At 65.1% G+C, this 57671-nt stretch carries 53 protein-coding genes, 2 tRNA genes and 1 pseudogene (1 of these 56 running past the window's edge); 17 read left to right on the plus strand and 39 right to left on the minus strand.

Annotated features, from left to right (window positions below):
- Positions 1 to 948, plus strand: a 948-nt coding sequence (locus tag DB708_RS19695; protein WP_235616862.1) for an LmeA family phospholipid-binding protein, incomplete at its 5' end; no start/stop codon positions are given.
- Positions 949 to 994: 46 nt separating this feature from the next.
- Here the strand turns inward: DB708_RS19695 and DB708_RS19700 are convergent.
- Positions 995 to 1264, minus strand: coding sequence for a YdeI/OmpD-associated family protein (locus tag DB708_RS19700; protein ID WP_108924724.1), 270 nt, complete (start codon positions 1262 to 1264; stop codon positions 995 to 997).
- A 181-nt stretch (positions 1265 to 1445) separates the two neighbouring features.
- Here DB708_RS19700 and DB708_RS19705 point away from each other — a divergent pair, with 181 nt between their 5' ends.
- Complete coding sequence (locus tag DB708_RS19705; RefSeq protein WP_108924726.1) at positions 1446 to 2216, plus strand: enoyl-CoA hydratase; 771 nt, start codon at positions 1446 to 1448, stop codon at positions 2214 to 2216.
- Positions 2217 to 2219: 3 nt separating this feature from the next.
- On the opposite strand, the gene DB708_RS19710 is transcribed toward DB708_RS19705, so the two are convergent.
- The 8 genes from DB708_RS19710 to DB708_RS19745 form a co-directional block, all read right to left on the minus strand.
- Complete coding sequence (locus DB708_RS19710; protein WP_108924728.1) at positions 2220 to 3110, minus strand: bile acid:sodium symporter family protein; 891 nt, start codon at positions 3108 to 3110, stop codon at positions 2220 to 2222.
- Positions 3111 to 3389: 279 nt separating this feature from the next.
- Positions 3390 to 3815: a hypothetical protein gene (locus DB708_RS19715; RefSeq protein WP_133251032.1), complete on the minus strand. Its 426-nt coding sequence runs from the start codon at positions 3813 to 3815 to the stop codon at positions 3390 to 3392.
- A 156-nt stretch (positions 3816 to 3971) separates the two neighbouring features.
- Positions 3972 to 4805, minus strand: a complete 834-nt coding sequence (locus DB708_RS19720; protein WP_108924732.1) for a mycofactocin-coupled SDR family oxidoreductase — start codon at positions 4803 to 4805, stop codon at positions 3972 to 3974.
- Positions 4806 to 4874: 69 nt separating this feature from the next.
- Positions 4875 to 5690: an HpcH/HpaI aldolase/citrate lyase family protein gene (locus DB708_RS19725; protein ID WP_108924734.1), complete on the minus strand. Its 816-nt coding sequence runs from the start codon at positions 5688 to 5690 to the stop codon at positions 4875 to 4877.
- Positions 5687 to 6184, minus strand: a complete 498-nt coding sequence (locus DB708_RS19730) for a MaoC family dehydratase (RefSeq protein ID WP_108924736.1) — start codon at positions 6182 to 6184, stop codon at positions 5687 to 5689. Before DB708_RS19730 ends, DB708_RS19725 begins: the two co-directional genes overlap by 4 nt.
- On the minus strand, positions 6181 to 7347 hold the full coding sequence (locus DB708_RS19735) for an acyl-CoA dehydrogenase family protein (RefSeq protein ID WP_108924738.1): 1167 nt from the start codon (positions 7345 to 7347) through the stop codon (positions 6181 to 6183). Before DB708_RS19735 ends, DB708_RS19730 begins: the two co-directional genes overlap by 4 nt.
- Before the next feature lie 6 nt (positions 7348 to 7353).
- Positions 7354 to 9348, minus strand: a complete 1995-nt coding sequence (locus tag DB708_RS19740; RefSeq protein ID WP_108924740.1) for an acetyl-CoA carboxylase biotin carboxylase subunit — start codon at positions 9346 to 9348, stop codon at positions 7354 to 7356.
- 5 nt (positions 9349 to 9353) lie between these two features.
- Positions 9354 to 10940, minus strand: a complete 1587-nt coding sequence (locus DB708_RS19745; RefSeq protein WP_108924742.1) for a carboxyl transferase domain-containing protein — start codon at positions 10938 to 10940, stop codon at positions 9354 to 9356.
- A gap of 244 nt (positions 10941 to 11184) precedes the next feature.
- Here DB708_RS19745 and DB708_RS19750 point away from each other — a divergent pair, with 244 nt between their 5' ends.
- The 4 genes from DB708_RS19750 to DB708_RS19765 all read left to right on the plus strand — a co-directional run bounded on the left by DB708_RS19750 (position 11185) and on the right by DB708_RS19765 (position 14282).
- The gene (locus tag DB708_RS19750; protein ID WP_108924744.1) at positions 11185 to 12120 is read left to right on the plus strand and encodes an alpha/beta hydrolase fold domain-containing protein; all 936 of its coding nucleotides are present in this window, start codon (positions 11185 to 11187) and stop codon (positions 12118 to 12120) included.
- Positions 12121 to 12217: 97 nt separating this feature from the next.
- Complete coding sequence (locus DB708_RS19755) at positions 12218 to 12709, plus strand: ester cyclase (protein ID WP_108924746.1); 492 nt, start codon at positions 12218 to 12220, stop codon at positions 12707 to 12709.
- A gap of 67 nt (positions 12710 to 12776) precedes the next feature.
- Positions 12777 to 13418 carry an SACE_7040 family transcriptional regulator gene (locus tag DB708_RS19760; protein WP_108924748.1) on the plus strand — a complete coding sequence of 214 codons (642 nt, stop codon included), beginning with the start codon at positions 12777 to 12779 and terminating at the stop codon, positions 13416 to 13418.
- Between the two features lie 69 nt (positions 13419 to 13487).
- Complete coding sequence (locus DB708_RS19765; RefSeq protein WP_108924750.1) at positions 13488 to 14282, plus strand: MmpS family transport accessory protein; 795 nt, start codon at positions 13488 to 13490, stop codon at positions 14280 to 14282.
- Here DB708_RS19765 and DB708_RS19770 read toward each other — a convergent pair.
- Positions 14279 to 15634 (minus strand): MFS transporter, encoded by a 1356-nt coding sequence (locus DB708_RS19770; protein ID WP_108924752.1) that lies wholly within the window; start codon positions 15632 to 15634, stop codon positions 14279 to 14281. The two genes, DB708_RS19765 and DB708_RS19770, sit on opposite strands and share 4 nt — an antisense overlap.
- A 101-nt stretch (positions 15635 to 15735) precedes the next feature.
- Between DB708_RS19770 and cmrA the strand changes: the two genes are divergently transcribed.
- Positions 15736 to 16542 carry a mycolate reductase gene (gene cmrA, locus DB708_RS19775; RefSeq protein ID WP_108924754.1) on the plus strand — a complete coding sequence of 269 codons (807 nt, stop codon included), beginning with the start codon at positions 15736 to 15738 and terminating at the stop codon, positions 16540 to 16542.
- A 3-nt stretch (positions 16543 to 16545) separates the two neighbouring features.
- Here the strand turns inward: cmrA and DB708_RS19780 are convergent, their stop codons facing one another.
- Positions 16546 to 18114 carry a helicase HerA-like domain-containing protein gene (locus DB708_RS19780; protein WP_108924756.1) on the minus strand — a complete coding sequence of 523 codons (1569 nt, stop codon included), beginning with the start codon at positions 18112 to 18114 and terminating at the stop codon, positions 16546 to 16548.
- A 96-nt stretch (positions 18115 to 18210) separates the two neighbouring features.
- On the opposite strand from DB708_RS19780, the gene orn reads away from it, so the two are divergent.
- Positions 18211 to 18858, plus strand: coding sequence for an oligoribonuclease (gene orn / locus DB708_RS19785; RefSeq protein ID WP_108924758.1), 648 nt, complete (start codon positions 18211 to 18213; stop codon positions 18856 to 18858).
- Between the two features lie 35 nt (positions 18859 to 18893).
- A tRNA-His gene (locus tag DB708_RS19790) sits at positions 18894 to 18969 on the plus strand.
- Positions 18970 to 19403: 434 nt separating this feature from the next.
- On the opposite strand, the gene DB708_RS19795 is transcribed toward DB708_RS19790, so the two are convergent.
- On the minus strand, positions 19404 to 20600 hold the full coding sequence (locus DB708_RS19795) for a L,D-transpeptidase (protein ID WP_108924759.1): 1197 nt from the start codon (positions 20598 to 20600) through the stop codon (positions 19404 to 19406).
- Between the two features lie 292 nt (positions 20601 to 20892).
- Here DB708_RS19795 and DB708_RS19800 point away from each other — a divergent pair.
- Positions 20893 to 20968: transfer RNA gene (locus DB708_RS19800), tRNA-Lys, on the plus strand.
- Positions 20969 to 21218: 250 nt separating this feature from the next.
- Here DB708_RS19800 and DB708_RS19805 read toward each other — a convergent pair.
- The 3 genes from DB708_RS19805 to DB708_RS19815 form a co-directional block, all read right to left on the minus strand.
- Entirely contained in the window at positions 21219 to 21998 is a 780-nt protein-coding gene (locus DB708_RS19805) for a hypothetical protein (RefSeq protein WP_235616863.1), read from the minus strand.
- A 49-nt stretch (positions 21999 to 22047) separates the two neighbouring features.
- The gene (locus DB708_RS27080; RefSeq protein WP_133251033.1) at positions 22048 to 22332 is read right to left on the minus strand and encodes a hypothetical protein; all 285 of its coding nucleotides are present in this window, start codon (positions 22330 to 22332) and stop codon (positions 22048 to 22050) included.
- Positions 22333 to 22923: 591 nt separating this feature from the next.
- Complete coding sequence (locus DB708_RS19815) at positions 22924 to 23322, minus strand: tyrosine-type recombinase/integrase (RefSeq protein ID WP_108924763.1); 399 nt, start codon at positions 23320 to 23322, stop codon at positions 22924 to 22926.
- 103 nt (positions 23323 to 23425) lie between these two features.
- Between DB708_RS19815 and DB708_RS19820 the strand changes: the two genes are divergently transcribed.
- Entirely contained in the window at positions 23426 to 23644 is a 219-nt protein-coding gene (locus tag DB708_RS19820; protein ID WP_133251034.1) for a hypothetical protein, read from the plus strand.
- A 428-nt stretch (positions 23645 to 24072) separates the two neighbouring features.
- On the opposite strand, the gene DB708_RS19825 is transcribed toward DB708_RS19820, so the two are convergent.
- From DB708_RS19825 to DB708_RS19835, 3 genes are all read right to left on the minus strand, one after another.
- Complete coding sequence (locus tag DB708_RS19825; protein ID WP_133251035.1) at positions 24073 to 24333, minus strand: hypothetical protein; 261 nt, start codon at positions 24331 to 24333, stop codon at positions 24073 to 24075.
- 10 nt (positions 24334 to 24343) lie between these two features.
- Entirely contained in the window at positions 24344 to 24967 is a 624-nt protein-coding gene (locus DB708_RS19830; RefSeq protein WP_108924769.1) for a hypothetical protein, read from the minus strand.
- Between the two features lie 70 nt (positions 24968 to 25037).
- Positions 25038 to 25580: a hypothetical protein gene (locus DB708_RS19835; RefSeq protein ID WP_108924772.1), complete on the minus strand. Its 543-nt coding sequence runs from the start codon at positions 25578 to 25580 to the stop codon at positions 25038 to 25040.
- 312 nt (positions 25581 to 25892) lie between these two features.
- On the opposite strand from DB708_RS19835, the gene DB708_RS19840 reads away from it, so the two are divergent.
- Positions 25893 to 26300 (plus strand): hypothetical protein, encoded by a 408-nt coding sequence (locus DB708_RS19840; protein WP_108924774.1) that lies wholly within the window; start codon positions 25893 to 25895, stop codon positions 26298 to 26300.
- 109 nt (positions 26301 to 26409) lie between these two features.
- Here DB708_RS19840 and DB708_RS19845 read toward each other — a convergent pair whose 3' ends face one another.
- Positions 26410 to 26829, minus strand: coding sequence for a DUF2511 domain-containing protein (locus DB708_RS19845; RefSeq protein WP_108924776.1), 420 nt, complete (start codon positions 26827 to 26829; stop codon positions 26410 to 26412).
- Between the two features lie 281 nt (positions 26830 to 27110).
- Complete coding sequence (locus tag DB708_RS19850) at positions 27111 to 27503, minus strand: hypothetical protein (protein ID WP_108924778.1); 393 nt, start codon at positions 27501 to 27503, stop codon at positions 27111 to 27113.
- Between the two features lie 378 nt (positions 27504 to 27881).
- Here DB708_RS19850 and DB708_RS19855 point away from each other — a divergent pair, with 378 nt between their 5' ends.
- Complete coding sequence (locus tag DB708_RS19855) at positions 27882 to 28751, plus strand: deaminase (RefSeq protein WP_133251036.1); 870 nt, start codon at positions 27882 to 27884, stop codon at positions 28749 to 28751.
- Between the two features lie 48 nt (positions 28752 to 28799).
- Here the strand turns inward: DB708_RS19855 and DB708_RS19860 are convergent, their stop codons facing one another.
- Positions 28800 to 29741 carry an HNH endonuclease gene (locus DB708_RS19860; protein WP_108924908.1) on the minus strand — a complete coding sequence of 314 codons (942 nt, stop codon included), beginning with the start codon at positions 29739 to 29741 and terminating at the stop codon, positions 28800 to 28802.
- A gap of 378 nt (positions 29742 to 30119) precedes the next feature.
- On the opposite strand from DB708_RS19860, the gene DB708_RS19865 reads away from it, so the two are divergent.
- Complete coding sequence (locus DB708_RS19865) at positions 30120 to 31856, plus strand: DUF3556 domain-containing protein (protein ID WP_108924910.1); 1737 nt, start codon at positions 30120 to 30122, stop codon at positions 31854 to 31856.
- On the opposite strand, the gene DB708_RS19870 is transcribed toward DB708_RS19865, so the two are convergent.
- On the minus strand, positions 31843 to 32070 hold the full coding sequence (locus DB708_RS19870) for a DUF3618 domain-containing protein (protein ID WP_108925265.1): 228 nt from the start codon (positions 32068 to 32070) through the stop codon (positions 31843 to 31845). The two genes, DB708_RS19865 and DB708_RS19870, sit on opposite strands and share 14 nt — an antisense overlap.
- A gap of 82 nt (positions 32071 to 32152) precedes the next feature.
- Between DB708_RS19870 and bcp the strand changes: the two genes are divergently transcribed.
- The gene (bcp, locus tag DB708_RS19875) at positions 32153 to 32626 is read left to right on the plus strand and encodes a thioredoxin-dependent thiol peroxidase (RefSeq protein WP_108924912.1); all 474 of its coding nucleotides are present in this window, start codon (positions 32153 to 32155) and stop codon (positions 32624 to 32626) included.
- Positions 32627 to 32811: 185 nt separating this feature from the next.
- Here the strand turns inward: bcp and DB708_RS19880 are convergent, their stop codons facing one another.
- The 11 genes and pseudogenes from DB708_RS19880 to DB708_RS19935 form a co-directional block, all read right to left on the minus strand.
- Positions 32812 to 34158 carry a cytochrome P450 gene (locus DB708_RS19880; RefSeq protein WP_235616865.1) on the minus strand — a complete coding sequence of 449 codons (1347 nt, stop codon included), beginning with the start codon at positions 34156 to 34158 and terminating at the stop codon, positions 32812 to 32814.
- A gap of 57 nt (positions 34159 to 34215) precedes the next feature.
- On the minus strand, positions 34216 to 34587 hold the full coding sequence (locus tag DB708_RS19885) for an MmpS family transport accessory protein (protein ID WP_108924916.1): 372 nt from the start codon (positions 34585 to 34587) through the stop codon (positions 34216 to 34218).
- Positions 34588 to 34719: 132 nt separating this feature from the next.
- Positions 34720 to 36045: a dipeptidase gene (locus tag DB708_RS19890; RefSeq protein ID WP_108924918.1), complete on the minus strand. Its 1326-nt coding sequence runs from the start codon at positions 36043 to 36045 to the stop codon at positions 34720 to 34722.
- Positions 36046 to 36073: 28 nt separating this feature from the next.
- On the minus strand, positions 36074 to 36466 hold the full coding sequence (acpS, locus tag DB708_RS19895; RefSeq protein WP_090604769.1) for a holo-ACP synthase AcpS: 393 nt from the start codon (positions 36464 to 36466) through the stop codon (positions 36074 to 36076).
- Positions 36467 to 36494: 28 nt separating this feature from the next.
- On the minus strand, positions 36495 to 45731 hold the full coding sequence (locus DB708_RS19900) for a type I polyketide synthase (protein ID WP_108925266.1): 9237 nt from the start codon (positions 45729 to 45731) through the stop codon (positions 36495 to 36497).
- Between the two features lie 563 nt (positions 45732 to 46294).
- A pseudogene (locus DB708_RS19910) lies at positions 46295 to 46534 on the minus strand (glycoside hydrolase domain-containing protein); the annotation flags it as partial.
- 304 nt (positions 46535 to 46838) lie between these two features.
- Positions 46839 to 48350, minus strand: coding sequence for an MFS transporter (locus DB708_RS19915; protein WP_133251037.1), 1512 nt, complete (start codon positions 48348 to 48350; stop codon positions 46839 to 46841).
- Positions 48351 to 48752 (minus strand): nuclear transport factor 2-like protein, encoded by a 402-nt coding sequence (locus DB708_RS19920; protein ID WP_108924924.1) that lies wholly within the window; start codon positions 48750 to 48752, stop codon positions 48351 to 48353.
- 356 nt (positions 48753 to 49108) lie between these two features.
- Positions 49109 to 49630 carry a winged helix-turn-helix transcriptional regulator gene (locus DB708_RS19925; protein WP_108924926.1) on the minus strand — a complete coding sequence of 174 codons (522 nt, stop codon included), beginning with the start codon at positions 49628 to 49630 and terminating at the stop codon, positions 49109 to 49111.
- An 85-nt stretch (positions 49631 to 49715) separates the two neighbouring features.
- On the minus strand, positions 49716 to 50435 hold the full coding sequence (locus DB708_RS19930) for a DUF1906 domain-containing protein (RefSeq protein WP_108924928.1): 720 nt from the start codon (positions 50433 to 50435) through the stop codon (positions 49716 to 49718).
- 60 nt (positions 50436 to 50495) lie between these two features.
- On the minus strand, positions 50496 to 51398 hold the full coding sequence (locus DB708_RS19935) for a MerR family transcriptional regulator (protein WP_108924930.1): 903 nt from the start codon (positions 51396 to 51398) through the stop codon (positions 50496 to 50498).
- Positions 51399 to 51438: 40 nt separating this feature from the next.
- On the opposite strand from DB708_RS19935, the gene DB708_RS19940 reads away from it, so the two are divergent.
- Positions 51439 to 52590, plus strand: a complete 1152-nt coding sequence (locus DB708_RS19940; RefSeq protein ID WP_108924932.1) for an aromatic ring-hydroxylating oxygenase subunit alpha — start codon at positions 51439 to 51441, stop codon at positions 52588 to 52590.
- On the opposite strand, the gene DB708_RS19945 is transcribed toward DB708_RS19940, so the two are convergent.
- Positions 52573 to 53925, minus strand: a complete 1353-nt coding sequence (locus tag DB708_RS19945) for a lipocalin-like domain-containing protein (RefSeq protein ID WP_108924934.1) — start codon at positions 53923 to 53925, stop codon at positions 52573 to 52575. The genes DB708_RS19940 and DB708_RS19945 overlap by 18 nt on opposite strands.
- Positions 53926 to 54026: 101 nt before the next feature.
- Here DB708_RS19945 and DB708_RS19950 point away from each other — a divergent pair, with 101 nt between their 5' ends.
- Entirely contained in the window at positions 54027 to 55493 is a 1467-nt protein-coding gene (locus DB708_RS19950; RefSeq protein WP_108924936.1) for an aldehyde dehydrogenase, read from the plus strand.
- Here DB708_RS19950 and DB708_RS19955 read toward each other — a convergent pair.
- The 5 genes from DB708_RS19955 to DB708_RS19975 form a co-directional block, all read right to left on the minus strand.
- Positions 55488 to 56015: a maleylpyruvate isomerase family mycothiol-dependent enzyme gene (locus tag DB708_RS19955; RefSeq protein WP_108924938.1), complete on the minus strand. Its 528-nt coding sequence runs from the start codon at positions 56013 to 56015 to the stop codon at positions 55488 to 55490. The two genes, DB708_RS19950 and DB708_RS19955, sit on opposite strands and share 6 nt — an antisense overlap.
- Positions 56008 to 56451, minus strand: a complete 444-nt coding sequence (locus tag DB708_RS19960; RefSeq protein ID WP_108924940.1) for a MaoC/PaaZ C-terminal domain-containing protein — start codon at positions 56449 to 56451, stop codon at positions 56008 to 56010. Before DB708_RS19960 ends, DB708_RS19955 begins: the two co-directional genes overlap by 8 nt.
- Complete coding sequence (locus tag DB708_RS19965; RefSeq protein WP_108925269.1) at positions 56448 to 56921, minus strand: FAS1-like dehydratase domain-containing protein; 474 nt, start codon at positions 56919 to 56921, stop codon at positions 56448 to 56450. Before DB708_RS19965 ends, DB708_RS19960 begins: the two co-directional genes overlap by 4 nt.
- Before the next feature lie 64 nt (positions 56922 to 56985).
- Entirely contained in the window at positions 56986 to 57411 is a 426-nt protein-coding gene (locus DB708_RS19970; protein WP_108924942.1) for a nuclear transport factor 2 family protein, read from the minus strand.
- Positions 57412 to 57472: 61 nt separating this feature from the next.
- Positions 57473 to 57671: the end of an AMP-binding protein gene (locus DB708_RS19975; protein WP_108924944.1), read on the minus strand. The gene runs 1388 nt beyond the window's last position; 199 of the gene's 1587 nt are visible here — the last part of the coding sequence; the start codon falls outside the window, past its right edge; its stop codon occupies positions 57473 to 57475.

Raw genomic sequence — 57671 nt, forward strand, 5'->3', positions numbered from 1 at the left:
CCGCAAGGCCGGCCACCGCAACCACCGGGACGGCCACCCCAACAGCCGCCGCCCCCGCCGGGTCGGCCACCGCAACCGCGGCCGAACGTCCAGGCGCATCAGCCCGGCCCCCCACCGCCGCAGCCCAGCCAACCTCAGCAGGAGTGGCCCACCACCCAGCTGTCCACGTCGTCACCGTCGAACGACACACCGCCGACCACCAAGAAGCGAGGCTTTTTCGGCAAGAAGCGGTCCATCGCCTTGATCCTCGGCATCGTGCTGGCCGTCGTGGTCGCCGCTTTGGTCGGCGGCGAGTTCTATGCCCGCAACCAGGCGCGCAGCAGGGTGTCGAACGCGGTGCAGTGCGAGGTTCAGGACAGCGCGACCGCCTCCTTCGCCACGGCGCCGCCGGTGCTGTGGCAGTTCATCACCAAGCATTACCCCGACATCGCCGTCGAGACCGGGGGCAACCAGGTCCGCGACGCCAAGGGCATGAAAATCAGCATCGACATCCGCAATATGCGGTTGAACAACGCCAACAACTCCGCGGGCACCATCGAGTCGGTGAAAGGCACCATCACCTGGTCGAAAGACGGCATCAAGCAGTCGATCCAGGACGCCATCCCGATGATCGGCAGTCTGGTCACCGGCGAGGTGACCACCAACCCCAGCGACGGCACCGTTTCGCTGAAGGGCCTGCTAGACAGTGCCACCCTGAAGCCGCAGATCGTGAACAACGGGGTCTCGTTGCAAGTGGTCAGCTTGAGCGCGCTGGGCTCGGATATGTCGACGGACAGCGTGCAAACCCACCTGGACGACCTCACCTCGAAGGCGACCAAGGACTATCCGCTGGGTATCCACGCCGACAGCGTCAAGGTCACCGATAGCGGTATCGAGGCGACGTTCTCTGCCAGCAACGCCACCATCCCGGCCGGCGGCGGCAAGGACGCCTGCTTCGTCAACTACTGACCACACCGACTTCCTGTAAACCGTTGTCGGACAGTATCTTTCCTACTTACGGGCGGCCCGTGCGTTCGCGATGCTTGCACCCCGGCCAGCAGCATGGCCGGCGCTGCCCTTCTTCTAGCTCTTCTTGGGTCCGGCGAATGCGGCGTTGTCGCGTTGCCTGTTGCTTGGCGTCCTCCACCCAGCAGATGAACTCGTTGCGCGCCAGCGGCGTGATGTCCTGCCATGCGGCCAGTGCGGTCGAATTGCCAATCAGTGCCTCACGCAGGTCCGCGGGCAGCTTGTGCACTACCCCGCCGGCTACTTGGTTGCCGCTCACCCGGTCAGATTAGCCACCGATTACCACCCCAGCGTGTACTGCCACACCAGGCCGTGGTTGCCCTTCGTCATCCGGTCGCACTTCACCATGTGCCAGCAACAGGTCTCTACGAATTCTTGGAGCGCGGCCCCCAAGTACCCTTGACCTCGCCCGATGACGTCGCCGACCGCGGAGGTGCCCAATGGCCCAGTCCGATTTCGTCCTGTTCAGCGTGGACAAACGCGTCGCGCTCATCACCGTCAACGACCCCGACCGGCGCAACGCACTGACGGGCGAGAGCTCGGCACAGCTGCGCGCCGCCGTCGAGCGGGCCGAAGCCGATCCCGGCGTGCACGCCGTCGTGGTCACCGGGGCGGGCAAGGCGTTCTGCGCCGGCGCTGACCTGAGTGCCCTGGGCGCTGCGGGTGCCGGAGCAGCAGAGTCGGGACTGCAACAGCTCTACGACGGCTTCATGGCCGTGGGGAGTTGCACCCTGCCCACCATCGCCGCCGTCAACGGCGCGGCGGTCGGCGCGGGGCTGAACTTGGCGCTGGCCGCTGACGTGCGCATCGCCGGACCCGGCGCACTGTTCGACCCTCGTTTCCAGAAGCTGGGGCTGCACCCCGGCGGCGGCGCGACCTGGATGCTGCAGCGGGCGGTGGGTCCGCAAATCGCTCGCGCGGCCCTGCTGTTCGGCATGCGCTTCGACGCCCAATCCGCGGTGCGGCACGGGTTGGCGCTCAGCGTTGCCGACGATCCCGTCGCCGCGGCATTGGAGCTCGCTGCCGGACCCGCATCGGCTCCGCGCGAGGTGGTGCTGGCCACCAAGGCCAGCATGCGCGCGACGGCCAGCCCGGGGGCCCTCGACAACGAGCACCACGAATTCGCGATGCGCATCGAGCTAGGGCCGCAGGTGTCCTCGATCCAATCACCGGAATTCGCCGACCGGCTGGCCGCCGCCCGGCGCAAGTAGGGCCTAACTATTCGCGATCGTCTCGGGCTGAGCCCTCACCCGAAACCCGGGGTCCAGGCGGCGGACCGCAACGATGAAAGTCACGGCAATCAGCGGAGCGAGAGCGCCGTAAATCGCTGCGGGGGTTGCCATTTCGACGCTATTGAGCAGTTGTGGGCTCAGCGCCACGCTTAGCGCCACCACGGTGTTGTGCAGGCCCACTTCCAGGCTGACGGCAATCGCCTGTGGTGGACCCAGGCGCATCACGCGTGGCACCAGGTAGCCGACCGTCAGGCTGACGGCGCAAAAGGAGACGATCGCCCCGCTCAGCACACCGAAGTTGTGCCACAGCGTCATTCGTCCCCCGGCGATGGCGGCGACGACGGCGAGGATCAGCAGCGCGGCCGCCAGTATCTTGACGGGCCGTTGCAGTCGCCGGGCTAGCTCGGGGAACCGGTGGCGTACCGCGATGCCGATCGCGGTGGGGATCAGCACCAGGGCGAAAACCATAAGGAACTTGTCCAGTTGCAGCGGGATGAATCGCCCTTTGCCGAGAAACCAGGTCATTGCCCCCGCCAGGATCGCCGGTAGGGCGACGACCGACAGCGCGGCGTTGATCGCGGCAAGAGTGAGGTTGAGCGCCAGATCCCCGTTGAACAGGTGGCTGAGGATGTTCGCCATCGTCCCGCCCGGGGTGGCGGCCATCAGCATCAGGCCGACCGCCAGGTGCGGCTCGAGGTGAAAGGCCTCGGCGATCAGCAGACACAGCGCCGGCAGGACCAACGACTGGCAGATCAGCGCAACCGTCAGCGGTCGACGCAGGGTGGCAGCTCGCTTGAAGTCGGCCACGGTCAGTGTCAGACCGAGAGCGAGCATGACCACAGCGGCGACCAACGGGAAGTACTGGTTGCCCATAACGCTCCACGGTGTCGTTTCGCGGCCGCCGCAGGAATGAAACGGACGCGATTGGTTAGCTTGCCTTATACCGCAGCCGTCTGCCCGGCGCGTCACCAGCTGCGCGCAAGCAAGTCACCGCTTCGCTCGCCCCCGTCCAGCGACGGCGGCGTCGGAATCGCGATGGGTCGCCTTTGATCACCGTGAGCGAATCGCTGGGCAGATCATCAAGACAGGGCGGTAGAAAAGCTCAAAGCCCCTGAATCCCAGGGGTTTCAGGGGCTTTGAAGGCAGTATGCGTCAGGACGCCGATTTGATCTGAATCTGGTCGACTTGGGTGAATCCCGGCGGGTTGCCGCAGGCGCCCGTGATGTAGGTGTGCGCGGACGTGCCGGCAAGGGTGTTGGGATCCCACGTGGTGTGAGTGCTCGTACCGTAGAGCGTGTAACCGCCGTCCGCGCAACTGACGTTACTCATGGTGTCCATGACCCATTGACCATCGACCAACCGGGCTTGGCTAGCACCCAACCCGGCCTTGATCCAGAGGCAGCCATTGCCGCAGGAGTTGACGGCCCAGCTGTTGTCGATGGAGTGGCCGCCCGGCGTCGTCACGGTCTCGGTGTAGCTGCCACTCATCGTCGGTGTATCGGCCCATGCCGTGCCAGCCGACCCGACAGCTAATCCCGCACAGATAACGGTTGCGGCGAAGCCCCGCGCGATGGTCATGATCTCGTTCCTTCCGTGGAGCTAGCCAGTGCAGCGAGCAACTGTTATAGCTGGTCAAAGATTACGACAGTTTTGCCCGCCGGGCGCTCGCAAATGTTTCCGCTCTTTTGCGATCTCGTTAAGACCCGAAATGTCGGGTAACGCAGTACCGCGAGGCTATTTAGCGGTGTTGCCCGCATCTACGGGAAGTGAGATACCGGTGACGTAGCGGCCGGACTGCCCGCACAGATAAACCATCGCTTCGGTCACGTCGCTGGATTCGACCAACGAGACCGGCAGCAAGTTCTCCAATGCGCTGTTGCCCTCGGGGTGTTCGGCCATGCGTTGCGCGACCAGCTCATTGAGAACCATCGGTGTGGCCACCCCACAGGGATGCACGGTGTTGACCCGAATATTCTTCTCGGCCAGCGTGGACGCGAAATATCGCATTAAACCAACGACGCCGTGTTTAGCGGCGTGATAGCCGGCAAACCCGTGGTTTCGCACGCTGAATGTCGGGCACACACTGCTCAAGCCGGCCGCCGAGCTGGTGATAACGATGGCACCACCCTCGCCGTGTTCCAGCAGCGCGGGCAATGCGGCCTCAACCGTGTAGTAAACCCCGTTGAGCAAAGTGTCGACCGCGTCGGCGAACGCCCCCATCTCATTGGCCACCTCGCCGAAAGCCGGCAATATCCCGGCATTGGCCAATACGAAGTCGACCCTGCCCAGCTCCGCGACACCCGCTGCAACGACGGCCTTGAGCCGGTCGAAGTCCCGGACGTCTCCGCGTTCCGCGACTATCCGGCCGCCGGCCTTCTCGACCAGGTTGACGGTCTCGTCGAGGTCCTCGGGTGTGGCCATCGGGTAAGCGACGCTGTCGATCTGATCGCACAGATCCAGCGCGATGATGTCCGCACCCTCTTCGGCGAACCGAACCGCGTGCGAACGGCCCTGCCCACGTGCGGCCCCGGTGATGAATGCGACCTTGCCGTCAAACTGCATTGCCATGATTCCGAGTATCCGCCCGCGACCAAGCCTAGCGGCGACAACTGTTGTTGTCTGGCATCGCACGGATCGCTAGACGGAACCTTCAGCTCGCCGCACCAGCGCCGCCGCGTGCTTGAGCACCGGCGAGTCGACCATCTGCCCTTCGAACTTGAACACCCCACGCTCGCCGCGCGCCGCCGCCAATACCCGTCGCGCCCAGTCCAGCTTGTCCTCAGAAGGACGAAAAGCCTTGCGCACCACCGGAACCTGAGTCGGATGGATGCAGACCGTGCCGACGAAGCCCAGGGCCACCGCGTCTTCGGCCTCGGCCCGTAGACCGTCGAGGTCCGGGATGTCCAGATGTACCGCGTCGAGCGCGACCAGGCCGAAGGCGTTCGCCGTGAGCAGGGCCGTCGAACGCACATGATGGGCGACGTCCCGGTAAGTGCCGTCGGCCTTACGGCTGGAGCTGCCGCCGAGCGCGGCGACAAGGTCCTCGGCTCCCCACATCAACGCCACCGTGCCCCGCGCCGCGGCGATTTCGGTCGCGAACACCGCACCGCGCGGCGTCTCCAGCAGCGCGATCACATCGCGCGGCGCCAGCTGGGTCACCTGCGCCGCCGATTCGGTCTTGGACAGCATCACCGTCGTATAAGCCGTGCCCGCCAGCGCCTCGAGGTCGCGGGGATATTCCTCGGTGTCGGCCGCGTTGATCCGCACCACGGTGCGCTCAGGGTCCAGCGGGGTGTCCTGCAACGCCTTGCGGGCAGCGGGCTTGTCCGCCTCCGCCACGCCGTCCTCGAGGTCGAGGATCACCACGTCGGCGGCGGCAGCAGCCTTCGCGAAACGCTCGGGCCGGTCGGCCGGGCAGAACAGCCACCCGGGGCCGGCTGCTTGCAGATTCACTCGGCCTCCTGGTTGCTCGGGCGCTTGCGCACCAGGGTGGTGCGGACCGCGCGCGCAACGATATCGCCGTGCTGGTTACGCCCGGTGTGCTCGAGGGTGACGATGCCTTCGCCGGGCCGGCTCTTCGACTCGCGCTTGCCGGTGCACACGGTCTCCGCGTACAGCGTGTCGCCGTGGAACACCGGCTTGGGGAACGACACCTCGGAGAAACCGAGGTTGGCCACGATGGTGCCAAGCGTCAGCTGGGTCACCGACAATCCGACCAGCGTCGAGAGGGTGAACATCGAATTCACCAGCCGCTGACCGCCAAAGCCCGGCTGTTCGGCGGCCCACGCCGCGTCGAGGTGCAGCGACTGCGTGTTCATGGTCAGCGTGGTGAACAGCACGTTGTCGGCCTCGGTGACGGTGCGGCCGGGCCGGTGCAGGTAAGTGGTGTCGATCTCGAACTCCTCGAACCACAAGCCACGCTGCACAACCGATTTGCGGTCGCTCACGACAGTCCCAGTGATCGCGCGATGAGCATGAGCTGCACTTCAGTAGTCCCTTCGCCGATCTCGAGGATCTTGCTGTCGCGGTAGTGACGTGCCACCGGGTACTCGTTCATGAAGCCGTATCCGCCGTGGATCTGGGTGGCGTCGCGGGCGTTGTCCATCGCGGCCTCCGAGGAGATCATCTTCGCGATCGCCGCATCCTTTTTGAAAGGCCTGCCCGCCAACATCTTTGCCGCCGCATCGTAATATGCCGTACGCGCGACGTGTGCCCGCGCCTCCATCCGCGCGATCTTGAAGCTGATCGCCTGGTAGGAACCGATCGGCTTGCCGAACGATTCACGCTCCTTGGCGTACTTGACACTCTCGTCGACGCATCCCTGCGCCACCCCGGTGGCCAGCGCGGCGATCGCGATGCGACCTTCGTCCAGGATCGACAGGAAGTTCGCGTAGCCGGTTCCGCGGGCCCCCAGCAGATTCTCCTCGGGCACGCGGGCGTCGGCGAAGGCAAGCGGGTGGGTGTCCGAGGCATTCCAGCCGACCTTGTTATACGCCGGCTGGACGGTGAATCCCGTTGTGCCGTTGGGCACGATGATCGTCGAAATCTCTTTCTTGCTGTCGCCGACAGTCCCGGTGACGGCGGTGACGGTGACCAACGAAGTGATGTCGGTTCCGGAGTTCGTGATGAATTGCTTGGCGCCGTTGATCACCCATTCACCGCTTTCCAGCCGGGCGGTGGTGCGAGTGCCCCCGGCGTCGGAACCGGCGCCGGGTTCGGTCAGCCCGAACCCGGCCAGCGCACGTCCGGCGACGAGGTCGGGCAGCCACTTCTGCTTCTGCTCATCGGTGCCGAACCGGTAGATCGGCATCGCACCCAGACCTACCCCGGCCTCCAGCGTGATCGCCACCGACTGGTCGACCTTGCCGAGTTCCTCGAGGGCCAGCGCCAGCGCGAAGTAATCGCCGCCCATGCCGCCGTACTCCTCGGGGAACGGTAGGCCGAACAGCCCCATCTCGCCCATCTTGGCGACAACTTCGTACGGGAAGCTGTGCTCCTCATCGTGTTTGGCCGACACCGGTGCGACCACGGTGCGCGCGAAATCGGCGACGGTGTCGCGAAGGTCTTCGTATTCCTTGGGTAAGGTCCCCGCGGTAATCGTTGTCGTCATGATCCTTTATTCCTTGCCTTCGTCTTCATTCTGGATCAGGCGGGCCAGCACCTGGTCAACCGTCACCTGATCGCCAACCGACACCAGTAGTTCCACCCGTCCCGAAACCGGCGCAGCCAGTGAGTGTTCCATCTTCATCGCCTCGACGACCACGACCACGTCGCCCTCGGACACCTCGGTGCCGGAGTCGACTTGTACGGCGATCACACTGCCCGGCATCGGGCTGAGAACCTCGGCCTGCCGGTCGTCGGCGGCGCGGTGAATCTTGGTCTCTTCGGCCTCGCGCAGATGCCAGGCTCCCCGCTCGTCGGCGATCCACAGGTGGCGGTCAGCTTCCGCCCAGCGGTATTCGCGGCGCAGCCCGTCCAGCGTCACGTTCATGTTGCGTCGCTCAACTTCTACACTCCCCGAATGTGTTTCGCCGTCACCGACTTGCACCGTGGCGGCCGTCGGCAAGCCGGACACCGAGACCGTCTCGGTGCACAGCGGCGTGCGCATCGCGGTGCGCACCGGCGCGGGTTTACCACCGACCCGCCAGCCCGAGGGCTGCGACCACACGTCGCCCGAGGCGCGACGGGCCCTGAGAGACAGAGCCCACTGGCGGTACAGACCGCCCGCGGCCAGCACGTCGTCGGGTGCGGGCAGTGGCGCGAAGTCAGGCAGTCGCTCCTCGAGCAGTGCGGTGTCCAGGTCGCCGGCCCGAACTCGTTCGTCGGCGAGCAGAAACCGCAGGAACTCGATGTTGGTCTGCACGCCCAGGATCGTCGTTTGCGCCAGCGCGCGGTCGAGTTCGGCGAGCGCCTCGTCGCGATCGGCGCCGTGGCCGATCACCTTGCTCAGCATCGGGTCGTAGTCGCTTCCCACCACAGTGCCCGCCAGCAGCGACGAGTCCACTCGCACACCGGGACCCGACGGTTCGAAGACGTCGAGCACCCGGCCGCCGGTGGGCAGAAATCCCCGCCCCGGATCCTCCGCGTACACCCGGGCCTCGATCGCGTGCCCGCGCAGCTCGATGTCGTCTTGAGCGAATGCGAGCTTCTCGCCGGCGCCCACGCGTAGCTGCCACTCGACGAGGTCCAGGCCGGTGATCGCCTCGGTGACCGGGTGTTCCACCTGCAGGCGGGTGTTCATCTCCATGAAGAAGAACTCGTCGGGGCGCTCGGCGGAGACGATGAACTCCACCGTGCCGGCGCCGACGTAGTCCACGCTGCGGGCGGTGTTGCACGCCGCGGTCCCGATCCGCGCCCGCGTCTGGGTGTCCAGCAACGGCGAGGGCGCTTCCTCGATGACCTTCTGGTGGCGCCGCTGCAGGCTGCACTCACGCTCGCCGAGATGCACCACGTTGCCGTGGGCGTCGGCCAGCACCTGCACCTCGATATGCCTGGGCCGCAACACGAATCGCTCGAGAAACAAGGTATCGTCGCCGAACGAGGACGCAGCCTCTCGCCGCGCACCGACCAGCGCTTCGGGCAGCCGGGCGGGATCTTCCACCAGCCGCATGCCCTTACCGCCGCCGCCGGCCGATGGCTTGATCAGCACCGGATAGCCGACCTCGGCAGCCGCGGCGACAAGCGCGTCATCCGTCAGACCCGGTTTCGCCACACCGGGCACCACCGGCACATCGAAGGCCGCGACGGCGTTCTTGGCGGTGATCTTGTCGCCCATCACCTCGATCGCGCGGGCCGGCGGCCCCAGGAACACCACCCCGGCGCGCTCACACGCGGCAGCGAAATGTGCGTTCTCGGAGAGGAACCCGTAGCCCGGGTGAATTGCCTGTGCCCCCGTTCGCGCCGCGGCGTCGAGCACCTTTTCTATGTTGAGGTAGCTCTCGCGCGCGGGAGCCGGTCCGAGTCGCACCGCGGTGTCGGCTTCCTGCACGTGTCGCGCGTCGGCATCGGGATCGCTGTAGACGGCCACGGATCGGATTCCCAGCCGGCGTAAGGTCCGGATCACCCGGACCGCGATCTCGCCGCGGTTGGCCACTAACACGGTCTCGAACATTGCACTCACATCCGGAAGACGCCGTAGGAGACCGGCTCCAGGGGCGCCTGGGCGCACACCGAAAGAGCAAGTCCGACATATGTTCTCGTGTCGGCTGGGTCGATGATGCCATCGTCCCAGAGCCGGGCCGTCGAATAGTACGGGTTGCCCTGGTCCTCGTACTGAGCGCGGATCGGCGCCTTGAATGCGTCTTCTTCGTCTGCCGACCAAGGTTTGCCCGCCGCGCTGAGCTGCTCGCCACGCACCGTGGCCAGCACGGACGCCGCCTGCTCGCCACCCATGACCGAGATGCGGGCGTTGGGCCACATCCACAGAAAGCGTGGCGAGTAGGCCCGGCCGCACATCGAATAGTTGCCCGCGCCATAGGATCCGCCGATCACGACGGTCAGCTTCGGCACCCGGGCACACGCCACTGCGGTGACCATCTTGGCGCCGTGCTTGGCGATGCCGCCAGCCTCGTAGTCGCGGCCGACCATGAAGCCGGCGATGTTCTGCAGGAATAGCAGCGGGATCTTGCGCTTGTCGCACAGCTCGATGAAATGCGCTCCCTTGAGCGCGGATTCGCTGAACAGCACACCATTGTTGGCAATGATCCCGACAGGGTGGCCGTGGATGCGCGCAAACCCGGTCACCAGCGTCTTGCCGTATTTGGCTTTAAATTCGCTGAATTCGCTGCCGTCGACCAGCCGCACGATGACCTCGTGCACGTCGTAGGGCACCCGAGGGTCCGGTGGGACGACGTTGTAGAGCTCGGTCTGCGCATGCTTGGGCTCGACCGGGGTCCGCACTTCCCACGGACTGGGCTCGCGCGGACCGAACGTCGCCGCGATCGCCCGCACGATGCGCAATGCATGCTCGTCGTCGTCAGCGAGATGGTCGGTGACCCCGGAAACCCGCGAATGCAGGTCGCCGCCGCCGAGGTCTTCGGCCGAAACGATCTCTCCGGTAGCGGCTTTGACCAGTGGCGGGCCACCGAGGAAGATGGTGCCCTGCTCACGGACGATGACGGCTTCGTCGCTCATCGCCGGCACGTAGGCGCCACCCGCGGTGCACGAGCCGAGCACCGCAGCCACCTGAGGAATTTCCTTGGCGCTCATGGTCGCCTGGTTGTAGAAGATTCGCCCGAAATGCTCGCGGTCGGGGAACACCTCGTCTTGGCGAGGCAAAAAGGCGCCGCCCGAGTCGACCAAATAAATGCACGGCAGGCGATTCTGCAACGCGACTTCCTGCGCGCGCAGGTGCTTCTTGACCGTTATCGGGTAGTAGGTGCCGCCCTTGACCGTCGCGTCGTTGGCGACGATTACGCACTCGCGCTCCGACACCCGCCCGATCCCGGTGATGATCCCGGCGCCGGGCGATTCGTCGTCGTACATCCCGTCTGCGGCCAGCGGGGTGAGCTCCAAAAACGGACTGCCCGGATCGAGTAACCGGTCCACCCGTTCGCGCGGCAACAACTTGCCGCGGCTGACGTGACGTTCCCGCGCCCGCTCATTGCCGCCCAGGGCCGCGGCGGCCAGCTTGGCGTTCAACTCGTCGACCAGCCGACGGTGCTCCTCGGCGAACGACGGTGCAGCCTTCACCGACGCACTCATGACTGCTCGTCCATCGGCGCGGCAGCCTCCTCGTCGTCGGGGATTTAAACACTTCAGTTAATGCTCATTAACTGGGACAGAGAATACCATCGGCGACGTTGCTGCGTCCAGGGACGAGTCAACCGCCGGGCGAACAAACTCGCGGCAAAGACAACAGGTGTTTGCTTTCCCGGGACATCCCAAATTGCCTACATTTCTCGTTGATCATCGCCATCGAGAAAGCGCAATCAACTCAGGGGAAGTCATGCCCGACACGCCAGCCGATGCGAACGGCGCACGGTCCGGATTTACCGGTCGACCATCGGTGCAGGCTCGGATCGGTGCGTCGACGTTCGGGCTGCTGCGCTCGATCACCGGCCTGATCGGCGTCGACCTGGGCACCAGCGTCAACGCGTTGATGGCCAGCCGCCGCCCGCCGAGACACACCACCCGGGCCGTGGCTGTCCTATACCGCGAGTTCAATGGCTGGGAACTGTGCACATTGCGCTCCGATTCGCCGTCGGGCAAACACGTGGTGGCCATCCACGGCGGCGCCTTTGTGTGCCAAGCCACCGTCTTGCACTGGCGAGACTATGTGGCTATCGCTCGCCAGACCGCGGCGACCGTCGTCGTACCCGTCTACCCGCTCGCACCCAACGGCACGGCGAGCACCGTCGTACCACAGATGGCGGACCTGATCACCTGGATGATCGGTGAACACGGCCCCGACAATGTCAGCATCTACGGCGACTCCGCCGGCGGCAGCATCGCGCTTTGCGCCGCGCAGGAATTGGTGCGGCGCAAAGCGGCCATCCCCGCGCGGATGGTGCTGCTGTCACCGTTACTCGATGCCACGTTGAGCAACCCGGACATCGGGTTCGTCAACGACCCCGTCCTAAATGTGGAGGTGCTCAAAATGAACTTCGCGCTCTGGGCAGCAGATCTGGATCTGGCAGATCCCCTGCTCAGCCCACTGTACGGCTCGTTGGGCGGGCTTCCCACGACCGCGGTCTATGCCGGTTCCTTGGAGGTCCTGGGCCCCGACGCGATTGCGCTGCAAGCGAAATCGCTGGCCACTCCGGGCGCCGACTTCACCTTCGACCTGCGCAATGGCGAAATGCACGACTGGGCCATGACCTCATGGTTGCCCGAGGCCCGCGCGGTGCGCTCGCAGATCTACCACCAGCTGCTGGGCTCATAGCTCGCCGCCTGGGCGGGGCGCGCTACCGCGTCGTCCAACCTGGCAGCCACGCGCACCGAATTACCAGCGTCGGCTGAGCCCGCAGGAAGGAAAGCACATGAATCGCGATCGGATGGTCGAGGTATGGGAACAGCACATGGCCTACGAATTCGCGGCCAAAGACGCCGACCTCGCGGTCTCCACAATGGTTGACGACGCGAGCGCCATGCATTTGCCGACGATGAGTGGCGGCTCCGGTAAGGAGAACCTGCGGCGCTACTACGCCGACGTATTCATTCCCGCAATCCCGGCCGACACCACGAGCGAGCCGATCGCCCGCTCGGTCGGTGACGGTCTGGTCGTCGACGAGTTCATCATGCGGATGACCCATGACCGGGAGGTGCCGTTCCTGTTGCCCGGACTGGCGCCGACCGGCAAGGCAGTCGAAATACCTGCCGTCGTCATCGTGAAGTTCCGCGGTGACCTGATGGAAAGCGAACGGCTCTACTGGGACCAGGCCGCGGTGCTGCGCCAGCTGGGCCTGATCGACCCGAGCCTGCCGGTCGCCGACGTCGGCGAGGTGTCCGGATTTCTGCGAGCGCTGAGTTAATCGCGAATAACTCATGCTATGTTAGTGACGATTAACCGAAACTTTCGGACGTAGGCGAAGGACCGTCATGACAGCGTCCACCCCGGACCAGCCTGGTCGATCCGAAACGCCAAATCGCCGTAGCCAGTTGAAATCCGACCGGCGATTGCAACTCCTGGCCGCTGCCGAACGGCTCTTCGCCGAGCGCGGCTTTCTCGCGGTGCGACTCGAAGACATTGGAGCCGCCACCGGGGTCAGCGGCCCGGCCATCTACCGCCACTTCCCCAACAAGGAGTCGATGCTGGTCGAGTTGCTGGTCGGGATCAGCGCCCGGCTGCTCGCCGGGGCCCGCGATGTCACCGCCGGCAGCACTGACGCTGCCGATGCGCTGGACGGACTGATCGATTTTCACCTCGACTTCGCGTTCGGCGAGCCCGACCTGATTCGCATCCAGGACCGCGACCTGGCGCACCTGCCCGTTTCCGCCGAGCGCCAGGTGCGCAAAGCGCAACGCCAATATGTAGAGGTCTGGGTCGGCGTGCTGCGCGAGCTGGCCCCGGCGCTGGCCGAAGCCGACGCCCGGCTGGCCGCGCACGCGGCGTTCGGCTTGCTGAACTCGACACCGCACAGCATCAAGGCGGCCGAAAAGCCGGCCCGCGCGGCGCGCTCGCGCACCGTCATGCGGGCGATGACCGTCGCCGCTCTGGGTGCCGGAGGCCGGCTTCGCTGAATCGGGCGTCGTCGACACAATCCACGCCCAACCGCTCGGCTTAGGTACCCTGCAAACTGTGAGGTGGACATGAACGATCCACGTCGACCCGAGCGGTTTAGTCCCCCTCAAGCGGGGTCCGAACAGACCGGGCCGATTGGCCCGCGGAACGTGCCGCTCGCCGATCCGGCTTACGCCGACCAAGCGCCCTATGCGCCTGCCTACGGCGGGTACGCACCCCCATGGGTGCCGGGCCTGAACGAGACCAACCCCACTAGGCGGCTACCGGCGTACTGGCAGCAAGACCAGCCGCCACCGGGCGGGCTGCCACCCGATGACAATGCTCCCCCGCCGCCCGACGGTCCGAGATCGCCCCGATGGTTGCTGATCGGCGCCGGCGCGGCGGTGATGCTGGTGGTCGCGCTGTTGATAGGGCTGATTCTCACCAACGGCGCGATCAAAACGCAGACCGCCGTACCGCCGCTGCCTGCCATGCCCGGATCGACTGAGCAGAGCCCGACACCTCACCCGTCCACGCGGACGACGGCGCCGCCACGGACCCTGCTGCCGGTACCGCCGCCCAGCAGCTCGGCCGGGCCCAGCGCTACCCCGGGCGCGATGCAAAACGTCCTCTACAACGTCAACGGCGAGGGTCGCGCGATCAGCATCACCTACTGGGATACCGGCGACGTCATCCAGACCGAATTCAACGTCGCGCTGCCCTGGAGCAAGCGTGTCAGCCTGTCGCAGTCGGCCGCCCATCCGGCCAGCGTCACGATCATCAACATCGGCCACAACGTCACCTGCACGGTCACCGTGGACGGGGTAACGATGCGCCAGCGCTCCGGGGCCGGCATCACCGTCTGCGACGCCGGCGGGCGTTAAGACTGCTCGACCACCGACGGTTCGACCGCGGCGGCATGCCGTGCCGGGACGCGAACCACCAGCATCGCGAGCAGTCCGGCGACCAGCACCACCGATATCCCGCCCAGCCCGGCGCGGACGGCACCGAACGCGTCAACAAACACCGAGAACAGCCACGGCGCCACGAACGCGACCGCCCGGCCTGTCATCGTGTACAGCCCGAAGGCGACGCCTTCCCTGCCGTTGTGCGCCATCCGCAACAACAGGGCGCGCGCCGAGGACTGCGACGGCCCGATGAACAGGCACAGCAGCAGTCCACATGCCCAGAAGGCGATCGGCCCGGAGAGCACCATCATGGTGAGCGTCGTAGCGATGATCGCGACCAGCGACCCGACGATGACCGGTTTGGATCCGATCCGGTGGTCGACGAAGCCGCCCGCGACCGCGCCCACGGCGGCGACCACGCTGGCCGCCACACCGAAGATGAGCACGTTGGCCTGAGAGATGCCGTACACGTTGACACCCAGCACGGCGCCGAAGGCGAATATCGCCGCCAGCCCGTCGCGGAAGAGCGCACTGGCGCCCAGGAAGTAGACCAGGTTGCGGTCGCGCCGCCATTCCGCGGAGATTTCGTTCCACAGCTTGCGATAGCCGCCAAGCATGGTTGTCGGGTGGTACACCTCCGCGGTGTCGGGCAGCCGGTGAGCGACCAAGAGCAACGGCAGCGCGAGCACCGCCAGCCACGCCGCGGCGGCTAGCATCGCCTCCCGCACATAGAGCCCGTCGGCCAGGGGAACTCGCAACAGCCCACGCACCGCGTCGGGCCCGGATCCAGAGCCGGCGATGAAGCCGGTGTAGATCAGCAACAGCAGCAGGACGCTGCCGAGGTAACCCGCCGCCCAGCCCAGGCCGGAAATCCGGCCGGCCGTCTGCGGCGTCGAGAGCTGACGCAGCATCGCGTTGTACGGGACGCTGGCCAGGTCACCGCATGCGGCCGTCGCGCCGAGCAGTGCCAACCCGGCCCACAGGTAGCCGGGCCGATCGTGGATCAGGAACATCGCGCAGGTCAGCGTCACCGCCGTGCCGGTCAACACGCTCAGGGCCAATCGTCGGCGATGCGGTGACTCCACCCACACGCCGACCAGCGGTGCCAGCAGCGCGACGGTCAACCCGGCGAGCGCACCCGCGCGGCCCAGCCAACTCTCCGGTGTGGTGCTGCCGGGTATGCCAACTCCCACACTGCTGGTCAGGTAGACGGAGAACACGAATGTGGCCACGATCGCGTTCAGACCCGTTGACCCGCAGTCCCACAGTGCCCATGCGACCACCCGAGATCGCGCGATCGTGCCCGCGCCCAGTTCCGGCTGACCCATGCTCGGCACTCTATTTGTTGAGCGGACGCTCCGCCGCGCCCGGCTGCGCCGCGGTTGCGGCTGTTGTCGGAAAGATTGGGTGGCTGTCTACGATTGGGCGCATGCCGATCCCCGCTCCCAGCCCCGATGCGCGCGCCGTCGTCACCGGAGCCTCGCAAAACATCGGCGAAGCGCTGGCCACGGAATTGGCCGCGCGCGGGCATCACCTGATCGTCACCGCACGACGCGAAGACAAACTCTCCGATCTTGCGGAGCGGCTGGCCGGCAAATACAGCGTCACCGTGGAGGTACGCGCCGCCGACCTGGCCGACCCGGCGGAACGCGCCAAACTGTGCGACGAGTTGGCGACCCGCAACATCTCGATTCTGTGTGCCAACGCGGGTACCGGAACATTCGGCCCGATCTCCGGCCTCGACCCGGAGGTGGAAAAGGCCCAGGTGCAACTGAACGCCGTGGCGGTGCACGACCTTACGTTGGCGGTGCTGCCGGGGATGGTCGAACGTCGAGCCGGGGGCATCCTGATTTCCGGTTCGGCGGCCGGTAATTCGCCGATCCCCTACAACGCGACCTATGCCGCCTCGAAAGCGTTCGTCAACACCTTCAGCGAATCGTTGCGCGGTGAACTGCGCCGCTCGGGTGTGCACGTCACACTGCTGGCGCCGGGCCCGGTGCGCACCGACTTGCCCCAGGATGCCGAAAGGTCACTGGTGGAACGGCTGGTGCCCGACTTCCTGTGGATCTCGACGGAGCACACCGCCCGGATTTCGCTGGATGCGTTGGAGCGCAACAAGATGCGCGTCGTTCCGGGCTTGACCTCCAAAGCGATGTCGGTCGGCAGCGGGTATGCCCCCCGCGCGATAGTGGCACCGATCGTCGGCAGCTTCTACAAGAAGCTCGGCGGCGGCTAGGCGTTACTTACGGCGGCGGCCGGTACCGAAGATGTTTTTCACCACTTCGCGAATCGCGGTGTTGATGCCGCTTTTCACGGTCGGGTTCTGCAGCACTTCTTCCCACATGGCCGGGCCCTTTGGCTCCGCGGGCGCGGGCATCGGCGGTATGTCGTAGGGGTCCGGATACGGCGCGGGGTCGAGCTTGCCCGGCGGCGGGGCCTGCCGCGGCGGCGGGGCCGGTTGCGCCGCTTCGGGTTCCGGCGGCTGCTGGATCGTCTGACCGTACTTCGCGTGCAGCGGGCTTGCCTTGGCCGCCTTGGTGATGTCACCGGTGCCGATGGCGCCCATCAGCGACCGCGGCACTCGCATGCGCGTCCAGGCAACCGGCGTCGGCGCCCCCTTTTCCGATAGCACGGTGACGACTGCCTCACCGATTCCCAGCGACGTCAGCGCCGACTCCAGGTCGTAGACATCGGTTTTCGGATAGGTACGGACGGTCTTGGACAGCGCCTTTTGGTCGTCGGGGGTGAACGCCCGCAGCGCGTGCTGGACCCGTGCGCCCAGCTGCGAGAGCACATCGTTGGGCAGATCGGTGGGCAGCTGGGTGCAGAAGAACACCCCGACGCCCTTGGAACGGATCAGCTTGACGGTCTGCTCAACCTGTTCGAGGAACGCTTTCGACGCGTCGGTGAATAACAGGTGCGCCTCGTCGAAGAAGAACACCAGCTTGGGTTTGTCGACGTCACCGACCTCGGGAAGTACGGCAAACAGATCCGCCAGCACCCACATCAAGAAGGTGGAGAAGATGACCGGACGCAACGACTGACCGCTGAATTCGAGCAGCGAGATGACGCCGCGGCCCTGGTCATCGACGCGCAGCAGATCCTGCGGGTCGAGCTTCGGCTCGCCGAAGAACGTGTCGCCGCCCTCGGATTCGAGATTCAGCAAGGCGCGCAGGATGACGCCCGCCGTCGTCGACGACACCCCGCCAAGGGATTTCAGGTCGTCCTTGCCCTCGTCGCTGGCGAGGTGGCTGATGGCATTGCGCAGATTGTTCAGCGTGACCAGCGGACGGTTACCCTCCTTCGCCCAGTGAAAAATGAGCCCAAGGGTGGACTCTTGAGTCGCATTGAGCCCCAACACCTTTGACAACAGCACCGGACCGAAGCTGGCGACAGTCGCCCGTATCGGCACCCCGACCCCGTCGGTGCCCAGCGATAAGAACTCCACCGGGAATCCGGTGGCCAACCAGTTATCGCCGGTGTCTTGGGCGCGCGCCGCGGTCTTGTCGTTGGCCTCCCCCGGCCGCGACAAGCCCGACAGGTCGCCCTTCACGTCGGCCATCAACACCGAGACGCCTGCGGCACTGAGCTGCTCGGCGATCAGCTGCAGCGTTTTTGTCTTCCCGGTCCCGGTCGCCCCGGCTACCAGTCCGTGCCTGTTGACGGTGGCCAGCGGGATGCGAATCTGCGCGGTCGGGTCGGCGGCGCCGTCGACCACGACGGTGCCCAATTCCAGTGCCTGGCCTTCGACGGCGTAGCCGCTCGCGATCCGCTGCGCGGGTCCGTTGGCCGCTGATTCGGTGGTCATCGCGCTCCGCCCCTGTCGCCCGAAAGTTGCAACGGTCAACACTACTTGCCAGGGGGAGGCAGGTGCAGGTCGTGACGTGGGCCTAATGTGAGCGCTGTGCGTGACGAACTGGTGTGGATCGACTGCGAGATGACCGGCTTGGAATTGGGCTCGGACAAATTGATCGAGATCGCGGCCCTGGTCACCGACGCCGATCTGAATATTCTCGGCGATGGCGTCGACGTGGTGATCCACGCCGACGACGCCGCCCTGTCGTCGATGATCGACGTGGTCACCGAAATGCACACCCGCTCGGGGTTGATCAACGAGGTGCGGGCCTCCACCGTCGACCTGGCCACCGCCGAGGCGATGGTGCTCGATTACATCGGCAAGCACGTCTCGCAGCCCAAGACAGCGCCGTTGGCCGGCAATTCGATCGCCACCGATCGCGCGTTCCTTACCCGCGATATGCCCGCCCTGGACTCGTTTCTGCACTACCGGATGATCGACGTCAGCTCGATCAAGGAACTCTGCCGCCGCTGGTACCCACGCGTTTACTACGGCCAGCCGGCAAAGGGGCTGGCACACCGGGCGCTAGCAGACATCCGCGAATCCATCCGCGAGCTGCAGTTCTACCGGCGTACCGCGTTCGTGCCCCTGCCGGGGCCTTCTACCAGCGAGATCGCGGCGGTGGCCGCCGAGTTAGAGGGCAACGACGGCGCGCGTGAGGAAATCGATTCGGCCGCCGAGCCACCGAACCGCTAGTATCGACAGTCGCCGCTTGTTAGCACGCGGTCATGGTGGGTGTAGTTCAGCTGGTAGAGCGTCAGGTTGTGATCCTGAATGTCGCGGGTTCGAGTCCCGTCACTCACCCCACAAGGTCAGGGGGCATGTCCGCCCCCTGACCTTTTTGCTTCCCCAGAGCTGTTGCGCGCCGACAGCGCACGGAAACCGGCGCTCGTCTAGCCTCGAAACCCATCCGGAATTGCCACCTATTGTGTTGTAGTGCAATGGATTTACGATGATTGCACCGACCTCGATCACCCGCGTCGCCAGCGGATCCGCAAGCCGGAGCGCACCTGCCAGCCGATATTTGCCAGCGCCGCGTTTCCGCCTGACCAGATGGCGTAATATCACCGCATTACTTAGCTACGGAGTGGTCATGTCTGGTCTGAAATGCAAAGTCGCGCTCGCTCTGGTTCTCGCGTTCACGGCCCCCGCCGCCTCGGGCTGCACGTTCACCGTCGTGTGCGACCCACTCTTCACCTGCGCCTAAGCCAAGGCGTAAAACGCCTGCCCCACAAGCGGACTCAGGTGGCGGCGTTGCCCGCTTTCCACTGCGGCCACGGGATGTTCCAGTCACCCAGACCCTCGGTGCCCGGAAGCGTCGACCCGACCGTGTTGACGACCTCGACGATGTCGCCGCTCTTGCTGTGGTCGTAGAACCACTCGGCGTTGCTCGGGCTCACGTTCAGGCAGCCATGGCTGGTGTTGGTATGGCCTTGCGCGCCGACCGACCACGGCGCGGAGTGTACGAAGACGCCGCTGTACGACATCTGCGTGGCCCAGTCGACCTCGGTGCGATATCCGTTGGGCGAGTTGACCGGAACCCCGTAGGTCGACGAGTCCATGATGATGTGCCGGTACCGGCCACCGATGATGTAGAAGCCGTTGGCCGTCGGGGTGCTGTCCTTACCCATCGACGTTGGCATTGTCTTCACGACTTCACCGTTGACCCGGACGGTGACCATCTTCGTGTTGTCGTCGGCGGTGGAGATGATCTCGTCGCCGATCGTGAAGTGGGTCTTGACGTTGTCCTCACCGAACATCCCGTCGCCCAGGTCGACGCCGTAGGTGTTGACCGCCACGTCGACGGCCGTTCCCGACTTCCAGAAATGCTCTGGGCGCCAACGGACTTCGCGATTGTTCAGCCAGTAGAACGCACCCTCGACCGGCGGGTTGGTGGTGATTTTGATGGCCTTCTGCGCCGCGGCACGGTCCGCGATGTTCTCGTCGAACCGGATCGCTACCGGCTCGCCGATGCCGACGACCTCGCCGTCGCCTGGAGCCGCGTAGGGCATCGTCAAGTGCGCGGGTGAACTGGTCGCGAAGCTCATCTGGCGGCCCGCGGCGCCGCCCAGCCCGAGCGCCTTCACGCTGAGCGTGTAGCGCCGGTTGTAGCCGAGCTGCTCGGTGGTCGACCAGTGCAATCCATCGGGGCTGAGTTGGCCGGTGATCGGCTTGCCGTTGTCGTTGACCATCGACACCGACGCCAGCACGCCGTAGGCAACGTTGACCGTCACCGGCGCGTCGACCGTGACACCGACGGCGCCGTCAGACACCGAGGAGGTGAGCTTGGGCACCAGCAGATCGGCAAACGGTGTGCCCTTGTCAAAAATCACCTTCGCCGGCGCGGCAGTGTGGCTACTGCTACAGGAGACGCCAATGATGGCAAACGTGGCTAACGCAGCAGCCAGCCACGATCGACGTCTGCGCAAAGGCGTCATCAAGTGACCTTCCAAAACATGCCTGCTTATGAACCGGTCACCGCTGACCTTGAATAGTTACAAATATTCTAAAGGGTTACACCCCGTGCTCATGGCAACTCAACAGGTTTTCTCCGGCCGCCTGGACGTTCAAGAGCGTCGACACGAGCCCCGTGACAGTAAGGCAGGATCGCGAGGGTCCGCAAAACGCGGCACGGTCGCCTGACGAGCAGGCTCTACACTGGGAAGTCCAGCGATTTCGCTCTGCGACAGAATGCCTGTTAAAGTCGCAACGCGGTCTCGGCCGGCCAAGGCGCCGTTAGCTCAGTTGGTAGAGCAGCTGACTCTTAATCAGCGGGTCCGGGGTTCGAAACCCTGACGGCGCACCACAAACGTGGTACATAGCCACCCTAGGCGTTCTGATCCATCGTTAATTCATCGGAAATGAGCCTGTCCAGCAGGTCTGCAACCTCGTTGCGGACCTTGCCCCGGCGCATGTCCACATCCTGGGTCAGGCTGACCTTCGCGCTATGTGGAGTCGAGCCGACTTTCCACCAAAGCAATGGAGGCTATCAAGGCGATCGCAGGCTCGAACGGCCGGCGCTTGATGTGGGAAACACGCGCCGGGCAGCGACGGTCCTACCCTCCGTCGCCCCTAGGAATAGTGGCTCTGCCCATGCGTCGCGGTTCCTGACGCGGCGCCGGATCACGGCTCATCACTGCCAAAGCCTCTCTTCCGTATGCACGTACCTCTTCGGGAACCAACTGCCACGACCTGTGGCTCGCGTCTTGCAGCTCACGCTGCAGGAGTTGCATCCGCCCCCTGTCACTGCCACCACCGAGTCGCGCAGCCTCGTGCGCCGCGTCCACGACGGTGCAAGCCAACAACGCGGCATCGTCCAAGTGCCGCTCGCGATCACGCGAATCAGCCTTGTAGGCAGCTCCTTTCAGCACCAACGCCCCCAGGGTGTCAGGAATGCTGAATGTAAGACTGTTCTCTCCATCGCGCGTAATCGTGCAGTCGACAGTCTTGCGCAGCGCTGATGTACCGGCGGGCACTTGGAATAGCTTGCGGCCTCGCACTTCTGGAACGTTATCTGGCGGAAGGCGATCCGCAACCATCACGTCGATGACATCATCCCCGCGAGTGAACCGATGTATTGGGCCCTTCCCGGTGGGAAATTGGATCTTGTAGTTAAGACTCTCCAGGGAATCCCTCGCGGCTGGGAACGTTATCGCGCCCGTCTCGATATGGAGAACCATATCGATGTCCGTCGTTGCTCTGTTGGCGGCGAGGCCAGCATGGGTGACGTGTAGCTGAACCATCAGGCCGCCGATGAGCGTCCAACGGTCGCCCGGAATGACCTCGAGCAACTCGACCGCCTGCGGCCAGGGGGGACCCCAGCCGCCCTCAGGCATAGCTATCGTCCATTGCGGACGTTCGGGGCTAGACACGTAGGCCCTCGCGTTAGGCCGCCACAGCGGCAATCAAACTGCTGGCTTCACGCAATCCGGCAGCGCTTTCTCGTGTATTGAGAGAGCCCGCTAGATCCAAAAACACTGCGGCGACAGGAGTGGCCCCATCTTCAAACGCCTCCTCGACGCTCACCCCGCGCAAGATCACGTTGCCAGAAGGATCCTCGATTAGCCCGTATTTCTCCTTCAGGGTTTCTACCTCCGACAGTCGCACATAACCATCGAGATATCGCTCGGCGCCAGTCAGCCCCAACTGCCTTAGCTGGGCGTCACTCAAGGCCGCACCACCCGTAGGAACGACATACTCCCCAAGGTCATCAAGCTGAGACTCCCGCGCGCGGAAACGCCTTACCTGAGCGCGACCCCCCGCAAGATGCTCAAGGTCTTCCGCCGTGAGCCGTCGAAGTCGATGCATCAAACGTGTTCGTTCCGCCGAGGACAGCCAAGCCGCGTCTTTACCCGACAAAACACTGAGCGCCGCCCACGTGACCCTCTCCGACCACGGCCGCCCCTGGCGGCGCTGGGCGCGAGCTAACCGGTGCACTTCTGAGGCATCAAGCACCAACGTCCTACCCACATAACGCGAGCCCTGAAGACGGCCCTCAGCAGCCAGTCGACGCACTTGACGCGTCGAAACCCCAAGAATCTGGGACGCAGTGTATGACGTTACGTCTGTCATACACATATGGTCCCTTATCAGACGATATGTGTCAATAACAGCACGTAAAGCACGGTACACGTACATTTGTACACGTTTACGACGTCCACGAGCATGAGCAGCACCAGCAGCGCGATCACCTACAGAACGCGGTATGGTGGCGCACCACAAACCGGGTAACTAGCCCAGCTAGGTAATCGGATCCATCGTTTATTCATCGGCACTGAGCCGGTCCAGCAAGTCCGCAACCTCGGAACGAACCTTCCCGCGGCGCATGTAAACGTCCTGGGTCATGCTGACCTTGGCGTGGCCGAGCTGGTCGGCGCCGATCCGCGCGCTCAACCCGGCGTCGTCGATCGCCGACGCCACCAACTTCCTGAAGCTGTGGAACTTCGCATCGGATACACCTAGTGCGTCGCGGACATCGCGCCAGTCGCGGCCGAAATTATTCGAGTCGCGCCACGTGCCCAGCGTCGACGCAAAGATCGCCTGATGCCCTCCTACATATGGGAGCGCGCGGCGCGCCCTGAGCATGTCTGTCGCGACCTTCGGCAACTTTAGGGTCCGAACGCTGGACTCCGTTGATCTTGTTTGCCGCTGTACGGACACCCGACGCGCTCATTTTGTGTTGGACTCCGCCGGCGAAGCGGCCATTGATGATTCGGTTAGCGTCATATCCCGGAGCATGAGCATTGGAACGCAGAATAAGTTGATGCCGCCAGCGGACGTTGCGAAGGTTGTACGCCTGCGAATCGAGATGCTCGAACAGGTGGCCGCGGAATTGGCCCAGCGCCCCGGATGCCCCGTCGGGGCCGCGTTTCTGCAGTGTCTCGGCGGCAACACGCTTGAGCCAGTCGTTATCGGTGCTGGCCGCCGGTACTTCTCGAATTCGTTTCAAGACAAGTTCAGCGTCGCTGGCGCGCTGACGTAGCCATGCCGCGCGCGCAGCTGTACCCGCCCCGGCAGCAACGCTGGCAGCACCCCGAGCAGCAGATCCGCCGGAACGATCAGGTTCGTCCGGCGCCGCCGCCCAACTCTCCAGCAAAACGGCAAGGCAGAAATCAAGCGTGCTTACATCCCGCTATCAAGTCGTCGAGCGCCTCAAGATCCGTCGTGCGCGGGTGCCAATACCGCGGAGCGCGATCAGCCTCTGCAACACGGATAATCGCACGCTGCTCCGGCGGCAGACGCCGCAGTGCCATCTCCCACCGCACACCTCGACGCCATCCGATGCTCACGTCCACTCCTTTGCCACGCGGCCAATCCTGTCACAGTGTGGGGACATTTCGTCCTTGCTGCTATGTCATCAGCTGCCGCGAGTGCAGGCCAGAAAGCACGTACCACAACTGGAGGTGGTGCCTACACCAATGGACGACTGCAGGCCGCGGCCGGGCCCGAGCGCCCGGCTAGAACGCGACGGAATCGATCCGGTCGTCGCAGCACGTCGCTGAAAAAGCCCTTGAGGTCGAGGGCGTTCAGTATCTGTTGCGTTGCGTTGCGTTGCGTTGCGACGGCGTCGAATCCGGTGGCCTCGGCGATGGCGCCCGCGGTGACCGGGCACCGGGTTTTCTCCCAAATGTGCGTGGCCGCTCTGATGACTGCTTGCTCACGTAGGTTCACGACGCGGACGCTACGCGCCGCCACTGACAATCTTTCCATGCCCCCGCTGCCATTGCCCCGTAACGTAATTCCAGAATCTAAGCCGAGCTGGCGCTGGGTCGATATCCACCTGGAGCGCCTGAATCACTACGACCTGTAGCTCGTCGCAGGTCGTTAGTATCTTGGCGATACGTCTCAGGACGACTCCAACGGCATTGATTCGGATGTCATGACTCGCGTCGGTATCGAATAGCGGCGCAACATCGTCTCCCTCGTTCAGGCCGCGGCGCTGCAATTCCAAGCTGCCGATCAGCGGCAGGAGCCTGTTGTCGCCGATCTCGCTCAGGCACTTTATGAGGCCGACGTGAACGGCTTTCCCCAACTCGCCTTGAATCCTTACGCTATCGGTATTCGCCCAATCAATCATGTCGTTCGCAGTCATCATCGCCATCGCTGGATAGCTGAGTTGCAGTGTGTTGCACCACTGTTGGGTGTTGGCGATGAGGTCGGCAACCAACTCCCGCTGGTGGTCCTTGCGCTTTTCTATGAGGCCGTGTCGGTAGGTTCTGCTCGCTGCTCCGACGGTGATCATCACACCAACGAGCGCGCCGATCGTCGCCAGGATTGGAGCCCAGTCCTTGATCCAATGAAGCATAAATCGGAACGCTACAACGATTGTCGATTGTCGTATCTGGGAGGACCTCCCTCCTCTTCGGTGAGTCCGATTACCCGATCAGCCCAATTCGGGCAAACAGCTCCGGCTCGTGATTTGCTTCCGCCGAGTTGCAGGGCACGCCGGGTTTGAAATCGGCCGGCACTAGGCGCCGACCGACGGCTTTCTCAAGACACCTCCAGCATGGCCAACCTTCGAGGCCGGATCTCTCCCATAGCTCGTCGGTCACCATGTAGATGCGGGCGGTTTGGGGACGCATGCAGAGCTGACACCGCAAATCGATCAGCACGTGCTCCCACTCGTACCGGTGCACTGTCCCGTTGTCCCACTCGAATTCGCGCCAACCATATCCTCCGTGGATTCGAGTGATGTGTGCGCCGGTTTCCTCGGCGTACTCTTCCTCCCACAGCTCGATGGTGGACTCCACTTCGACCAGCCCTCGCGGCGGCAGGAGGTCTAGCTGCCCATTCAGGTCATCGTCCTCATATCCCGACACCCGCAATGACCATTCACCCAGGACGCCTGGTTGCGGCCGGTAATCGAACCCGGTCACCGGCGTGGCCTGGTGTTCGAGATCAGAGAGTGGTCCGGACACGAGGCTTACCCTTCCCTCTCGCACGCGCGGCAACACCGCGTCTCGGGTTCGACCCACGGGTCGGCGTTCGCGAGGTGTGCAGTGACGGTCCGCTTCTCGATCGGGGCGCCGCGCTTACACCGCTCGCCAGTTGGGATCCATTCGGAGATTTGCCCAGTCATGGCCAACACCGTATGTCGGCGCACCGACAAGCCGCGCGGTCATTTACAGATCCGTTGACCCGCTCGGAATTTGATCTCCGAACCGGGAATCTCCTCTGCAGGCGGTGCGTAGCCTGTGTAGCCGTCACTGCCCACAACGAAGGAGGAGTAAATGGACGTGGATCCGTACGAATGGGGCCCGGCATCGGTGACCTACCCCGACTGGCAGGGCACGGTACAAATCGATCAGGTGGCGACGTCAGATCTGTACGCTCTCACCGGGATCGACCCAGACGAGTGGGTCATCGTCGGACTCGATTTCGGCGGCGGTAAGAGCGGAATGCATAATCCCCACGTCATTGCCGTCCGGAAATCGGAATTGGACGGCCCACACCTATCGGAGAGGCCCCATATCCAGGCGGCCGAAATCCAAATTCACAATGGCGTCGATCCATTCGACTTGCTGCACCAGATCATCAACGTCATGGAGATGCGCGTGCGTGTCCGGTCCGTCTTGGGCGCGACCATCACGATCAACGAGGTCCTCGACGAGCCACCCCAGGAGATGTCCACGGACTAGGCTGGCTCGGCACCTCGGCGAAATCGCCCGAATGGCAACAGAATTCATCGCAGTCAGTCAGGGTATTTCCATGGGCGACGTCGACGTTCGCCGCATCGACGGTGCGTAGCTAGCAGAGCGCTGATCCCCGGTCGAGGAGCGGCCCGATATCGATTTTGGTGCCGGGAATGTCGGGGTTGTCGCGCCAGATGGTGACCAGGTCCGCGTAGGTGTGGGCGGCCTTGGCGGTCCCGTTGACCCAGTAGGTGGCGCCGCCGTAGGTGAAGGTCACCCGGCTCAGGCGACCACCGAGTGGCTGGCATGCAAGCGTGCCTTCAGGAACCGTCAGTGGCCACGGCCCGTCGGTCCACGTCGCCTGGGAGACAAAGCTGGGTGGGCGTGGTGCGGGTTGCGCCGGTGACGCGCTGCTGATGAAAGACGAGGATGGTGCCCTGGCTCGCGGCGGTGTGGTCGCGCAGCCGGCCAGAACGAGGCCGATCACCGCCGCGGCGGCCGCGGCCCCGCGCCGATTGCCGAGAAGCGCATCCATGGGCAAAAGGTACCCGGCAGTTGTGGAGTTACCTAGAGAGCGGGCGGCCCCCAAGGAGAGCGGGGGCGGCCCAACAACTATTCAGACGACGCCTACGTCGATCCGGTTCCACTTGCTATGCGGGACTGCTTATCCCGGCTATGGCAGTAGGCCTTGGTGGTCGGGGCACGATCACCTGAGCCAGTACGTCACGGCGCTGCATAAACGCATCGTGGCCCTGGAGACACGATAATCGTTGTGCACCAGCACATGTGGTGCGCAGGGCCCGGTTTCTGGTTTTGTCAGAAGTCTTCGGACGGCTCTCCGGTGTCGAGATCCGCATCGGGATCTTCGTCACTAAGCTCCACAATTCTGTCAAAGGTGAATCCCTTGCAGGCTGGTTTGACGACCAGCTTCTTGCCCGCCTGCCGATTGGCCAGATGATCGGCCAGCGCGTTGGTGTCCGTCTCGTCTAGATTGGCCGCGAGGCAGGCACTTCGGAAGGCTTCGAGGGGCACCCGGTCACTAGCCCACCGGTCACTGCGCTCCATCAGGTCGCTCTTGAACTCGTGCTCCTCTTGCCAATGCAGCCTGCCAGGGTCGCCCGGTTTCGCGCCAATATTCTGGTAGCCACCCGCCTCTTCGGCGAGGTAGTCGATGATCACCAGAATGTCTGGGGGCAGTTCGTCAGCCAACTGGACCGTCCTTCGGGGTAGCTCACCACGTGGTGTCGACGCTACTCCGAGGGGGTGAGGCTAGTTCGCGCGCTAACTTTGACGTAGACGTTGATCCGAACCGGAATTCGAACGAATTGCGCTTAAACGTGTTACGGCTCATAGGATTACGAGCACCCAGACTGAAGCGGCGCCACTCACCGCTGCACCTGACACCAGTATGCGCGCCCGTCAGTCCAAGGGACGAAGCCGGCGCCACGAAGAGACCTAAGTAGGCCAGCCATAGCCCGGTCGCGAGTGGGGCGCTGAATCACGCGCGTGGCACCAAGCTCGGCTTCGTCGACGCGACAAGTGGCCCCTGTGTTTCACCAATTGCTGCAGGGCTGCGAGCCTGAACGCATGGACTTTGAAACAAACACCCGCTCGCGCAACGACGTCGAGCACGCGTTCGCGGCACGAGCCATCGAAGAGGCCCGGAAGTCGCCAGGGAACACCCGCGTCGGCGCTGTCATAACCCGAGACGACACAATTGTGGCGACTGGCTACAGGGGTGAGGTCGAGGGGCTTCACGCCGAGGAAGTAGCCCTCGAAAAGGCCCGACTGGCAGGCACCAACCTTGCCGGCGCCTCGCTCTACACGACCCTGGAGCCGTGCGCGAACTCCCGCACCTCGCGGGTTCCGTGCGCAGCGCTCATCGCAGAGGCGCGCATAACCGTCGTCCACATCGGCGAATACGATCCCAATCCTCAGGTCAACCGGCTCGGATGGAAGTACTTGCGCGACCACGGCGTCCGGCTCCGAGACTTTCCGGCGGACCTCCGCGAGCAGGCGCACGAGGCCAACGAGGACTTCACACAGGTGTTCACAAAGGGAACCGGAATGAGCGCGGGCGCCAAGTTCGATTTCACTACGAACGGTGGCCGATTCACCATCAGCGTCGACGAACAGCCCAACGCTGCGTCATGGGAAACCGAATGGACTAATTGCAATGCCTCGGCTATCCACCTGTATGGCGGAGTGCCCGGTGTCGTCGCGCTGGCTCGCTATGCGGAAGGGTTCGACGAAATCCACCGTCCCGACGCGTACGACTATGGAGGTACCTCTGTCAAGGTCGAAGTGGGGTCCATCGGTGTGATGCGCAACGAGTACGGACATGTCTTGTGCAAAGTCATCGCGATCGAACCCACGGCCGACTACGGCGGCACCGGACACGTCTCGGTCACCATCAGATGGGAGATCCGACTGGCCGAGGGAAGTTCAACGAGGTAGCGACCACGTTAGCGCGCCCCATTGCCCTCTCTCGTATCGGCGCGCCGGTCAGGGTGCAGCGACCTTGTTCGCCTTGGTTCGGTTGCATCGCCAGCACAGAGTCTGCAGATTGTCCGGCGTGGACAAGCCACCCTTCGAGACGGGGATAACGTGGTCCACTTCGAGAAGGAGATGGGGCTCCGCTGCGAGCGACACCGAGCAATACCGGCACGTGTGGTTGTCACGCGCCTTTATAGAGTTGCGCAGCTTAGAGGTCATCAGGGCGCGCTGGCCAGCAGCACTCTTTCTCCAGCGGATCTTCTGCGAAAGGGTCTCGACGAGCGCGTCGATCGTCAGAGTGTTCAAAGTGACGGTTGTTCGTTGTGCGCTGTTGCCACCAGCACTCACGTACTCAAAGAGGTAGACGGGATAGGGAACGTTGATCGGCGACAGCTCGACTCCGACGTGCTTCATAAACTCGGCCGCGTAATGCTTCAGGATGAATGCAGGCGGATCGACCGATTCAGCGATACTCGCCTCACGCTGCCCGAGATTGTTGACAGCTTCTTCGAGTCGGCCGATGTCCTCGCCCAGATTTTCGACGTCAGCAAGGTTAGCCTCGTCGGCCTTGATGCTGAAGTACTTCATCACGTACTTGAGGGGATCGGCGCTGGCGTTGCGGACGACCTGTAACGAGCAGTTGTGCACGTTTGGTGCTTGGTAATTCGCGACGTTCCGATCCCTGCGGTAGTTCCACTGGCTGGTGTTCTGGAACGACGCTAGATGGGATTGTGCGCCGGCCGACGATGCGCCGAGCCTGAACGATCCGCGACTGCGAATCTCCGAGACGTACTCGGCGACTTCGTTGTGCTCGGCGACCACCGACGCGATCCTCGCTTTGTGAGCCAAGAACCCTTCGCTGGCGAAGTACAACTCCTTAAGGATGTACCGAACCACGAACGGCAGGCTGAACAGAAACCCGACGACGACGATCGCTACTAAAAGTTCCATGTTGACTAGGCATCCTTCGCCGATTCTTCGTCGCGCGATCGGACTGTAACAAAGCCGCGAAGCGGTCATCGTTTATTCACCGCTATTGACCGAGAATCGTTGAGGATCGTCGAGTACCAGCAAAACATGCCAGACTCGAACTCTATTTTCCACCAATGCAACTCAGGTTCATTGGCAATCGTTGAGGAGGGTCGGCCCTTAATCAGCGGGTCCGGGGTTCGAAACCCTGACGGCGCACCACCACAATGTTCCTCGACGTGCCGACCTAGTCGGCGTCACAATTTCTGTCCCACCCTGTGGTTGCTCGGAGTAGTTTTTCCTCGGTGCCTGGCTGATGATTGGCACCCGTTGTGAACTAGCTGCGCCGAAGGAGCCGCAATGGGGTTCATCCAGCCCAACCTGCCCGTCGTCGACCTGGCCGAGTGGAGCAAGCTGACCCGCGCCGAGCGGATCGTCCCGATGCAGTGCCACGTCGCCGAGAACGGCTTCGGTATTCCCCTGATCATGCACGTGATGTACGGCGTGAAGATCGCGCTCTACCTGCTCGGCGGCTGGTTCTTCGGATGGTGCACTACGGGCATCGGCGGCTTCGGCGATGTCGGCGCGTGGTGGTCGGAGCCGATCGTGTTCCAAAAGGCCGTGCTCTTCACGATGCTGTTCGAAGTCGTCGGTCTCGGTTGCTGTTTCGGCCCGTTAGCCGGGCGCTACTTCCCGCCGATGGGATCGATTCTGTACTGGCTGCGGCCCGGCACAATCCGGCTGCCACCCTGGCCGAATCGGGTGCCGCTGACCAAGGGCATCGACCGGACCCCGCTCGACGCGTTGCTCTACGGCGCGCTGCTGGTGCTGCTCGCGACGGCGCTGGTGTCCGATGGCTCGGGCCCAATTCCGGTTCTGCACACCGCGATCGGCGTGCTACCGCGGTGGCAGACCATTGCGATCCTGGCGGTCCTGGCCGCGATCAGCTTGCGCGACAAGGTGATCTTCCTGGCCGCGCGCGCCGAGGTGTACGGTCCGCTGGCGCTGGCGTTCCTGTTCACCGGGGCCGACATCGTCATCGGGGCCAAGCTCGTCTTCATGGTGATCTGGCTGGGCGCAGCCACTTCGAAGATCACCAGGCACTTCCCGTTCGTGATTTCGACGATGCTGGCCAACAATCCGTTCCTGCCCTCCGGCGTGCTCAAGCGGTCGCTGTTCAAGCGCTATCCGGACGACCTGAGGCCCAGCGCGCTGTCGGGCTTCATCGCGCACTTCTCCACCGCTATCGAAGGCCTGGTGCCACTGGCGCTGCTCTTCTCGCACGGCGGCTGGCCGACGACGATCGCCGCGTTCGTGATGATCGTGTTCCACCTGAACATCCTGCTGGCCTTCCCGATGGGCGTGCCGCTGGAGTGGAACGTCTTCATGATCTTCGGTGTGCTCTGGCTGTTCGTGTCGCACGCCTCCATTGGGCTGTCGGATCTGACCACACCCTGGCCCATCGTGCTGTTCGCGGTCATCGTGACGGTCGTCGTGGTGGGAAACCTCTACCCGCACAAGGTTTCGTTCCTGCCCGGCATGCGCTACTACGCGGGCAACTGGGACACCACGGTGTGGTGCGTCAAGCCGTCGGTGGACGACAAGTTCCGCACCGGCTCCCGTGCGCTTGGCCCGATGCAGCACCTGCAACTCGAGCGGTTGTACGGCAGCAAGGAGGAGACGCTGATCCCCCTGCACCTGGCGCTGGCGTTCCGCGGGATGAACACCCACGGGCGCGCACTGCTCACGCTGGTGCACCGCGCATTGGCCGGCTACGACGAGGACGACTACAACCTGTGTGAGGGTGAGGTCCTTTGCTCCATGGTTCTCGGGTGGAACTTCGGCGACGGGCACATGCACAACGAGTGCCTGATCGAGGCGCTACAGCAGCGATGCGGGTTCGCACCGGGCGACGTGCGGGTGGTGATTCTCGACGCGCAGCCCATCCAGAAACAGCGGCAGGAATATCGGCTCGTGGATGCGGCGACCGGCGAATTCGAGCGAGGTTACGTCGACGTCGACGACATGGTCACCACCCAGCCGTGGGCCGACGACCTCCCGGTGCACGTCGAGAGCAGCCGCGTCAGCGGTTCCTGACCCGGCGCACGACCACCACGACAACCAGGGCGCCGACGCCGGCCAGCGAGGCGGCCACCACGGGCTTCGTGACGAAGCTGATCACCTGGGCCTTGAGGTCGTCTGCCAAGCGGCGCGGGTTAGCGCGCACGGCAAGCGAGTCGACGGTGGCCGCGAGCTGGTCGCGGGCGGCGTCGATCTCCTGCTTGATGGTGTCGGGGTCGCGGTCCGCCACGTGTCTGTCCTCCAACTGAGCCTCGTGCACCTGAGGAACTACCCTAGTGCCGATGCTCTGGTGAACCGAAAGGGGAAGCACCTTGACCGAGACCACGCGGCTGGCACCGGGCGACAAAGCGCCTGCCTTCAGCCTTCCCGACGCCGACGGCAACAAAGTGTCGCTGGCCGACTACTTGGGACGCCGTGTCGTCGTGTACTTCTATCCGGCGGCCTCTACGCCGGGGTGCACCAAACAGGCCTGCGACTTCCGCGACAGCCTCGCCGAGCTGAACGGCGCCGGCCTCGACGTCGTCGGGATCTCCCCTGACAAGCCGGAGAAGCTCGCCAAATTCCGTGACGCGGAAGGGCTGACGTTCCCGCTGCTGTCCGACCCCGACCGCAAGGTGCTGACGGCGTATGGGGCCTACGGCGAAAAGCAGTTGTACGGCAAGACGGTCACCGGCGTCATCCGCTCGACCTTCGTGGTCGACGACAAAGGCAAGATCGCCGTCGCGCAGTACAACGTCAAGGCCACCGGCCACGTCGCCAAGCTAAGACGCGATCTGTCCGTGTAATCGCCTGGGGCACACACTTTCTGACTACGGGTTGCCCGTCGTCGAACACTGGACCTGGGAGCTCTTACCGGCGCCGGTGCTGGACTTGGTGTGCTTGTTGGTAAACGAGAGGGACCACGGCGCCGACGGCCGGCCGCCGCGCCCAGGCGCGAGCGGTCTCGCGGCAGGTGGGCAAACCAAACGCGTCAGTCGCCGATGACGGCTGCCTCGGTGTACTCGGTGATGGGCCGGGCGATTCCCTGTTCGTCGCAGACCCGCTGCAGCTTCTCCAGCGTCTCGTCGATCCCCGGTCCGAGCCGCCTGCCGGGCGTGAAGGTGGCCGGTAGGTGCTGCATGCCCTGGATCACGCCGATCGTCGGATAGTGCACGGTGCCTTCGGGTTCGCAGCGGTAGTCGGGCATCCGGTCGAGCACCGCCGTCAGCATCGACTTGAACACCACGCGCGCGACATTGGAACCGATGCAGCGGTGGATGCCGAGCCCGAAGCTGAAGTGCCGGTTGTTCTTACGGGTCAGGTCCAGCCGATTGGGATTGGGAAACACCGCGGGGTCGCGGTTCGCCATCGCCCACGACAACCACAGCCGATCGCCCTCCTTGAACTGCGTGCCCGCTATTTCGAGGTCGGCGGAAATCGTGCGACCGTCGCCGGGAGCAGGTGTGAAGTAACGCAGGAATTCCTCGGTCGCCGGGTCGAGCCGCGTGTCCGATTCCCGCCTCAGCAGTTCGCGCTGCGCGGGATTTTCGCCTAGCCATTCGAGTGCGTGAGCGGTCAGCGCCGTTGTCGTGTCGAAGCCGCCGCCGATGATCAGGCCGAGCATTCCAAGCAGTTCGGCATCGGGGGCTGGTTCGCCGTCGATCTCAAGCCTTGCCAACGCGTCAACCAGGCCGGGTCGCGGGTTCTCCCGTATCTCCAACAGGTGGTTGAAGAGATCCAGTCCCATCGCCATCGTCTGCTCCAAAACCCTTGGAGCGTCGGGGGAATCGACGGGGGTGTAGACGCCGGCATGGGCCGGCTCGCAATAGAGCTGCCACTTCTTCAGTGGAACGCCCATCATCGCCAGAGTCAGGACCGCGGGAGTGATGTTCGCGAGGTCGTCGACGAAGTCGATCCGCCCGCCCTCGATTTTCTCGTCGATGCTCGCTCGCACGATCTCGTCGACGAACGGCTTCCAGCGCATGACGGCCGCCGGCGACAGGTAGGGGTTGAGGATGCTGCGGTAGGCGGAGTGCTCGGGTTCGTCCATCTCGAGCATGCCGCCGCGGACGCCGGGGCCCTGCCGCACCGTGGGAATGGTGATGCCCTTGTACCCGGTGCCGTCGCCGGTGACGTCGTGGTCGTTGGACACCTGCGGGCAGCGAGCGAGCTCGAAGACTTCCCGGTTACCCGCGGCCACCCAATGCCCGTCGTAGGTCTCGGTCCACGCCACCGGGCACTTGGCGTGCATGTCCTCGGTGATCTCGGTGAACCGCTCGCGGTACTCCGGGGTGTGGCGATCAAAGTGGTAACGGGTGGTCTTGTGTTCCGTAGTCACGCTGGCGCCTCCTGCGGACGAATGGCTGCACAAGCAGTATGCGGCCCGACGCCCGATCTACGGGTTACCCATCGTTGAGCACTGGACCATGTTGTCTTCACCGGCTCCGGCCTTGGACTGTGTGTCCTTGACGGTTCCATTGATGCTGACCGTGCATGTCGTCTTCTGGCCGGTGGGATTCGCGGTCACGACCAGCAACGACGTCGGGCTAGCGTCCTTGTTGGTAAACGACATTGACCACGGAACAGCCTGATTGGTCAGCCTCTGCAAGACGCCCGTTGCGTCGTAGTACGTCACGACCGCCAGCGGGGCGTCCGACGTCACGGTGTACACGACCGCATCGCCGACGGCGGCCGCCGCACCCGGCGCGGTTATCAGGGAAGCTCCCACGACTAGCGCGGCGGCCGCAGCAAACTGTGTCTTAACCATCGGTGCTCCTAGATAGCCCCCGCCGATGGGTACTCTCCACCTGTTTTGGCGTTTCGGCAAGTCCGACACGAGCAGATTCGTAACCCACGGGCAAAGGGCGCGTGTGGCACGCAGAACGTGCAGGCCCGCGTCTCAGGCCAGGTTGGCCAGCAGCAGCGCCTCGGAGATTGCCGCGCGTTCCAGCACGCCCAGGTGCAGGCTCTCGTTGATGCTGTGGGCTTGGGTCGCCGGATCTTCCACGCCGGTGACGAGGATCTTCGCCTGCGGGAACGCCTCGGCGAATTCGGCGATGAACGGGATCGATCCGCCCATGCCCATGTCGATCGCGTCGGTGCCCCAACCCTGTCGGAACGCGGCCCGCGCGGCGTCGTAGACGCTGCCGGTGGCGTCGATCGCGTACGGCTCGCCGATGTCGCCGCGGCTGACGCTGACCTGCGCGCCCCACGGGGTGTGCTTTTGCAGGTGCGCGGTCAGCGCGTCCAGGTGTGCGCCGGCATCACCGCCGGGCGCGACCCGCATGCTGATCTTGGCGCGGGCCCGCGGGATCAATGTGTTCGATGCCTTCTCGATGGGTGTGGTGTCGATACCGATCACGGTGATCGCGGGTTTGGCCCACAGCCGCTGCGGCGCCGAGCCCGAGCCGATCTCGGACACCCCGTCCAGCAGCCCGGAGTCAGACCGCACCCGCTCCGGCGGGTAATCCACTGCGGCGGCGGTACTTTCGTGCAGCCCTGCGACGGCCACGTTCCCGTCGGCGTCGTGCAGGCTGGCCAGCAGTCGCACCAGCACGCTCAGTGCGTCGGGCACCACGCCGCCCCAAATGCCAGAGTGCAGCCCGTGGTCGAGCGTGGCGACCTCGACGACGCAGTCGACCAGGCCGCGCAGCGTGACCGTCAGCGCCGGGATCTCGGTGCTCCAGTTGTCCGAGTCGGCGATGACGATCACGTCGGCGGCAAGGGCATCGCGGTGGGCGGCCAGCAGCCGGCCCAGCGACGGCGACCCGGATTCTTCCTCCCCCTCGACGAAGACCGTCACGCCCACCGGCGGTTGACCGCCGTGCGCCCGAAACGCGGCTAAATGCGTTGCGATACCGGCCTTGTCGTCGGCGCTGCCGCGCCCGTAGAGCCGCCCGTTACGCTCGGTCGGCTCAAACGGCGGTGATGCCCACTGATCGCGATCGCCTTCGGGCTGCACGTCATGGTGGGCGTACAACAGCACCGTCGGCGCGCCGGCCGGTGCCGGATGCTGCGCGATGACGGCCGGGGCGCCGCCCTCGCTGACGATGCGCACCTCGCTAAAACCCGCCTGCGACAACAGATCCGCTACTGCCTGTGCACTGCGATGCACCTCGTCGCGACGGCCGGGGTCGGCCCACACCGATTCGATCCGCATCAGGTCCTCGAGATCGCGGCGTACCGACGGCAACACGTCGCGTACGCGCTCAACCAGATCGCTCATGATCTCGAGGCTAGTTGCTTGCGAGAACTCACGACGTTTCGAGGATGGCCACCGCGGCCGCGGTATCCCCTTCGTGAGTCAGCGACACGTGGATCGTGACGTCGGCCAGATGCTTCGCGATGTCCCCGGTCAACCGCACCCGCGGTCGTCCCCACATGTCGGTGACGACTTCGATGTCGCGGTGGATGTCCTCACGCAGGATCGGCCGCTGGGAGAACCGCGAACCGGACCAGGCCTTGATCACCGCTTCCTTCGCAGCCCAGCGCGCAGCGAGGTGGCGCGCCGCCGACGAACTCTTGTCGGAGGCGTCGCGACGCTCACCCGGCGTAAATGTCTCGGAGAACACCGTTCCCGGTTGGTCAACCTGGTCGGCGAAATCCGGAATGGAGACGAGGTCTATCCCCACACCGACGATGCCCATGGCTGGCCAGGTTATCGGATGACCGGAGTCACCCGACGTAGGCCTCGTCGTCGCCCAGCCGTGCGGCCGGATTCAGCAGCATCGCGGCCTCCTGACGCTTCTCCGAAGAGTCGTGATCAAAGCGACGGTCCGGCGGCCGCTCGTACATCGGTGGGCCGCCGGCGATGGCCGAAGCGAGCCGGCGCTGACCGGACAGCAGGCGTGCGTCCGCGCGCTGCTGGTAGTCCTCGCGCTGTTCGGCGTTCAGCGCGGCGATGAACGCCTGCGGGTGCACCAGTGCGACGAGGCCGGACACGTGGCCGAACCCGAGACTGGTCAGCATCCCTGCCTTCAGCGGGAACTTCCCGGCAAGCCGTAGCGTGTCGCGAACCCAGACGAAGTGAGCAGAGCCGGACAGTTCGTCGTCGACGCAATCCAGGCTGCGGTTGGGCGGGATCACCCCGTCGCGCAGCATCTGGCACAGCCCCATCATCTGGAAGACCGCCGCACCGCCCTTGGCGTGTCCGGTCATGCTCTTCTGCGAGACGATGAACAGCGGCGCACCCTCGGAGCGGCCCAGCGAGTCGGCGAGCCGCTCGTGCAGCTCAGTCTCGTTCGGGTCGTTGGCCAGCGTCGACGTGTCGTGCTTGGAGATCACCGCGACGTCGTCAGCGGACACGCCCAGCTTGCCAAGCGCGCGCGCCAGCGCTGAGTCCTTGCCGCCGCGGCCCGCGCCGAGCGCACCCAAGCCCGGCGCCGGGATCGAGGTGTGCACTCCGTCGCCGTACGACTGCGCGAAGGCCACCACCGCGAGCACCGGCAGGCCCATCTTGAGCGCCAGGTCGCCGCGGGCCAGCAGGATGGTGCCACCCCCCTGCGCTTCGACGAAGCCCAGCCGGCGTCGATCGTTGGGCCGGGAGAACTTCGAGTCGTCGATGCCCCGGTCGCGCATCATGGAAGTGTCGGCGGTGGCCGCCATGTCACCGAAACCGATGATGGCCTCCAGCGTCAGGTCGTCCAGGCCACCGGTCACCACCATTTCGGCCTTGCCCAGCCGGATCTTGTCGACGCCCTCCTCGACCGACACCGCCGCGGTCGCGCATGCCGCGACCGGGTGGATCATCGAGCCGTAGCTGCCGACATAGGACTGAACCACGTGGGCGGCAACAACATTCGGCAGCACTTCCTGCAGGATGTCGTTCGGCTTGCTCCGGCCCAACAGGTTGCCGTGATACATGGTCTGCATCGACGTCATGCCGCCCATACCGGTGCCCTGGGTGCTGGCGACCAGGCTCGGGTGCACCCACCGCATCAGCTCGGACGGGGTGAAGCCGGCGGACAAGAACGCGTCGACGGTCGCGACGATGTTCCACAGCGCCACCCGATCGATCGAGGTGGCCATGTCGGCGCTGATGCCCCATACCGTCGGGTCAAACCCGGTCGGGATTTGCGCCCCGACCGTCCGCGACAGTTTGGTCTTGCGTGGCACCCGGATCTCGGTGCCCGCCTTGCGGATCACCTGCCAGTCGCTCGAGTCGGGCACCGGCCGAATCACCGTGTGCTCCGGGTCGAACTCGGCGAACCCGCGGGCGTCGGCCTCCGACGACACGACAAAGCTGAAGTCTTTGTCCAAGAACACCGAAACCAGCAGCGGCGACGCGTGATCGGGATCGATCGCGCCGTCGTCGACGAACTCCCGGATGCCGCAACGCTCGACGACCGTGTCGTGGTAGCGCTCGACCAGCTCGGCCTCGTCGATCAGGTCGCCGGATTGCGTGTCGTACCAACCCGGTTGGGGGTCGTCCTCCCAGCGAATCAAGCCGGTGGTCCAGGCCAGCTCCAGCACTCCGGCCGCCGACAATTCGTTGTCAACCTCCATCTCGAAGCGGGTGCGCGAGGAACCGAACGGGCCGAGTTCGGCGCCGCCGACGATCACCACCAAATCGGCCGGGTCGACGTCGAGGTCTGCCCATTCCGGCGGCGGTGCCGGGGTGTACCCGCGGGGCGGGGACGGCAGCGCTGCGATGGTGCCCTCCGCGGGCTCGTCGTCCGCGTCATCGCTCGCGGTCGCCTGCTCGCGTGCGTTGGCGGCCAACTCAGCCATGTCGAGTTCGACGTCGCCGAGACCGCCGGTCAGGTCCGCCTTGATCGGCTCGCTGGCCGCGGCCACCTTCGACTCCACATCGCAGAGGGCCAACAGCATGCCGGCCATCTCGTCGGTGGAGTAGGTCGTGACACCGGCCTCCTCGACCGCGGTGACAATGGCGTCGTTGTGACCCATCAGCCCGGTACCGCGAGTCCAGCCAATCAGCGCGTGCGCCAAGCTAACTCGGGCCGCCCACGACGATTCGGCGTGCCAGCGACTGACCAGGGCGTCCAGGGCCGACTTGGCCTCACCGTAAGCGCCGTCACCGCCGAACATGCCGCGGTTGGGCGAGCCGGGCAGTACCACGTGCAACCGCGACGCGATGTCGCGCTCGGCGCCGATCTTCGACAGACCGCCGATCAGCCGCTGCACGGCCCACAGCAGAACCTTCATCTCCATCTCGGAGCGCGAACCGGCCTCCGACAGGTCGCCGACCACCCGCGGTGCCGCGAACGGGAACAGCAGCGTCGGGGTTTGTGCGTCCTTGATGTGAATCGACTGCGGCCCAAGGCTTTCGCTCTGCTCGGCACCGATCCACTCGACCAGGGCGTCGATGTCGGAGTAGGACGCCATGTTGGCCGCGACCACCCACAGCGACGCACCGAAACGGGCATGGTCGCGGTACAGCGTGCGGTAAAGCGCCAGTCGCTCCTCGTCGAGCTTGGACGTCGTCGCGATGACAGTGGCACCGCCATCGAGCAGTCGCGCCACGATCGACGCGGCGATCGAGCCCTTCGAAGCGCCTGTCACGACAGCGATTTCGCTGTGGTGCGGACCGGGATCCGGGTTCTCGGCGCCGGCGGCGATCCGGCCGTACAGGGATGCGTGGATCTGGCGACCCGCGGCCAGCGAGCGGCCCTGCCACCAGGTGGCTTGGGTCGCGACGACGTGCCCGGCGCCCTCGAATCGTTCGGAGAGTCGCACCCAGTCCGCGTCGATGTCGCCCTCGTCGGTCAGCCACAGCTTGACCAAGTCCTCGCGGGCGCTGGCCCAGCGGTCGTCGAACACGACGGCCTTCTTGGCCTCGAACGCAGGTGCCACCAAACGCGGCCATTCCGAACCTAATTCGGCGGTGACCAAGTCGATGAGGGCGGCGTCGGTGGCCACCGGCAAGGCGCTGACCGTGTCGTCGAGACCCAGCTGACCCAGCACCAGGCGAGCCGCGGATGCAAGCACACCGTCTCGGCCGGTGATCTGGTCGGTGAATTCGCTCAGCGCGGCCGCGTCGACGGTCGCTCCGCCGCCACCACCCGCCGAGGGCAGCGCCACCGAAACACCTTGACGTGCAGCCACCGCAGCGACCGCGGCGTCGATGGCCTTGTCGACCGAAGCGGCGTCGGCCATCGCACCCTCGTGCAGGTGTCCCATGGCCCCGCCGCGCACGCTGGTGCCCTCGCGGGTGCCCAGCGCCACCTCGATGGTGACGTGCTTGGCCCAGCCCTCGCCGAGCTCCCAGGTCTTCGTGACCCGCTCGGTGATGGCGGCCGGCCGCTTACCGGACGGCCCGAGCACCGTGCGCAGCTGGTCGTTGATCGCGTCGGAAAGCACCGGGCCGTAAGGCTTGTAGGTGCGCGCCAGCTTGGTCACCTGCGACCGCAGTCCGGCCAGGTCGGCCTCGGCGGCACCGTCGATGGCGCCCAGGTTCAACTCCGAACCCAGGTCCACCAGCAGCTGGTTGCGCCGCGACGACGCACCGTCGGTGATGGACTCGATGGAGTCCAGCTCCTCGATCTGGTCGATGCGCATCTTCGCCGACAGCGCGATCAGCGCGAGTGTGGCGTCGGCCGCGCCGAACGCGATGTCTTCGGGACGCGGCGCGCCCGAGGGCGCGGTAGGCGCCGGCGCGGGTGCCGGTGCGGCGCCTTCGGGCGCCGATGCGGCCTCTTCCGGTGCGGCCGACTCAGCCGGCTCTTCGATTTCCGGCTCGGGGTCGGTGTCGTTGGCGAACAGCACGGCAGCATCCCGCTCGGCGTTGAGCACTTCGACTGTGCTGTGCGCATATTCGGGCAGGTTGAGGGTGTTGGCGGCCAGTCCGGCGACAGTCGGCGCCGACTTCACACCGATCTCGACGAACCGCTCCACACCCAGGCCGCCAGCGGCATCCTCGGTGAACAGCAGGTCCTGGGTTTCGATCCAGCGCACCGGGCTGGCGAATTGCCAAGCCAACAGCTCGATCACAATAACGCGCGCCATCTCGCGCGGACGCTCGGTAAGCCAGGTGTCGTAGTTGTCGAGGATCTCGTCGAGCGGCTCGGCCGGCACCAAATCGCGGATCTCCTGGATGAAGTCGCGATCCAGCGTGAACGGCCGCGGCACCAGGTTCGGGATATAGCGCCCGATGACCAGTTCGGGATCCGCGTCGCGCGGCATGACCCGCTCCAGCGAGCGACGGAAGTCGGCAACCCCGACCCGCAACACCCGGGAATGGAACGGCACGTCGATACCCGGCACCAAGATGAACGAGCGCTTGCCGCCGGTGATCTCGCGGCGACGCTCCACTTCCTCCTCGAGGGCCTCGAGACCGCGGACCGTGCCGGCGATCGCGTACTGCGAACCGCGCAGGTTGAAGTTCACGATCTCCAGAAATTCGCCGGTGCGCTCGGCGATTTCGGCGACGAAGTCGGTGACCTCGTCGTCGGGCAGGTCGATCTGCGACGGACGGATCGCCGCCAACCGGTAGTTCGAACGGCCCATCTCGTCGCGCGGCACGATGTCGTGCATGTTCGAGCCGCGGTGGAACACGGTCTCTAGCAAGGCTTCCAGCTGGTAGATGCCCAACACGCAGGCCAACGCGGTGTATTCACCGACGGAGTGACCGCAGGCGATGGCGCCCTCGACGAATGCGCCCTGCTCACGCATCTCGGCGACCTGCGCGGCCGCCACGGTGGCCATCGCGACCTGAGTGAACTGCGTCAGGTAGAGCACACCGTCTGGGTGGTGGTAGTGCACGCCGCTGGCGATCAGGCTGGTCGGGTTGTCGCGCACCACGTGCAGTACCGAGAAGCCCAGGGTGTCGCGGGTGAACTTGTCGGCGTCGTCCCACACCTTGCGGGCCGCCTTGGACCGGGCGCGAACCTCCATGCCCATACCCTTGTGCTGGATGCCCTGGCCGGGGAATGCATAGACCGTCTTGGGGGCGGCCAGTCGCGCGGTCGCCGACATCACCAGATCCGAGCCGATGCGCGCGGCGACTTCCAAAACTTCTGCGCCCTGGTCGATTCCGACGCGATCGACCCGGAAGTCGACCTCATCGCCCGGACGTACCATGCCCAGGAACCGCGCCGTCCAGCCGATCAGCCGGGCCGGCGGGCGAGCCTGGCCGTCGGTGGCGGTCACCGTGTGCTGCGCGGCAGCCGACAACCACATGCCGTGCACGATCGGCGATTCCAGCCCGGCCAGCAGCGCGGCCGCCCGGTCGGTGTGGATCGGGTTGTGGTCACCGGAGACCACCGCGAACGGACGCATGTCGACGGGCGCGGTCATGGTGACGTCGCGGCGACGGCGCCGCGGGGTGTCGGTCGCGTTCTCGGACACCGAGCCGCCGGCCCGGGCCGGGTCGGTGAGCTCGCCGGCTCCGGTGCGCCCGAGGATCGCGAATCGCTCCTCGAGCGAGGCGATCACCGTGCCGTCGGGGCCAGCCACCGTCACCGATACCGGGACGACGCGACCCATGTCGGTGTCGGTCGCTGCCGAAGCCGTTGCGGTGACGGCCAATTGAGCCGGATCCGCGGGCAGCTCGCCCACGACGTGCGCGGCGTGGTCCAGGTGCACCAGGCTCAGCAGGCCCTCGACGACCGGAACACCGGCATCGGTGACCGCGGAACCGATCGTCGCGAAAACCGCGGGCCAGCACAGGCCCACCAGCGCGTCGGGCACGGCGTTGAGGCTGGGTGCCAGCCGCTCACCGAAGGTGGCAGTGACACCGGTGTGGTCGGCGACCCGCTCCGGGTCCCAGTCCACCGTCACGGTGGCGGTCCCGTCCGTCACCTGCGGAAGCAACTCCGGCCCGTCGACACCGGCGGCGATCGCCAGGACCGCGCGCATCGCAGCGGTCGCGTCGTCGGTGGAAACTACCGGTGAACCACCGTCAATGGTGTTGTTGTGCAACGTGAATGGGATTTCGATCCACACCCCCGACACCGGGATGCTCAGCACGACCTGTTCATCGCCCGCCCCGCCGTCGGACTTGACCTGCAGGCGAGCCCCAGTCGACGAGTGCGTGGCACGCTGCCCGTCGGATCCATCGTGAACCAGCCAGTCGGCCGGGTCGGCGATGCGATGAACCGGGTTGGTGGCGGTGCGCCCGGCCCACAGCACGTCCGGGGCGTCGAGCACGACGGCCAGTGGCCCGGTCACATCCGGGCGACCCAGCCTGCGTGACCTGACGGCTGTGGCGTCGGCGCCGGTGCCCAGCACCTCGTCGATCGCGGCCTGCTCGAAACGGTCGAGCAGTTCACCGACCGGCTCGTCCATCCGGGTGATGCCGGCGACGGCTGCGGTACCGGGGATGATGCACACCTGGTCGGCGTCGTAGCGGGCGTCGTGCGCCTGCCACAGCGAGTCACTGCGCCACCAGCGGCGCACGTCTTTGTCGATGACCGGCACGAAGTTGACCGGCTTGCCCAGCGTCTTGCACAACGTGACGAAGAACGGCACGTCGGCCGGGTGCAACTGCACTCTGTCAGCGTCGGGGTAGCCGGCAATCAGCTGTTCGATGGCCGCCGACGGGTTCTCCAGCAGCTCAGAGCCGGTCGAACCGGAAAATACGCTGTCGATCGGGCCATGGTCGCGCTGGTGCAAACGCGCCTCGGCGCGCTGCAGCATCTGCTGGAAGCGGTCGCGCCAGGTGTCGGCCAGCCAGGGGCTGCCGGGCGCGGCGGTGTCGGCGGTCGAGTTGCCCTCGCCGATGGCGAGCTCGACGTAGCGCTGCAGCCACTGCAGGTAGGTCATCTCCCTGACATCGCCGAAGTACGGCTCCGCGGTGCCGGCCATCGCGGCGATGATCTCGTCGCGGCGCTCGGCAACGGCGTCCGCGTCACCGGCGACCTCGTCGAGTAGCCGGCCGCAGCGCGAGGCGGCGTTGTCGATCTCGTGGATGTCGGCACCGAGCTGGCTGCGGCTGGAAGCCATGCCGCCCTGGGCTTTTCCGGCGCCGATCCACTGATCGGTGCCGTTGGTCTCGACCAGCATCTGCTTGACGGACGGCGACGTGGTCGCCTCCTTGGTGGCCATCGCCGCGGTGCCGACCAGGATCCCGTCGATCGGCATCGACGGGAAGCCATAGGACTGCGACCATCGGCCGGACAGGTATTCGGCGGCCCGCTCGGGCGTGCCGATGCCACCGCCGACGCAGACGGTGATGTTGGAGCGCGACCGCAGCTCCGAGTAGGTCGCCAGCAGCAGGTCGTCGAGGTCTTCCCACGAGTGGTGGCCACCGGCGCGACCGCCCTCGATGTGCACGATCACCGCTTTGGTGGGCGCCTCGGTCGCGATGCGGATGACCGAGCGGATCTGCTCGATGGTGCCGGGCTTGAACACCACATGGCTGATGCCGATGTCGTTGAGCTCGTGGATCAGCTCCACGGCTTCCTCGAGGTCCGGGATGCCGGCGCTGACCACCAGGCCGTCGATCGCGGCGCCGGACTGACGGGCCTTCTGCACCAGGCGCTTGCCACCGACCTGCAGCTTCCACAGGTAGGGGTCCAGGAACAGGGTGTTGAACTGGTAGGTGCGGCCCGGCTCGAGCAAGCCGGACAGCTCGTCGATGCGGGCGGCGAAGATTTCCTCGGTCACCTGCCCACCACCGGCCAGCTCGGCCCAGTGTCCGGCGTTGGCCGCCGCGGCGACGATCTTGGCGTCCACGGTGGTCGGGGTCATGCCGGCCAGCAAAATCGGCGAGCGCCCGGTCAGCCGGGTGAACTTCGTCGAGAGCTTGACGCGGCCGTCGGGCAGCTTCACGACGGTCGGCGCGTAGCTCGACCACGGCCGTGCCACCTCGGGGGTGGCCCCGACGGTGAAGAGGTTGCGCTGACCGCCGCGGGTGGCGGCGGGCACGATGCCGACGCCCAGGCCGCGGATCACCGGTGCAGTCAGGCGGGTCAGGATGTCGCCGGGGCCCAGGTCGAGAATCCAGCGCGCGCCGGCGTTGTGCACTCCGGTGATCTCTTCCACCCAGTCGACCCGGCTCACCAGGATGGCGTCGGTCAGTCGGCGGGCCAGCGCGACGTCCAGGCCGACCTTCTCGGCCCAGCCGCCGACGATGTCGATGCCGTCGGCCAGCCGCGGGGTGTGGAAGCCCACCTCGACCTGAACCGGATCGAAGACGGGCGCGAAGACGTCGCCGCCGCGCATCTTGCTCTTGCGTTCGGCCTCTTCCTTCTCGGAGATCTGCTGGCAGTACAGCTCGAAGCGGGAAAGTTGCTCCGGCGTGCCGGTGATGACGACCGAACGCCGGCCGTTGCGGATGGACAGCACCGGGGGCAGCACGGTCCGGACGTCCTGGGAGAACTCGTCGAGCAGCGCGACGATGCGCTCGGGGTCGGCGTTGGTGACCGACACCATCGGCGGGCGGTCACCGAGCACGGAGATGCCGCGGCGCCGGGCCACCAGGGTCCCGGCCGCGCCGATCAGCTGAGCCAGGGCCAGCAGCTCGACGTCGCGCGCGCCCTCGGCCTTGAACGCCTCGACGGCGAGCACACCCTGGGAGTGCCCGGCGACGGCGACCGGCGGGGTCGCCGTCCAGTCCATGCCCTGTCGCGCCAGGGCACGCCCGGCCGCAATCTGGGTGAGCAGCACGCCGGGCATCGACACCGCGGCCGACGTCAGGTGCTTGTCCGCGGGGGTCGGGTCCTCGGCCGCGAGCGCGCGTACCCACTGCAGCGGCTCGAAGCCGATCGGGCGCACCACGACCAGCTCTTTAGCCACCGGCTCGAGCAGCAGCTCGGCCTCACCGACCAGCGTCGCGATATCGGTTTCGATACCGGCCGAGGACACCAGCTCTTCGAGGGTTTCCAACCAGGCACTGCCCTGACCGCCGAACGCGATGGCGTACGGCTCGCCGGCCGTGAGACGGTCGACCAGAGCATGGGTGCTGTGCGGGGCATGGTCAGCGGACACCCGGTCGTGCTCGTGGATCGTCACCTTGTACATCTCCCTGTATGCGTCTTCACGTATCGGTTCGTTCGGCCTGCTGAGAGCCCCGGCGGGCGGGGCCCCAACTGGCGTTGGGTCGATTCCGCTTTGAATCGCAGCCCGAAAAGCAGCTGATCGGTGTGTTGTCGGCGGGCCACTCAAGGGGGCTGAGAGGCGCGGCGGACTGCATCGGCTGTACTAAGAGTGTCATAAGGATTCGGGTCATTTTTCTGCGCAGATTGGTTACTGGTGAGTTCTACGCACGGGTAACCGTGTTGTGGGTAACACCCGGATTAACCGACCTCGCGGGTATCCAGAACAAACGTCCTGCATGTAGGTGGTTACGGTCGAGTAGCTATAACTGCGCTGTTCAAGGCGGCATTGTTATCAAATCGTTATGTTAAGAATTCGTATTGCGTGCCGCCCGTCGCGCAGCCGAGGTTGGGCCGTCTCGCGCTCGTCACCGCCCGCGAGGAACGACAAACGGCGAACAAGTGTTTGCTGGAGCGCAGTTGCGCAAGCGCGCCCGGATCGGCTACAGCGCCAGAAATCTTTGCGGGAACGCGCGATTGCTAGTCCCACTGCCCGAATTGCGGCTTGAGGATCTCATTGATGTCCACCCCAACCCCGCCCACGCTGCGCTTATCGATCTCGACTTGATGCAGATTGGCAGCCGGATGGGCGTAGCCCTTCGGTGAGCCCCAGTTGTGCTGCCAGAAGCAGCAGCCCAAACCGTCATGCAGCGCCCAGTCGATCGTCTTCGAGTTGGCGTAAACGCCCGTCCGCTGGTGTCCGATCACCGACTCCCAGGTGGTGTGCCGGTAGACCGGGATCGGCGGACGACGGTCGCCGAGTCCACCGTTACGTTCAAGCAGTGCCCCGAGTCGCAAAATTGTCGACTCGTCGAACCACCGCGAGACGAGCTGGATACCGATCGGCGGACTCTCGGAACTGAAGCCATACGGGATGCAGAGTGCCGGCAGCCCGGTCAAGTTCTTCCTGTGTTCGCTGGGCGGCGTGCAGCTGGGCGAAGGTGAGGTCCGGCAGTTCTCGCGCCACGGATTCGGGTTAGTCAATGCGGGCGAGAGGCTTGATGAGTCAGTCCTTTCCGACGAGTCAGCCGGGGTTGGCCGCGGGCGCAGGTGTCGATGCCGCGGCGGCGCGGCGCCGGGTGCCCGAAAGCATGACCGCGACGGCCGAGAGCACCCCACTGGCCACCAGCAGCCACCACCCGCGGCGGTAGCAAGCCAACGTGGCATGGCCGCTGCCCAGCAGCACCACCAGTAATGCCACTCCGATGGCGCTGCCGACCTGCCGTGCCGTGTTCAGCACCGCGCTCCCGGTCGTCGCGCGGTGAGCCGACAGGCCACTTGCCGCAGCGAACAACGGTGCCTGGACCAATCCAGCGGCGCAGCCCATCAGCAGCAGTCCCGGCAGGAAGCTCTGTGCGTAATCCGGCGTGGCCGCGGCCCCGAGCAACCACAGCGCCGCGGCCGCGGCCATACACAGCGACCCCGCGACCGCCGGTGCGGTGCGGCCAAACCGGTCGGCGACTGCCGCGGCGTTGACAGCCCACAGCAAGGAGACGAGCGGCCCGGGTGCGATCGCCAGACCGGTGCGCAACGCGCTGTAGTGCCACGCGTCCTGCAGGAAGAGCACGCTGATCAGCAACCACGCCCCGAATCCGATGAAGAACGCGAGTAGCGCAATGGTTGAGCAGCTGAAAGCACGCGAGGCGAACACCGAAGCCTCGATCATGGCGTGCGGATGAACGACGGTGCGCCACACCGTGATCAACGCTGCCGCGGCGGCGGTGGCGTAGAGCCCGAGCGTGATGGGGCTCATCCAGCCCCAATCGGGACCCTTGACCGTCGCTAGCACCAGTGCGGTGATGGTGATCAGCAGCGACCCGGCTGACAGCGCGTCCGGCAACCGGCTGTCGTGGGCAGCGCGGTGGCGGGGCACCGTTCGACGTGCCAGCGCGACGATAAGGATCCCGATCGGCAGATTGATCAAGAAAATCCACCGCCAGCTGAGCCCGACGAGCAGACCGCCGACGGTGGGGCCCAAGGTGCCGGCGACCGCAGCGAGTCCAGCCCACAGACCAACGACCAGACTGTGCTGCCGGGCCAGGAACGCGTGCAGCAGCAGCCCCAGCGATGCCGGCACAATCACGGCGGCGCCGACCGCCTGAACCATCCGGCCGGCGACGAGGACTGCCAGCGTCGGCGCGGCCCCACAGATCACCGAAGCGAGCGTGAACGCGCAGGTTCCCGCGATGAGAAACCCGCGGCGCCCATAGTGGTCGGCCAGTCGGCCGGCGGGAATGAGCAACGCGGCAAAGACGACGGTGTAGGCGTTGAGCACCCAGGAAAGATCGGTCAACGACGCCCCGCGATAGGACTGGCCCATCGCCGGCAGCGCGACGTTGACAACAAACAGATCCAGCTGAGCCATGAACGCGACGGCGCCCAACACGCCGAGGGCCGCCCACTTGCGGAGATGGCCGGCATCGTCATCGGTCGCGGGTGCGCAGAGGCGCTCGGCAGCGGTCGGGCGCGTCATCGATGTCCCTGATTCCGGCGGTGGCCCACAGTGTGGCGGGGTGGCCAGATCCTCACCGCTCACTTATGTCTCGTAACCGAAGTATTCGGGCCCGAGCCAGTCCTTGATACCCGGGTACATCGCCGATCGGAACAGTTCGACGGCGGGCAGCGGGCGGTAGGCGGCGGTGCGCCTAGTAATCAGGCCGTTGTCGTCGTCTTCGATGAGTTCGAGGATTTCGAGGTCGCGTCCGTCAATCTCACCCTGCCATTGCAGGAAGGTCGTCCGTTCGTCGATCTTGTGCTCGCGCAGGTAGCGACCGGAGCGCACATGTGAGGAGAGTGCCCAGATTCGGCTGATGAGCTCGCGGCCGGTCACCACCTTGGTCAGAATCGGTGTGTGGAATTCGATGTCGTCGGCCAGCAGTGCCGCGACCTCTTCGGGTGTGTTGTCTCCGCGTTCGCGGAGTGTGCGCAGTGGGTGCATGAGGTGTCCTAGCGTTGGTGCGGATGAAGCGTGCGGGCCTGACGGCCGTCGATGGCGGAGACATTCATTAGTCTTCTTCGATCGAAAAATGTTGCTACGGTGCGGATTCCAATCTATGGATAGTGCGAACCGGTCGCTGCGACCTGGCGATGACAGCCCTTTCGGGAGACCACGTTACAAGTTCATTCATTGAACTTCAATAGATGAAGTACCGCGACCGCGCCGAACCCGTTGTTGCGCGCGGAGATGTTCGGCTTGCAGCTCGCGCTGAGTTGCCTGGATTAGCGGCCAGCGCGGTGAATCGCTCCGTTCGGGGACTCGGCTCCGACGGACGGTGGCCGGGACGTCCGATTCCGCTAAGGAGTGTCCACGAAAGGTTCCAACATCCGGTGGGGTTTCCTCAGTAGGCGACTGATTCGGTCGTCGTGTCCGGCATCCCGGGAACGCCGCGGATGGACGTCGAGATCGCGGGGCGCGGGAACGATACCGCACTTTCCGCAGTTGCCCAACGGTGTGAGTTCACCTCCACAGCCGGAATGCACGATCGGTCGGCGCAGACCGGACTGAACATAGAATTCGTTGCCCCAGTTCATCATTGACCACACAACTGGCCAGAGCAGCTCACCCTTGCGGGTCAGCGAGTATTCGCTTCGGCCACTGGCGCCGACGGAGGTCGTCATGATCTGGTGTTCCACCAGCAGCCTGAGTCGCTCGGTGAGGACTGCAGGCGGGATCTCAAGGTGATCGCGAAAATCGGTGAAGCGGACCACGCCGTAGAAAGCATCCCGGATGATGAGCAGTGTCCACCGCTCGCCGATCACTTCGAGCGAGCGCGCAACCGGGCACACTTCGTGGTCGTATTCTCGCCGCAAAGCCACTCAAGAATAATACGCGAAGTAGAGTTCAGTGACTGAATTATTGGGCAACATGGTGCCCCATGCGCTTGCGTCCCGAACGGCAGCGCTAGGCCCACTGCCCGAATTGCGGCTTGAGGATCTCATTGATGTCCACCCCAACCCCGCCCACGCTGCGCTTATCGATCTCGACTTGATGCAGATTGGCAGCCGGATGGGCGTAGCCCTTCGGTGAGCCCCAGTTGTGCTGCCAGAAGCAGCAGCCCAAACCGTCATGCAGCGCCCAGTCGATCGTCTTCGAGTTGGCGTAAACGCCGGTCCGCTGGTGTCCGATCACCGACTCCCAGGACCGCAGGTACGGAGCTATCTGGCTTTTGTACTGCTCGTAGGACGGGTCGTCGTCGATCGACGCGTAAATGGGTGCGCCGGCCGGACCCCCGGCGGCGGCATGTAACTCCATCCCCCGCTTGGCGTGCTGCAGCCCGGCGTTGGCGCCGCCCAGCCAGTCGGAAGAACTGCCCTTGCCGTACTGATAGCACGAGACAATTTTGAGCCCGTTGCTGTGCAGGTCGCGCGCTTCGGAGACCTGGATCGGCTTGCCCAGCATCCAGTTACCGCCCGGCCGGCGGTCGGAGACGTAGCGGATCGACCCCACCGCACCGGCCGCCCGGATCTGGCTGGCCGGGATCACGCCGGCGGCATAGTCCAACAGGGTGCCCAGCGATGCCGACGCCGGTGCGGCGCATAACGATGACGCCGCAACACCCATGCCTACTAAGGCCGGGGTCGCGGCCGCGAATTTGAGCACGTCACGGCGCGAAATCGACACATCGGCCAGGGTACGACACAAACACCACAAGACACACCAATCACACTGGTCACATCTCAGTTACATCTGGTGCGTCGCAGGTTTAGCCCTCGGCAGCACGATGACGCTCACGGTTTCCAGGCCGCGCTGAGCCGTTTGGGCGGCCATCTCCTCGATGAAGTGCGCCGCTGCCGGGTTGATCGATCGGGCCCAAGCCCGGAACCCCTGCACGATCACCGGATCACGTTCCAACAACGGCTGCACACCCCGCAGCGCACTGACCACGTCCTCGGGCAGCGGATCGGCCAGCTGTTGCGCAATCCAGGTACCCGCAAGGTCTGTTGCAGCCGAGAGATTCTCACCTAACGCAATCACCTCGCCCGCCAGGCTGCGCAACCGGTCGAACAGCACCCGTCGTCCCGGCGTCTCGGCGAGCTGCTCCAGCAAGGTGCTGGCCGCCGGCGGCAACACCATCTGCCCGAACAGTGCGGGGACCGGCAATTGCCACTCGTCGAAAAGGTCGGAATACATCGCGGCGATCGGCACCGACAGCGGGGCGCTGAGCCGCCCGATGACGCCGATGCTGTCGCGGTGGGTGGTCGCCAGCGTGCGCAGGATGTGTTCGTTGACGCCCCCGGTACCGCAATCGCCGGCCGCGCGGGATTCGCGGGATTCGTCGATAGCCGCGATCAATCGGTCCAGTCGGTCCCGCTGATGTATCAGCAATGCGCGGTGCTCATCCAGAAGCTCAGCCAAGGTGGTTTGACCACCGCCGACCAGCCGTTGAATGTCGTTGATGCTCACACCGAGGCTTCGCATCAGGTCGATGCGTAACAGGTCGAGGACCTGCTCGACGTCGAAGACCCGGTAGCCGTTGCTCAGATGCTGGGCGCGCAGCAGCCCGATTTTCTCGTAGTGACGGATGCGGCCCGAAGCGATGCCGGTCAGCGCCGTGACCTCGCCGATCAGCAACTGCTCAGCCACGTCTTGACCTTACAACTGTCGCAAGGTCTGTACTGGGACGATGGACCATCATCAGCTCATTGACCTGACCCGGCGGGCCTTGAAGTTGGCGCGCGACAAGACGACCGATCTCGCTCCCCGGCAGCACACGGTCGATGCGAGCGATTACACCTCGCTCGAGCGCCACCACAATGACAGGGCGTTGGTGCTGGCCAGCCCGCAACTGGTCGGCTACGTCTCGGAGCTCCCGGATCCCGGCGCGTACTGCACCAAGACGGTGCTGGGGCGATCGATCCTGCTGACCCGAACCTCTGACGGGTCGGTCCGGGCATTCGAGAATGTCTGCCTGCACCGGCAGTCGCCGGTGGTGACGGGGTGCGGCACCGCGAAGAGGTTCACCTGTCCGTACCACGCCTGGACCTACGACAACACCGGCCAGCTGGTCGGCCTGCCGGGCCGTGAGGGCTTCCCGGACATGACCGTCAAATCCGACTCGTTGACCGAACTCCCGGCCGCGGAATTCGCGGGGTTCCTCTGGGTCGCGCTCGACCCGGGCGCGACGCTCGACGTCGCCGCGCACCTGGGACCGCTGGCCGACGAGCTCGACGCGTGGGGCATCGGGCGGTGGTCTCCGCTGGGCGAGAAGGTGCTCGACGCCCCGATCAACTGGAAGCTGGCCGTCGACACCTTCGCCGAGAACTACCACTTCGCCACCGTGCACCGGCAGACCTTCGCGACCATCGCCCGCAGCAACTGCACCGTTTTCGATTCGTACGGGCCGCACCATCGGTTGATCTTCCCGCTCAACGCGATCCTCGAGCTGGACAGTGTTCCCGAGGAGCAGTGGGACCCGTTCCACAACATGGTGGTGATCTACGCGCTGTTCCCCAACATCGTGTTGTCGGTGACGATCGCCAACGGCGAGCTGTTCCGGATCTACCCGGGCGACGAACCCGGCAGGTCGATCACCGTGCACCAGAACTCGACACCGCTGGACATCTCCGAGGAATCCGTGGCGGCCGGCGCTCAAGCCGTCTTCGACTACGCGCACGCCACGGTGCGCGACGAGGACTACCGGCTGGTCGAGGGGCTGCAGGCCAACCTCGCGTCGGGCGTGCGCGATCACCTGGTGTTCGGCCGCAACGAGCCGGGCCTGCAGCACCGCCACATCGAGTGGGCGAAGGCTCTCGCCGGGTCAGCTGCCGTCAGCTGACTCCTGTTCGGACAGCACGGCGATCAGATCGTCGAGAAGGGTTGCGAGCGTGTCGTTTTGCACGGGTAGCGCCCCGGTCAGCAGTTCAACAGCTGCGCGACGACGGCCCGCGGCCACCAATCCCACCAGCTGATCGACGACCGACTGCAGGTCGGGATTGACGTCGGCGACAGTGGTGGCCAGCACTTCGACCAGTTCCCAGTCCCGATACAGCGCCAGCGAACGTTCGTTGAACGCGAAGCCGCTCACCGGTTTACCCCAGAGCGTTCCCTGGTAGCGGTACGGACCTTCCATGTATTCGATCGGCAGGCCGTGCGCCGGGGCCGGTACCAACGGCGCGCCGACCAGATCCAGTTGCAGTGTGGTGCAGGTAATCCGGTGCCGGTCGGGCATGTAGCGCGCCGGCGCCGGCGGACGCACCAGGGGTCGCACCGTATTCGGCCACCTGACATAGCTGCTGATGGTGACCTCGACGTCTTCGGCGCACTGCGGCGCGATGGCGGGGTCGGGGTGACTCGTCGTCACGCCCGTAAAGGGTTGCAGCGCATTGCCGTTCGTGCGGTCAAACTGCCGCCAGATGCTCAAGTCGACGCCGTTGTCGAAATTGATTGTGCGCCATTCGTGCGACCTGGCCCGCGGGTCCCCCGCGGTTCCGCCACCGCCGGCGTACTTCGGGAACCACTGCCGATCGACATGTCCGCTGCTACCGGAGACCTGCTCGACGGTCTCGCCCCAGCGCAGCGTTCCGGTCATCGACATACCGGTCTGGAAATACGAGTACGTGTCGTTTTGACCGAAGCAGGCGATCTTCCCGTTATAGGTCGACGCACCCACCGGTGTCGGTGCGCGCGTTGGAGTTACCACCAGGTCCAACCGCATGGATCTCCCCTGGTGGTCTTGGCCCACCAGGCTGACTCGGTAGGTATAGGGCAGCAATTGATCATCGCCGTCACGGCATGTGGTCCACGACGCGGCACCGGCGCTGCTCTGATAGCTGATGTCGAGATAGCCTGCGGCCATGGTCAATTTGCGCTGCGCCCCGGGCTCCATATTGGCCGGCGGCATGTCGTAGTCGGTGTAGGTGCCGTAGTCACCGCTGTCGAGATCGAACAGCGCCATCGTGTAGAAGTCGGCGACGACGGTGCCGCCGGGCTGGTTCTTGTTGAAGATGGTCAGGAACGCGAACGACCGGTCGCTCTCGACGGCCTGCAGTTGGCCGGCGATGAACCAGGTGTCGGACTCCTGGTCTGCGTGTTCGCCCTCGGCGGCGGGAAAATCCAGCTGAGGGTCCCCGGGCACCAACTGATACGGATAACTGCGCCAATCGCTATTCATCTCGGCTTCCTAGCCACGGCGCCATCCTTCATTTTTGCTATGTTAGCGTCAATAGCGAAGTTACGGTCACGGCCTCGTCCCCTCCCCAAGGAAGTGCCCCGATGACAGAAAAATCCGACCATCGGACCTATACCGAACTGTTCATCGGAGGGCAGTGGCGCAAGCCCGCCAACCCGAGCCAGCTCGACGTGATCTCGCCGCACTCCGAGCAGCCGATCGGCCACGTCCAGGTGGCCGGGCTCGAGGACCTCGACGCCGCCGTCGCTGCTGCGCGGCATGCATTCGACCACGGTCCATGGCCGCGCCTGCCCCATGACGAGCGGATGGCAAAGGTCGAACAGCTGGCCGGAATCTATGGCGGGCACATCGAGGAGATGGCCGATCTGATCACCGACGAAATGGGGTCTCCGCGCAGCTTCAGCCGGCTGGGCCAAGCGGCGGCTGCCGCGTCGATGATGCATCTCTGTTTGGCCGACGCCCGCCAGTTTCCCTGGACGGAACGCCGCCAGGGCGTCCTCGGTGAAGTGCACCTGCGCCGAGCTCCGGTCGGGGTAGTCGGGGCGATCGTGCCATGGAACGTGCCGCAGTTTCTGATCATGCCCAAGTTGATCCCGGCCTTGATCGCCGGATGCACGGTCGTCATCAAGCCCGCACCCGAAACTCCTTTGGACGCTTTGTGGTTGGCCGAAATGATCGAGCAGCTCGACCTGCCCGAAGGCGTGGTGTCGGTGCTGCCCGGCGGCCCGGATATCGGCGAGGCACTGGTGCGCCACCCTGGCGTGGACAAGATCGCGTTCACCGGGTCCAGTACGGTAGGGCGCCGCATCGCGACCTTGTGCGGAGAACAGCTCAAGCGCGTGAGCCTGGAACTGGGCGGCAAGTCCGCGGCGATCATTCTCGACGACGCCGATATCGACAAGACCGTCGCGGGGCTGAAATCGGCCGGCCTGATGAACAACGGCCAGGCCTGTGTCGCCCAGACCCGCATTCTGGTCAGCGATCAGCGTCACGATGACGTCGTGGACGCGCTGGCCGCAATGATGTCGTCGCTGAATGTCGGTGACCCCGCCGACGACGCAACCGACGTCGGCCCGCTGGTGGCCGAGCGCCAACAGCGCCGGGTCCAGGACTACATCAAGTCCGGGCAAAGCGAGGGCGCACGCGTCGTGCTCGGCGGCGAGGACAGCCCGGCCGATCGCGGTTGGTATGTGCGGCCAACACTATTCGCCGACGCCACCAACGACATGCGGATCGCCCGCGAGGAGATCTTCGGCCCGGTCCTGACCGTGCTGCGCTACCGCGACGAGGCCGAAGCGATTCGGATCGCCAACGAAACCGACTACGGTCTGGCCGGTTCGGTGTGGACATCCGACATCTCGCATGGCCTTCAGGTCGCTGCGGGTGTTCGTACCGGCACCTACGGCATCAACATGTACACACTCGATATCGGCGCCCCGTTCGGCGGCTTCAAGCAGTCGGGCATCGGACGTGAATTCGGTCCCGAGGGCCTCCACGAGTACGTCGAGCTGCAGACGCTGGTGTGCAAAGGAAAGCTGCCGCCGCTATAGATCGGCCGGCCAGAACGGGTTCCGGCCAAGACGCGCAAGAAGCCTTGCCTGCACATCGGTCTCGACGTGCAGCTCAACCGGGGAGCTGAACATGCCGGAGCCGATCAAGGTCCCGGGATCCGTCGGTAAGCCAACGTAGAACAGTTCACACCAGTCGGGATCCAGCCGATCGTCGGCCCCGACCGCGCGAGCGAGATCCCAGGTGTGCACCAATACGTCGCGGGACAGGTTAGGCACCAGCCGATACGCATCCAGCTGGGTGACCCTGCCGGAGGCAAACGCCGCTACCAGGGCTTCATAAGTCAATTGCCATCTCGCCTGAGGCTCCCCGGGTCGATCGGGCTTTAATCCCATGGGCCGCAACACAAGCACGTCATGGAAGCCGATGACGTGTTCGAGCACTCCCCTGGCGTCCCAGGCATCGCACGGGGTCCGACGTTCCCATTTGCCGTCGGCCGACTCAACCGTCTCGCCGAACCGTCGACACACCGCCAGATGCAGTTCGGCTATGCCGTCATCCACCGCGCAACTGCAGGGTGAGCTCAACCGGGCAGCACAGGACGCCATGCTGGTTGGTCACCTCGATCGTGATGTCGACCAGGTAGCGCGGTGGGTCCACCGAGGTGTCGTGTCGTTTGGCCACCGCCCGGCCCCGGCCGACCATCGTGTCGCCGGCATAGACCGAGCTCGCCAGCCTTAAAGACCGGCGCACCACCCGGCTGCGCGGGCCGGCCCAATCGGTGGCGACCCGGTCGGCGAATCCGGCCAGGTGCATCGTGTTGAGATAAATCGTTGGGTTGCCCTGACTTTGGGCATATTCGGGATCGAAGTGGCCTGGGAAATAGTCCCACGTCGCTCCGGCGTTCTCCACCACTCGCTGGTAACTGATCTCGTCGACCACTTCCGGTAGCTCGACGGGAACGGTGATCTCGTTCCAGTCCAGATCCGCGCCGGTCACGCCGGCGCTCCCGGGGTGAAGCGGAACAACGTGTTCCGTGATCGGGCGACGACGGTGCCGTCCTGACGGCGATAAGTCTCCAGCGTCTCGATGAAATGACCGACACCCAGCCGAGTCCGCTTTTCCGGCGACACCGACACCAATTCCTCGACGGAGGTGAGTACGTCGCCCTCGATAATCGGGTGGAGAAACTCAACGTCGTTGGCTGCGTTGATGAATGTCGTGCCCGGCAAGGGAACTCGTAAGATCAGCGACGCCGCAGGACGGCGTCCACCGGGCTCCCATGGCGGAGGTATCAGCCACCCCATCAACAGACCCGGCGGAGCCAGCAGGCCTCCCCATTGCTCCCGCGCGAATTCCGGATCCCAGTAAGAACGATTGCCGTCGTGAATCATGGCGGCGAACAATTGAATACGCGCACCGCTGATCGGCGTCGTCGCGGTTCGCGGTTCGCTGGCCGCGCCGACCATCTGCAGCGCGTCCTCGTAGGTGCCGAAGGCTAGTTGATAGCTGAGATCCACGTATCGATGCCGCTCACATGACAAGCGGGTGCCGACTGGGCACCAGATCCCAGGAGAGATTGCGCGACGTGTAGTACCAGCCGCCGCGCTCGTAGATCAGCTCATCCCGGTATGTCCCGGTGGCCCGCAGCGTGGTGTCCCCGAACGCTGCGGAGAAAAGCACGGCCACACAACGCTGCATCGCGTGGACGCCGTCCACGGCGATCTCGTGATCGACGGTCACCAAGCGTTGCGCGTCCCCGCCGTCGAATGCCGAACGCAGGTCGGAGAACAATTCGCCGCCACGAACATAGCTGGCACCGGAATGACGAAATGTCGCGATCCAGGTGTCACGGTCGCCCTCGGAGTATGCGCGATTGTGCCGAGCGTTCAGATTCAAGATCGCGTCGCGGCCAGTCGCAGCTTGGAGGAACTGCTCCTGCTGGTAGGTCATGGTCATTTTCTGCTCGCCGGCCTCTCCCCGAAGGAAAAAAGAAACGCTCTACGTAACATCGACTCACTTACCGTTTGACAATATATCCATATTCTTCCCGATCCCAGACCCCCGAAGTTAAACCCTTGGCCCGCAATAGATCTTTACGCACCCGACCGATAACGTTCTTGGGTAGTTCGTTGACCTGCTCGACGTATCGGGGGACGCAGAAGTACGGCATCCGGGCCGCGCAGAAATCGAGCAACTCGGCGTAATCCAGCGCGCCG

Origin of the sequence: Mycobacterium montefiorense, assembly GCF_003112775.1 — a bacterium.
Taxonomy (GTDB): domain Bacteria; phylum Actinomycetota; class Actinomycetes; order Mycobacteriales; family Mycobacteriaceae; genus Mycobacterium; species Mycobacterium montefiorense.

Excerpts from the sequence above, each read along its gene's own strand:
- DB708_RS19950 (WP_108924936.1), top strand. The coding sequence starts at position 54,027 with ATGACAGAAAAATCCGACCATCGGACCTATACCGAACTGTTCATCGGA.
- DB708_RS19855 (WP_133251036.1), top strand. The coding sequence starts at position 27,882 with ATGGACTTTGAAACAAACACCCGCTCGCGCAACGACGTCGAGCACGCG.
- DB708_RS19970 (WP_108924942.1), bottom strand. The coding sequence starts at position 57,411 with ATGACCATGACCTACCAGCAGGAGCAGTTCCTCCAAGCTGCGACTGGC.
- DB708_RS19820 (WP_133251034.1), top strand. The coding sequence starts at position 23,426 with ATGCCGCCAGCGGACGTTGCGAAGGTTGTACGCCTGCGAATCGAGATG.
- DB708_RS19805 (WP_235616863.1), bottom strand. The coding sequence starts at position 21,998 with ATGCCTGAGGGCGGCTGGGGTCCCCCCTGGCCGCAGGCGGTCGAGTTG.
- acpS (WP_090604769.1), bottom strand. The coding sequence starts at position 36,466 with ATGGGCATCGTCGGTGTGGGGATAGACCTCGTCTCCATTCCGGATTTC.
- cmrA (WP_108924754.1), top strand. The coding sequence starts at position 15,736 with ATGCCGATCCCCGCTCCCAGCCCCGATGCGCGCGCCGTCGTCACCGGA.
- DB708_RS19920 (WP_108924924.1), bottom strand. The coding sequence starts at position 48,752 with ATGCACCCACTGCGCACACTCCGCGAACGCGGAGACAACACACCCGAA.
- DB708_RS19840 (WP_108924774.1), top strand. The coding sequence starts at position 25,893 with ATGGACGTGGATCCGTACGAATGGGGCCCGGCATCGGTGACCTACCCC.
- DB708_RS19745 (WP_108924742.1), bottom strand. The coding sequence starts at position 10,940 with ATGAGTGCGTCGGTGAAGGCTGCACCGTCGTTCGCCGAGGAGCACCGT.
- DB708_RS19750 (WP_108924744.1), top strand. The coding sequence starts at position 11,185 with ATGCCCGACACGCCAGCCGATGCGAACGGCGCACGGTCCGGATTTACC.
- DB708_RS19795 (WP_108924759.1), bottom strand. The coding sequence starts at position 20,600 with ATGACGCCTTTGCGCAGACGTCGATCGTGGCTGGCTGCTGCGTTAGCC.
- DB708_RS19860 (WP_108924908.1), bottom strand. The coding sequence starts at position 29,741 with ATGGAACTTTTAGTAGCGATCGTCGTCGTCGGGTTTCTGTTCAGCCTG.
- DB708_RS19720 (WP_108924732.1), bottom strand. The coding sequence starts at position 4,805 with ATGGCAATGCAGTTTGACGGCAAGGTCGCATTCATCACCGGGGCCGCA.
- DB708_RS19940 (WP_108924932.1), top strand. The coding sequence starts at position 51,439 with ATGGACCATCATCAGCTCATTGACCTGACCCGGCGGGCCTTGAAGTTG.
- DB708_RS19715 (WP_133251032.1), bottom strand. The coding sequence starts at position 3,815 with ATGACCATCGCGCGGGGCTTCGCCGCAACCGTTATCTGTGCGGGATTA.
- DB708_RS19865 (WP_108924910.1), top strand. The coding sequence starts at position 30,120 with ATGGGGTTCATCCAGCCCAACCTGCCCGTCGTCGACCTGGCCGAGTGG.
- DB708_RS19755 (WP_108924746.1), top strand. The coding sequence starts at position 12,218 with ATGAATCGCGATCGGATGGTCGAGGTATGGGAACAGCACATGGCCTAC.
- DB708_RS19710 (WP_108924728.1), bottom strand. The coding sequence starts at position 3,110 with ATGGGCAACCAGTACTTCCCGTTGGTCGCCGCTGTGGTCATGCTCGCT.
- DB708_RS19830 (WP_108924769.1), bottom strand. The coding sequence starts at position 24,967 with ATGCTTCATTGGATCAAGGACTGGGCTCCAATCCTGGCGACGATCGGC.
- DB708_RS19890 (WP_108924918.1), bottom strand. The coding sequence starts at position 36,045 with ATGAGCGATCTGGTTGAGCGCGTACGCGACGTGTTGCCGTCGGTACGC.
- DB708_RS19765 (WP_108924750.1), top strand. The coding sequence starts at position 13,488 with ATGAACGATCCACGTCGACCCGAGCGGTTTAGTCCCCCTCAAGCGGGG.
- DB708_RS19705 (WP_108924726.1), top strand. The coding sequence starts at position 1,446 with ATGGCCCAGTCCGATTTCGTCCTGTTCAGCGTGGACAAACGCGTCGCG.
- DB708_RS19965 (WP_108925269.1), bottom strand. The coding sequence starts at position 56,921 with ATGGTCGGCGCGGCCAGCGAACCGCGAACCGCGACGACGCCGATCAGC.
- DB708_RS19760 (WP_108924748.1), top strand. The coding sequence starts at position 12,777 with ATGACAGCGTCCACCCCGGACCAGCCTGGTCGATCCGAAACGCCAAAT.
- DB708_RS19735 (WP_108924738.1), bottom strand. The coding sequence starts at position 7,347 with ATGACGACAACGATTACCGCGGGGACCTTACCCAAGGAATACGAAGAC.
- DB708_RS19945 (WP_108924934.1), bottom strand. The coding sequence starts at position 53,925 with ATGAATAGCGATTGGCGCAGTTATCCGTATCAGTTGGTGCCCGGGGAC.
- DB708_RS19845 (WP_108924776.1), bottom strand. The coding sequence starts at position 26,829 with ATGGATGCGCTTCTCGGCAATCGGCGCGGGGCCGCGGCCGCCGCGGCG.
- DB708_RS19885 (WP_108924916.1), bottom strand. The coding sequence starts at position 34,587 with ATGGTTAAGACACAGTTTGCTGCGGCCGCCGCGCTAGTCGTGGGAGCT.
- DB708_RS19740 (WP_108924740.1), bottom strand. The coding sequence starts at position 9,348 with ATGTTCGAGACCGTGTTAGTGGCCAACCGCGGCGAGATCGCGGTCCGG.
- DB708_RS19770 (WP_108924752.1), bottom strand. The coding sequence starts at position 15,634 with ATGGGTCAGCCGGAACTGGGCGCGGGCACGATCGCGCGATCTCGGGTG.
- DB708_RS19780 (WP_108924756.1), bottom strand. The coding sequence starts at position 18,114 with ATGACCACCGAATCAGCGGCCAACGGACCCGCGCAGCGGATCGCGAGC.